General features: G+C 71.9%; 51 protein-coding genes (1 of these 51 running past the window's edge). 30 read left to right on the forward strand and 21 right to left on the reverse strand.

What is annotated here, in order from left to right; genetic code table 11:
- From ACIHIX_RS28155 to ACIHIX_RS28170, 4 genes are all read right to left on the reverse strand, one after another.
- The coding region (locus ACIHIX_RS28155; protein ID WP_399960871.1) for an ATP-binding cassette domain-containing protein at positions 1-192 on the reverse strand (192 nt) is incomplete at its 3' end.
- A gap of 11 nt (positions 193-203) precedes the next feature.
- Positions 204-866, reverse strand: a complete 663-nt coding sequence (locus tag ACIHIX_RS28160; protein ID WP_399960873.1) for a DUF4097 family beta strand repeat-containing protein — start codon at positions 864-866, stop codon at positions 204-206.
- A 185-nt stretch (positions 867-1,051) separates the two neighbouring features.
- A complete protein-coding gene (locus ACIHIX_RS28165; protein WP_399960875.1) occupies positions 1,052-2,503 on the reverse strand; it encodes a maleylpyruvate isomerase N-terminal domain-containing protein in 1,452 nt (483 codons plus the stop codon).
- Positions 2,500-3,081 carry a sigma-70 family RNA polymerase sigma factor gene (locus tag ACIHIX_RS28170; protein ID WP_399960877.1) on the reverse strand — a complete coding sequence of 194 codons (582 nt, stop codon included), beginning with the start codon at positions 3,079-3,081 and terminating at the stop codon, positions 2,500-2,502. The genes ACIHIX_RS28165 and ACIHIX_RS28170 overlap by 4 nt, the downstream gene beginning before the upstream one ends.
- A 329-nt stretch (positions 3,082-3,410) precedes the next feature.
- Here ACIHIX_RS28170 and ACIHIX_RS28175 point away from each other — a divergent pair, with 329 nt between their 5' ends.
- The gene (locus ACIHIX_RS28175) at positions 3,411-3,791 is read left to right on the forward strand and encodes an STAS domain-containing protein (protein WP_399960879.1); all 381 of its coding nucleotides are present in this window, start codon (positions 3,411-3,413) and stop codon (positions 3,789-3,791) included.
- Positions 3,792-3,959: 168 nt separating this feature from the next.
- The gene (locus ACIHIX_RS28180; RefSeq protein WP_399960881.1) at positions 3,960-4,472 is read left to right on the forward strand and encodes an EF-hand domain-containing protein; all 513 of its coding nucleotides are present in this window, start codon (positions 3,960-3,962) and stop codon (positions 4,470-4,472) included.
- Here the strand turns inward: ACIHIX_RS28180 and ACIHIX_RS28185 are convergent.
- Positions 4,451-5,959 (reverse strand): class I adenylate-forming enzyme family protein, encoded by a 1,509-nt coding sequence (locus ACIHIX_RS28185; protein WP_399960883.1) that lies wholly within the window; start codon positions 5,957-5,959, stop codon positions 4,451-4,453. The genes ACIHIX_RS28180 and ACIHIX_RS28185 overlap by 22 nt on opposite strands.
- Positions 5,960-6,071: 112 nt before the next feature.
- Between ACIHIX_RS28185 and ACIHIX_RS28190 the strand changes: the two genes are divergently transcribed.
- The 4 genes from ACIHIX_RS28190 to ACIHIX_RS28205 all read left to right on the forward strand — a co-directional run bounded on the left by ACIHIX_RS28190 (position 6,072) and on the right by ACIHIX_RS28205 (position 10,304).
- Positions 6,072-7,268, forward strand: a complete 1,197-nt coding sequence (locus tag ACIHIX_RS28190) for an amidohydrolase family protein (protein ID WP_399960885.1) — start codon at positions 6,072-6,074, stop codon at positions 7,266-7,268.
- Complete coding sequence (locus tag ACIHIX_RS28195) at positions 7,268-8,401, forward strand: acyl-CoA dehydrogenase family protein (RefSeq protein ID WP_399960887.1); 1,134 nt, start codon at positions 7,268-7,270, stop codon at positions 8,399-8,401. Before ACIHIX_RS28190 ends, ACIHIX_RS28195 begins: the two co-directional genes overlap by 1 nt.
- Before the next feature lie 4 nt (positions 8,402-8,405).
- Complete coding sequence (locus ACIHIX_RS28200; RefSeq protein WP_399960889.1) at positions 8,406-9,311, forward strand: acyl-CoA dehydrogenase family protein; 906 nt, start codon at positions 8,406-8,408, stop codon at positions 9,309-9,311.
- 519 nt (positions 9,312-9,830) lie between these two features.
- Complete coding sequence (locus tag ACIHIX_RS28205; protein WP_399961441.1) at positions 9,831-10,304, forward strand: ATP-binding protein; 474 nt, start codon at positions 9,831-9,833, stop codon at positions 10,302-10,304.
- Positions 10,305-10,662: 358 nt separating this feature from the next.
- Here ACIHIX_RS28205 and ACIHIX_RS28210 read toward each other — a convergent pair whose 3' ends face one another.
- Positions 10,663-11,589, reverse strand: coding sequence for a cyclase family protein (locus ACIHIX_RS28210; protein ID WP_399960891.1), 927 nt, complete (start codon positions 11,587-11,589; stop codon positions 10,663-10,665).
- 85 nt (positions 11,590-11,674) lie between these two features.
- On the opposite strand from ACIHIX_RS28210, the gene ACIHIX_RS28215 reads away from it, so the two are divergent.
- From ACIHIX_RS28215 to ACIHIX_RS28230, 4 genes are all read left to right on the forward strand, one after another.
- A complete protein-coding gene (locus tag ACIHIX_RS28215) occupies positions 11,675-12,586 on the forward strand; it encodes an SDR family oxidoreductase (RefSeq protein ID WP_399960893.1) in 912 nt (303 codons plus the stop codon).
- Positions 12,587-12,696: 110 nt separating this feature from the next.
- Positions 12,697-13,845: an acyl-CoA dehydrogenase family protein gene (locus tag ACIHIX_RS28220; protein WP_399960895.1), complete on the forward strand. Its 1,149-nt coding sequence runs from the start codon at positions 12,697-12,699 to the stop codon at positions 13,843-13,845.
- A complete protein-coding gene (locus ACIHIX_RS28225; protein ID WP_399960897.1) occupies positions 13,845-14,894 on the forward strand; it encodes a Zn-dependent alcohol dehydrogenase in 1,050 nt (349 codons plus the stop codon). The genes ACIHIX_RS28220 and ACIHIX_RS28225 overlap by 1 nt, the downstream gene beginning before the upstream one ends.
- 109 nt (positions 14,895-15,003) lie before the next feature.
- Positions 15,004-16,269 carry an MFS transporter gene (locus tag ACIHIX_RS28230; protein WP_399960899.1) on the forward strand — a complete coding sequence of 422 codons (1,266 nt, stop codon included), beginning with the start codon at positions 15,004-15,006 and terminating at the stop codon, positions 16,267-16,269.
- On the opposite strand, the gene ACIHIX_RS28235 is transcribed toward ACIHIX_RS28230, so the two are convergent.
- The gene (locus tag ACIHIX_RS28235) at positions 16,177-17,208 is read right to left on the reverse strand and encodes a GlxA family transcriptional regulator (RefSeq protein WP_399960901.1); all 1,032 of its coding nucleotides are present in this window, start codon (positions 17,206-17,208) and stop codon (positions 16,177-16,179) included. The two genes, ACIHIX_RS28230 and ACIHIX_RS28235, sit on opposite strands and share 93 nt — an antisense overlap.
- Positions 17,209-17,278: 70 nt before the next feature.
- On the opposite strand from ACIHIX_RS28235, the gene ACIHIX_RS28240 reads away from it, so the two are divergent.
- Positions 17,279-18,592 (forward strand): MFS transporter, encoded by a 1,314-nt coding sequence (locus ACIHIX_RS28240; protein ID WP_399960903.1) that lies wholly within the window; start codon positions 17,279-17,281, stop codon positions 18,590-18,592.
- A gap of 8 nt (positions 18,593-18,600) precedes the next feature.
- On the opposite strand, the gene ACIHIX_RS28245 is transcribed toward ACIHIX_RS28240, so the two are convergent.
- The gene (locus ACIHIX_RS28245; RefSeq protein ID WP_399960905.1) at positions 18,601-19,227 is read right to left on the reverse strand and encodes a flavin reductase family protein; all 627 of its coding nucleotides are present in this window, start codon (positions 19,225-19,227) and stop codon (positions 18,601-18,603) included.
- Positions 19,228-19,308: 81 nt separating this feature from the next.
- Here ACIHIX_RS28245 and ACIHIX_RS28250 point away from each other — a divergent pair, with 81 nt between their 5' ends.
- The gene (locus ACIHIX_RS28250) at positions 19,309-20,250 is read left to right on the forward strand and encodes a hypothetical protein (RefSeq protein WP_399960907.1); all 942 of its coding nucleotides are present in this window, start codon (positions 19,309-19,311) and stop codon (positions 20,248-20,250) included.
- Positions 20,251-20,256: 6 nt separating this feature from the next.
- Here the strand turns inward: ACIHIX_RS28250 and ACIHIX_RS28255 are convergent, their stop codons facing one another.
- The 4 genes from ACIHIX_RS28255 to ACIHIX_RS28270 form a co-directional block, all read right to left on the reverse strand.
- On the reverse strand, positions 20,257-21,051 hold the full coding sequence (locus tag ACIHIX_RS28255) for an enoyl-CoA hydratase/isomerase family protein (RefSeq protein ID WP_399960909.1): 795 nt from the start codon (positions 21,049-21,051) through the stop codon (positions 20,257-20,259).
- Positions 21,042-23,267: an acetate--CoA ligase family protein gene (locus tag ACIHIX_RS28260; RefSeq protein ID WP_399960911.1), complete on the reverse strand. Its 2,226-nt coding sequence runs from the start codon at positions 23,265-23,267 to the stop codon at positions 21,042-21,044. Before ACIHIX_RS28260 ends, ACIHIX_RS28255 begins: the two co-directional genes overlap by 10 nt.
- Positions 23,268-23,405: 138 nt before the next feature.
- On the reverse strand, positions 23,406-24,617 hold the full coding sequence (locus tag ACIHIX_RS28265; RefSeq protein ID WP_399960913.1) for a flavin-containing monooxygenase: 1,212 nt from the start codon (positions 24,615-24,617) through the stop codon (positions 23,406-23,408).
- A gap of 246 nt (positions 24,618-24,863) precedes the next feature.
- Positions 24,864-26,459, reverse strand: coding sequence for a subtype B tannase (locus tag ACIHIX_RS28270; RefSeq protein ID WP_399961442.1), 1,596 nt, complete (start codon positions 26,457-26,459; stop codon positions 24,864-24,866).
- Between the two features lie 238 nt (positions 26,460-26,697).
- Here ACIHIX_RS28270 and ACIHIX_RS28275 point away from each other — a divergent pair, with 238 nt between their 5' ends.
- From ACIHIX_RS28275 to ACIHIX_RS28290, 4 genes are read left to right on the forward strand one after another with little or no spacing between them, the layout of a single operon-like run.
- Entirely contained in the window at positions 26,698-27,144 is a 447-nt protein-coding gene (locus ACIHIX_RS28275; RefSeq protein ID WP_399960915.1) for a DoxX family membrane protein, read from the forward strand.
- Positions 27,144-27,539, forward strand: a complete 396-nt coding sequence (locus ACIHIX_RS28280) for a Zn-ribbon domain-containing OB-fold protein (protein ID WP_399960917.1) — start codon at positions 27,144-27,146, stop codon at positions 27,537-27,539. The genes ACIHIX_RS28275 and ACIHIX_RS28280 overlap by 1 nt, the downstream gene beginning before the upstream one ends.
- A 43-nt stretch (positions 27,540-27,582) precedes the next feature.
- Positions 27,583-28,191 carry a GNAT family N-acetyltransferase gene (locus ACIHIX_RS28285; protein ID WP_399960918.1) on the forward strand — a complete coding sequence of 203 codons (609 nt, stop codon included), beginning with the start codon at positions 27,583-27,585 and terminating at the stop codon, positions 28,189-28,191.
- The gene (locus tag ACIHIX_RS28290; RefSeq protein ID WP_399960920.1) at positions 28,188-29,048 is read left to right on the forward strand and encodes a GNAT family N-acetyltransferase; all 861 of its coding nucleotides are present in this window, start codon (positions 28,188-28,190) and stop codon (positions 29,046-29,048) included. The genes ACIHIX_RS28285 and ACIHIX_RS28290 overlap by 4 nt, the downstream gene beginning before the upstream one ends.
- Positions 29,049-29,052: 4 nt before the next feature.
- Here ACIHIX_RS28290 and ACIHIX_RS28295 read toward each other — a convergent pair whose 3' ends face one another.
- Positions 29,053-29,721 (reverse strand): pyridoxal 5'-phosphate synthase, encoded by a 669-nt coding sequence (locus ACIHIX_RS28295; protein WP_399960922.1) that lies wholly within the window; start codon positions 29,719-29,721, stop codon positions 29,053-29,055.
- A gap of 72 nt (positions 29,722-29,793) precedes the next feature.
- Between ACIHIX_RS28295 and ACIHIX_RS28300 the strand changes: the two genes are divergently transcribed.
- Positions 29,794-31,125, forward strand: a complete 1,332-nt coding sequence (locus ACIHIX_RS28300; RefSeq protein ID WP_399960924.1) for a hypothetical protein — start codon at positions 29,794-29,796, stop codon at positions 31,123-31,125.
- A 4-nt stretch (positions 31,126-31,129) separates the two neighbouring features.
- On the opposite strand, the gene ACIHIX_RS28305 is transcribed toward ACIHIX_RS28300, so the two are convergent.
- Positions 31,130-32,281, reverse strand: a complete 1,152-nt coding sequence (locus ACIHIX_RS28305; protein WP_399961444.1) for a thiolase C-terminal domain-containing protein — start codon at positions 32,279-32,281, stop codon at positions 31,130-31,132.
- 98 nt (positions 32,282-32,379) lie between these two features.
- Here ACIHIX_RS28305 and ACIHIX_RS28310 point away from each other — a divergent pair, with 98 nt between their 5' ends.
- Positions 32,380-33,561 carry an acyl-CoA dehydrogenase family protein gene (locus tag ACIHIX_RS28310; RefSeq protein WP_399961446.1) on the forward strand — a complete coding sequence of 394 codons (1,182 nt, stop codon included), beginning with the start codon at positions 32,380-32,382 and terminating at the stop codon, positions 33,559-33,561.
- Complete coding sequence (locus ACIHIX_RS28315; protein WP_399960926.1) at positions 33,558-34,025, forward strand: nitroreductase family deazaflavin-dependent oxidoreductase; 468 nt, start codon at positions 33,558-33,560, stop codon at positions 34,023-34,025. Before ACIHIX_RS28310 ends, ACIHIX_RS28315 begins: the two co-directional genes overlap by 4 nt.
- A gap of 96 nt (positions 34,026-34,121) precedes the next feature.
- Here ACIHIX_RS28315 and ACIHIX_RS28320 read toward each other — a convergent pair whose 3' ends face one another.
- Positions 34,122-34,727 carry a LysE family translocator gene (locus tag ACIHIX_RS28320; protein WP_399960928.1) on the reverse strand — a complete coding sequence of 202 codons (606 nt, stop codon included), beginning with the start codon at positions 34,725-34,727 and terminating at the stop codon, positions 34,122-34,124.
- A gap of 82 nt (positions 34,728-34,809) precedes the next feature.
- Here ACIHIX_RS28320 and ACIHIX_RS28325 point away from each other — a divergent pair, with 82 nt between their 5' ends.
- On the forward strand, positions 34,810-35,262 hold the full coding sequence (locus tag ACIHIX_RS28325) for an Lrp/AsnC family transcriptional regulator (protein WP_399960930.1): 453 nt from the start codon (positions 34,810-34,812) through the stop codon (positions 35,260-35,262).
- Between the two features lie 75 nt (positions 35,263-35,337).
- Here ACIHIX_RS28325 and ACIHIX_RS28330 read toward each other — a convergent pair whose 3' ends face one another.
- Positions 35,338-35,973: a TetR family transcriptional regulator gene (locus ACIHIX_RS28330; RefSeq protein ID WP_399961448.1), complete on the reverse strand. Its 636-nt coding sequence runs from the start codon at positions 35,971-35,973 to the stop codon at positions 35,338-35,340.
- Between the two features lie 135 nt (positions 35,974-36,108).
- Here ACIHIX_RS28330 and ACIHIX_RS28335 point away from each other — a divergent pair, with 135 nt between their 5' ends.
- The 3 genes from ACIHIX_RS28335 (at position 36,109) to ACIHIX_RS28345 (ending at position 40,083) form a co-directional block, all read left to right on the forward strand.
- A complete protein-coding gene (locus tag ACIHIX_RS28335; protein ID WP_399960932.1) occupies positions 36,109-36,855 on the forward strand; it encodes a VOC family protein in 747 nt (248 codons plus the stop codon).
- Positions 36,856-37,024: 169 nt separating this feature from the next.
- Positions 37,025-39,391: a PQQ-binding-like beta-propeller repeat protein gene (locus ACIHIX_RS28340; protein ID WP_399960934.1), complete on the forward strand. Its 2,367-nt coding sequence runs from the start codon at positions 37,025-37,027 to the stop codon at positions 39,389-39,391.
- A gap of 194 nt (positions 39,392-39,585) precedes the next feature.
- A complete protein-coding gene (locus ACIHIX_RS28345; RefSeq protein ID WP_399960936.1) occupies positions 39,586-40,083 on the forward strand; it encodes a hypothetical protein in 498 nt (165 codons plus the stop codon).
- Here the strand turns inward: ACIHIX_RS28345 and ACIHIX_RS28350 are convergent.
- From ACIHIX_RS28350 to ACIHIX_RS28360, 3 genes are read right to left on the reverse strand one after another with little or no spacing between them, the layout of a single operon-like run.
- On the reverse strand, positions 40,070-40,840 hold the full coding sequence (locus ACIHIX_RS28350; RefSeq protein ID WP_399960938.1) for an enoyl-CoA hydratase/isomerase family protein: 771 nt from the start codon (positions 40,838-40,840) through the stop codon (positions 40,070-40,072). The two genes, ACIHIX_RS28345 and ACIHIX_RS28350, sit on opposite strands and share 14 nt — an antisense overlap.
- A complete protein-coding gene (locus tag ACIHIX_RS28355; protein ID WP_399960940.1) occupies positions 40,837-41,256 on the reverse strand; it encodes a Zn-ribbon domain-containing OB-fold protein in 420 nt (139 codons plus the stop codon). The genes ACIHIX_RS28350 and ACIHIX_RS28355 overlap by 4 nt, the downstream gene beginning before the upstream one ends.
- Before the next feature lie 2 nt (positions 41,257-41,258).
- Positions 41,259-42,413 (reverse strand): lipid-transfer protein, encoded by a 1,155-nt coding sequence (locus ACIHIX_RS28360; RefSeq protein WP_399960942.1) that lies wholly within the window; start codon positions 42,411-42,413, stop codon positions 41,259-41,261.
- A gap of 94 nt (positions 42,414-42,507) precedes the next feature.
- Here ACIHIX_RS28360 and ACIHIX_RS28365 point away from each other — a divergent pair, with 94 nt between their 5' ends.
- Positions 42,508-44,085, forward strand: coding sequence for a FadD3 family acyl-CoA ligase (locus ACIHIX_RS28365; protein ID WP_399960944.1), 1,578 nt, complete (start codon positions 42,508-42,510; stop codon positions 44,083-44,085).
- Between the two features lie 97 nt (positions 44,086-44,182).
- On the opposite strand, the gene ACIHIX_RS28370 is transcribed toward ACIHIX_RS28365, so the two are convergent.
- A complete protein-coding gene (locus ACIHIX_RS28370; protein WP_399960946.1) occupies positions 44,183-44,383 on the reverse strand; it encodes a hypothetical protein in 201 nt (66 codons plus the stop codon).
- A gap of 221 nt (positions 44,384-44,604) precedes the next feature.
- On the reverse strand, positions 44,605-47,562 hold the full coding sequence (locus ACIHIX_RS28375; RefSeq protein WP_399960948.1) for a BTAD domain-containing putative transcriptional regulator: 2,958 nt from the start codon (positions 47,560-47,562) through the stop codon (positions 44,605-44,607).
- 252 nt (positions 47,563-47,814) lie between these two features.
- On the opposite strand from ACIHIX_RS28375, the gene ACIHIX_RS28380 reads away from it, so the two are divergent.
- The 6 genes from ACIHIX_RS28380 to ACIHIX_RS28405 form a co-directional block, all read left to right on the forward strand.
- Positions 47,815-49,050, forward strand: a complete 1,236-nt coding sequence (locus ACIHIX_RS28380) for an amidohydrolase family protein (RefSeq protein WP_399960950.1) — start codon at positions 47,815-47,817, stop codon at positions 49,048-49,050.
- The gene (locus tag ACIHIX_RS28385; RefSeq protein WP_399961450.1) at positions 49,050-49,964 is read left to right on the forward strand and encodes a TIGR03619 family F420-dependent LLM class oxidoreductase; all 915 of its coding nucleotides are present in this window, start codon (positions 49,050-49,052) and stop codon (positions 49,962-49,964) included. The genes ACIHIX_RS28380 and ACIHIX_RS28385 overlap by 1 nt, the downstream gene beginning before the upstream one ends.
- 11 nt (positions 49,965-49,975) lie before the next feature.
- On the forward strand, positions 49,976-50,746 hold the full coding sequence (locus ACIHIX_RS28390; RefSeq protein ID WP_399960951.1) for an SDR family NAD(P)-dependent oxidoreductase: 771 nt from the start codon (positions 49,976-49,978) through the stop codon (positions 50,744-50,746).
- A 109-nt stretch (positions 50,747-50,855) separates the two neighbouring features.
- Complete coding sequence (locus tag ACIHIX_RS28395) at positions 50,856-51,974, forward strand: LLM class flavin-dependent oxidoreductase (RefSeq protein WP_399960953.1); 1,119 nt, start codon at positions 50,856-50,858, stop codon at positions 51,972-51,974.
- A gap of 15 nt (positions 51,975-51,989) precedes the next feature.
- Positions 51,990-53,711, forward strand: a complete 1,722-nt coding sequence (locus ACIHIX_RS28400) for an amidohydrolase family protein (protein WP_399960955.1) — start codon at positions 51,990-51,992, stop codon at positions 53,709-53,711.
- Positions 53,708-55,055: the 5' portion of an aldehyde dehydrogenase family protein gene (locus ACIHIX_RS28405; protein ID WP_399960957.1), read on the forward strand. 110 nt of this gene lie beyond the right edge of the window; only the first 1,348 of its 1,458 coding nucleotides appear in the window; its start codon is at positions 53,708-53,710; its stop codon lies off the right edge, out of view. The genes ACIHIX_RS28400 and ACIHIX_RS28405 overlap by 4 nt, the downstream gene beginning before the upstream one ends.

Consider the following 55,055-nt stretch of genomic DNA (forward strand, 5'->3'; position numbering starts at 1 on the left):
GATGTGGGCTGTGCCCGCGTCGGGGGTGATGAGGGTGGAGAGGATCTTCACGGCGGTGGTCTTGCCGGCGCCGTTCGGGCCGAGCAGGGCGAAGATCGTGCCCTCCGGGACGGCTATGTCGACGCCGTCGAGGACGGTCTTGTCGCCGTAGGACTTGCGCAGCTGGTGTGCCGCGATGGCCAGGCCGGTCATGAGGGGCTCCTTCAGAGGCTGCGGGCGGCGATGTCGCCGTAGGACGTGGTGGCGTGGATGTCGAGCGCGGGGGTGCCGTCGTTCCGGAGGGTGTTGGTGACCCGGCCGTAGGAGGTGCCGGCGTCGAGGGTGGCGGAGGTGCCGCGGGCGGCGCCGACGGTGATGTCTCCGTGCTCGGTGCGCAGGGTGAGGGTGCCGCGGGTGGCCTCGGTGACGGTCAGGTCGCCCTTCTGGGTGCGCAGGTCGGCCGGGCCGGTCAGGCGGCCGAGGACGACGTCGCCGGCCTGGAGGGTGAGGCGGGCGCCGGAGGTCTCGTCGAGCTTGACCGTGCCGTGGGCGCTGTCGAGGGTGACCTCGCCGAGGCGGCCGACCCCGCGCAGTTCGGCGCTGGCCGTCCGCGCCTCGACATGGGAGCCGACGGGCAGCTGGACGGTGACCTCGATCGCCCCGGAGGGGCCGAGGAACTGGTTCTTCGTCGGACTGTTGATCCGCAGGACCCCGTCGGCGCAGGCGACGTCGGTCTGCTGCGCCGCCTTGACGTCCCGGTTCTTGGCGGGGTTCGCCGGCCGGATCTCGACGGTCGTGTCGGTGCGGTGGGCGGCGATGAAGCGGAGGTGTCCGGCGGGGACGTCCAGGACGACGGTGACGGGGGCGGGGGTGGTGAACTTCTGCATCGTGCTGCTCCTTCGGGTTCTGTTTCCGACGAAGGAAAAGCTACGTTGCGTTCATGGAATCGGCAACGGACTCGTTGCGTGAAATGGGTATTAGTGCAGGTGGAAGCAGGTAAATCATTGCAACGGTTAAGAAAGTAACGCAACAGGCTGCGCTTGTGTTCATTGCAATGGAGTGAGAGTGAACGCTACATGCGGCTCAGTGACGCCGCCGCGAACAGCACGTCCCTGATCGCCTCGCGGTCGCCCACCTGGCCCGCCGCCGCTTCCTCCGGCGACACATGGCCCGCGGCCAGCTGGCAGAACTCCACGCCGTCCAGCGCCACATGGGCCACCTCGTGCGCCGCCGAGCCCACCGCGGCCGGGGAGTCCAGCGGGATCAGCCACTCGCCGCCGCCCCGTCCCTCGATCTCCAGCCGCAGACTGCGCCCCGGCGCGCCCGCCGGCACCAGATGGCGGCCCGCTCCACGCGATGCCAGTCCGTCCCGCCGCCGTACCGCCAGCGCGGTGGGGAGCATGCGGGCCGCGAGGTCGATCATGCGGTTGAGATGGCGCGGGGACGGGGGTTCGTACGGGTAGTCGACGGCCTCGGCGATGTCCTCCGCGTGCACCCAGCACTCGAAGGCGCGGTCCAGCATCGCGTCGTGCAGCGGGAGTTCGAAGTCGCCGTAGGGGACGGACAGCTTTCCGGCGCCGCCGCCCGTGAACGACACCGTGCGCACCAGGTCGTGGCTCTGCTCGCGCCACGGGGCGCGCACGGAGCGGGTGGGCGGGAAGTGCGAGCCGCGCCAGTACGCCTCGGTACGGGCCGCCGGGGTGGGCGTCTGCGCGGTGACGTCACCCAGAGGATCGTCGAGACCGAGGGCCAGCGCCACCAGGCCGTCGACGGTGAGCAGATGCGCGATCACACCGGCGACGGTCGTACGACGGCTCGTCGCCTTGTCGGCCTCGAACCAGCGCAGCCGCACGGGCGCGTGCCACTCCGCGTCGCCCATGTCGCGGAGCAGGGCGTCGAGGCGGGCGGTCTCGGCGTCGTACGGCGCCGCCCACTCGGGTACGGGGATGCGCGGCGGACGGCGGTCCAGGCAGCCCTCCAGGACGCGGGTGCGCAGGCCCGGGTCGAGGTCGAGGCTCTCGGGCGGGTGGAGCAGGCCGACCGCCTCGCGCAGCCGCAGCGCCTCGTCCGCGCACGCGCCGCACGCACCCAGGTGGTCCTCCACGGCGGCCGTCTCCTCCGCCGAGCAGGCGGCCAGCGCCCAGGCTCCGAGGAGCGACTTCAGGACCGGGTGCTCCAGGACGAGCGGCGGCGGCTGCGGCAGCTCCTCCAGCGGGGGCAGCGGCCGTCCGGTGTCCTCGACGGAGGCACGGGGGAGCGGTATGCGGGGCGGCTGGTCGCGGTGGGAGGGGGCGGAGCCGGTGCCGTCGGTGGGGCCTCCGGGGGTGCCGGGGCCGTCGGGGCCGTCGGCGGAGCCCTGATCGCCTCCGTCGGGAGCGCTGCCGTACACCTCGTGGCCCTCGTGTTTCCGTTCCGACTGTCCTGTCCGCTCCTGCTCCTCCTCGCTCTTCTCGCCCTCCTGGCCCCGCGGGCCCTCTTGATGCTCGTGTCCGTCGTACGCCTCGGAGCCGTTCGTCTCGTTCACGCCGCGCCCCCGTATCCCGGAGGGGCTCCGGGTGCTCCGGCGTCATGGGCGGTGGAGAGGAGCTGCAGGCCCAGGCGGAGGCGGCGGCGGGCCTCGTCCTCGGTGACGCCGAGGTCGGCGGCGGTCTGGCGGTAGTCGCGGCGCTGGAAGTAGGCCAGCTCCAGGGCGGCGCGCAGCGGGGTCGGCATGGACGTGACGATGTAGTCGGCGCGGGCGGCGACGGAGGCGTGGCGGACCTTGCGCTCCAGTTCCTCGGTGGAGCCGACGCCGCCCTGGGCGAGCGCGGCGGTCTCGGTGGCGCGCAGGCGCTGCACGGCGAGGCGGTGGGTCAGGCCGGCCACCCAGGTGCGCAGGGGACCCTGCTTGGGGTCGTAGGTCTCGGGGTGTTCCCAGACGTGGGCGAAGACCTCGCGGGTGATGCCGTCGGCGGCGCGCTCGTCGCCGAGGACGCGGTGGGCGAGGCCGTGCACGAGGGAGGCGAAGCGGTCGTAGAGCTCGCCGAGGGCGGCCGCCTCACCGCGTGCGAGCCGCTGCTGCATCTTGCGGTCCCAGCGGGGCGGTGCGTCCTTCTTCGCCATGCGGCCCCCTCACCCTGTTCGCCTGCCCGTCCTGTCGGGCGTGGCGCCCGTCAAGCCTGAACCCACCGTCTCCTCGAATGTAGTCGGCACGTCTGACAGCGCACGCCCCTTTGTCGCAATGCGCGCCCCCAGGGAGCGGAGGGTGATAGTGGATGTTCGCGTACCCCACCGTTTCGTGTGCATCCTCGATCGAACAGGATCGAAGGCGACTAAAACAAGCCTCTTCTGATCGGTTTCCGTTTCCCGGGCCTGGTTTCAGGGCACCGCCGGTGGGCAGCCGCGCTGCAAGGAAGCGTAGGAATCGCTTCCGTTTCCGGCGAGCGAAGGGCGTGGTGGTGGCGTTCAACGTGACCGGCGACGAGCACGGGGACTGGGCCGTGCTGCGGGTGTCGGGCGAGCTGGATCTGGTGACGTCGCCGGTGCTGCGTCAGCGGGTGCACGACGCGGTGGCCGAGGGCCGCCACAGTCTCGTCCTCGACCTCTCGGAGGTCTTCTTCTGCGACTCCAGCGGCGTCGGCGTGCTCATCGCCTCCCGCCGTCTGATCCGCTCCTGCCAGGGCAGCCTGCGCCTGATCCTGCCCGCCCGGGGAGCGCCGGAGGGCTCCCACGTCAACCGGGTGCTGGGCGCGCTGGGAGTACGGCGCCTGTTCGACGTCCACCTGGACGTGGACTCGGCGACGGAGGACGAGGCCGGCCCGCTGTCGGCGTGAGGGCCTCCCCCGGGTGAGCGTCTCCGGTGTGCCACACCGTTGTCCCGAAATTCCCCCGGTCTTGGCACAACCGCCGCTTTCCCGCGCCCCGACCCGCTCCCGCGTCGTACGCTCCGAGCGAGATGCACCGGATGTACCCCCACGTGATGTAAGGCGGCTGGAAGAGACATGGTCAGCAGCGAGTACGAGCGCAGGATCGCCGCCCGGTTCGCCACTTTCGACCAGGACGGCAACGGCTACATCGACCGGGAGGACTTCAGCGCGGCGGCCAAGGCGCTGCTCGCGGAGTTCGGGACGGCGGCCCGGTCGGACAAGGGCCAGGCCCTGTACGGCGGCGCGGAGGCGTTCTGGCAGGGCATGGCGGGGATAGCGGACCGGGACGGCGATCAGCGCATCACCCGGGACGAGTTCGTGAACGGTGCCGTCAAGCGGCTGCGGGACAATCCCGACCGGTTCGCCGAGATCGCCCGCCCGTTCCTGCACGCGGCCCTCGCCGTGGCCGACCGGGACGGTGACGGGACGGCCACCGTCGAGGACACCGCGCGGGTGCTCAAGGCGCTCGGCGCGGAGGAGGACATCGCCCTGGCCGCCGCGAGCGCCCTCGACACCGACGGTGACGGGAAGATCGCCGAGGCCGAGATCGTGCCCGCCTTCGCCCGCTACTTCACCGTGCCGGAATAGCGCTCGCGCAGCTTGTACTTGAGTACCTTCCGCAGGGTCTCGTTGCGCGGAAGGGCGTCCACCACCTCCAGTTGCTCCGGCAGCTTGTGGACCGACAGCCCTTCCGCGCGGAGGTAGGAGACGAGGTCGGACAGGGTCAACCGCTGCGCCTCGGGCGCCGGTTCGATCACCGCGCACACCCGCTCGCCCCGCTCCTCGTCGGGCAGCCCCACCACCGCCACGTCCCCCACCGCGGGGTGCGCGGCCAGCAGGTCCTCTATCTCCTTCGCCGAGATGTTCTCGCCCTTGCGGATGATCACGTCCTTCGCGCGGCCGGTGAGGACGAGATGCCCGGAGTCCTTGACGAATCCCAGGTCGCCGGTGCGCAGGAAGCCCTCCTCGTCGAAGGCCTCCGCCGTCTGCGCCGGGTTCAGATAGCCCTGGCAGACCGCCTCGCCGCGCAGCCGCACCTCGCCGTCCACGATCCGTATCTCCATGCCGGCCGGCGGACGGCCCTCCGTCGTCGCGAGGTTCTCCGTGGTGTCGTCCGGCGCGCCCATCGTGATCATCGGCACCTCGGTCATGCCGTACCCGTGGGTGAGCTGGACGCCCATCTCGCGCACGACCGCGTGATAGACCTCCGGCGGCTTCGGCGCCCCGCCGCCCGCGAGCAGCCGCAGGGTGGGGATGACGGGCGTGCCCGGCTGCTTGCGCTGCTCGGCCAGGAACATCGAGTAGAACGCCGTCGACCCGCCCGCCACCGTCACCCCGTGCCTGCGGTACCCCTCCAGCGCGTCCGGCAGCGCGAACTGCTCGAACATCACCGCCGGGAAGCCGTACAGCAGCAGCATCACGGTGTAGTCGGGGCCCGCGATATGGGCGTACGGGAAGGCCATCGAGCCCACGTCGGCGGCGGACAGACGCAGCGCGTGGGCGAGGCAGGAGCCGCCGGCCATCAGCGAACGGTCCGTGTGCAGAACGCCCTTGGGGTCGGAGGTCGTGCCCGAGGTCCAGTAGATCCAGCGCACCGAGGTGCCCTCGGCGGGAGGAGCGGGAAGGACGGCCGGGTCGCCTTCGGGGAGGGTGTCGTACGCCTCGAAGACGCCCTTGGCGCCCAGCCGCCGGGCCATCGCCGGGTAGTCGAAGCCGCGCCACCGGCCGGGCACGGCGAAGTACTCGGCGCGGGACTCGCGGAGCGCGAAGCCGACCTCGCGGTCCCGGTAGAAGGGGATGACCGGGGACTGGACGGCACCCAGGCGGGCCAGGGCGAAGGAGAGCAGGGCCGTCTCGATCCGGGTCGGGAGCTGCCAGGCGACGACCGTGCCGGGGCGTACGCCCATGTCGTACAGGCCGGCCGCCACCCGCTCGGCCCGCGCGCGCAGCTCGCCGAAGGTCAGGGCGCGGTCGTCCTGGAGGAGGACCGGGCGGTCGGGCGTGAGGTCGGCTCGGCGGACGACCAGGTCCCAGAGGGTGCGGGCGGAACTCAGGGAGTGCGGGGTCTCGTTCACGTGTGCCCCCTGCTTGGCTGACGACTCGTCAGGTGACATGCTATCTGACGATCCATCAGATAAGACCAGTGCACGTGCCTGTCCAGGTGAACACCGTCCGGCGGAGGGGACCATGCCGACCGAACTGCCCCGCATCATCAGCGTCGACGACCATGTGATCGAGCCCGCACACCTCTTCGAGACCTGGCTGCCCGCCAAGTACCGCGACCGCGGCCCGCAGGCCCTCACCGCCGGGATCGGCGAACTCGCCTACGTAGCGGGCAAGTACCAGATCACGATGGACCCGGACGGGCCGCCCACCGACTGGTGGATCTACGAGGACCTGAAGTTCCCGTACAAACGCAACATCGCCGCCGTCGGCTTCGACCGGGACGAGATGACCCTGGAGGGCATCACCCGGGAGGAGATGCGGCGCGGCTGCTGGGACCCCAAGGCACGCCTGGCCGACATGGACCTCAACCATGTCGAGGCCAGCCTCTGCTTCCCCTCCTTCCCGCGGTTCTGCGGGCAGACCTTCGCCGAGGCGCACGACAAGGAGGTCGCGCTGGCCTGTGTGCGCGCCTACAACGACTGGATGGTGGAGGAGTGGTGCGGCGGGAGCGGCGGGCGGCTCATCCCGCTGTGCCTGATCCCGTTGTGGGACATCGAGCTGGCGGTCGCCGAGATCCGGCGCAACGCCGCACGCGGCGTCAGGGCCGTGACCTTCTCCGAGATCCCGACCTATCTCGGGCTGCCGTCCATCCACTCCGGCTACTGGGACCCGTTCTTCGCGGTCTGCCAGGAGACCGGCACGGTCGTCAACATGCACATCGGCAGCAGCTCGCAGATGCCGGCCGCCTCACCCGACGCACCCCCCGCCGTCCAGGCCTCCCTCAGCTTCAACAACGCCATGGCCTCGATGATGGACTTCCTGTTCAGCGGCGTCCTGGTGAAGTTCCCGACGCTCAAACTGGCGTACAGCGAGGGCCAGATGGGCTGGATCCCGTACGCCCTCGAACGCGCCGACGACGTCTGGGAGGAGCACCGCGCGTGGGGCGGGGTGCGCGACACGATCCCCGAGCCGCCCTCCACGTACTACTACCGGCAGATGTACTGCTGCTTCTTCCGCGACAAGCACGGCGTCGCGTCCCTGGACGTCGTCGGCCGCGACAACGCCACCTTCGAGACCGACTACCCGCACGTGGACTCGACCTTCCCGCACACCAAGGAGGTCGCCCTCGACCATGTGAAGGGCCTCGACGACGAGACCGTCTACAAGCTGATGCGCGGCAACGCCATCCGCATGCTCGGCCTGGACCTCGACAAGTAATGGACCTGTCGTACACCCAGGAGGAGGAGCAGTTCCGGGCGCGGTTGCGGCGGTGGCTGGCGGATGTGCTGCCCTCGCTGCCGCCCAAGCCGTCCCCGGACGACTGGCCGGGCCGTCGCGCCTACGACATGGGCTGGCAGCGCAGGCTGTACGACGCCGGATACGCGGACGTGCACTGGGACGCCTCGCCGACCCTGCGGCTGATCTTCCTGGAGGAGACCGAGAAGGCCGGGGCGCCCTATGTGGGCGCCGGATTCGTCGGGCTGCTGCACGCCGGCCCGACCATCGCCGCCGAGGGCACGGACGAGCAGCGGTCCCGCTGGCTGCCGCCGATCCTGCGCGGGGACGAGGTGTGGTGCCAGGGGTTCAGCGAGCCCGACGCCGGCTCCGACCTCGCGGCGCTGCGCACGCGCGCGTGGCGGGACGGCGACGACTACGTGGTGAACGGCTCCAAGATCTGGACCTCGCACGCCGAAGTCGCCGACTGGTGCGAGCTGTTGGTGCGCACCGATCCCGCGGCGCCCAAGCACCGGGGGATCAGTTGGCTCGCCATGCCGATGGACGCGCCGGGGATCACCGTACGGCCGCTCAGGACCCTCGCCGGGTCCGCCGAGTTCGCCGAGGTCTTCCTCGACGAGGTGCGGGTGCCGGTCGGCAACCGGGTCGGGGCCGAGAACGACGGCTGGCGCGTGACCATGGTGACGCTGTCCTTCGAGCGCGGCACGGCCTTCGTGGGCGAGGTCGTCGCCTGTCGGCGTGTGCTGCGCGAACTCGCCGCGGCGGCACGGAAGAACGGTCGCTGGGACGATCCGGTGCTCAGGCGGCGGCTGGGGGCCCTCAACGCCGAGTTCCGGGCGTTGTGGCGGCTCACTCAGTGGAATGTGAGCGAGGCGGAGGCGCGGGGCGGGGTGCCGGGGGTCGGGGGGTCGGTGTTCAAGCTGCGGTACTCGCAGGTGCGGCAGGACTTGTACGACGCGGCGGCGGAGGTGCTGGGGGAAGGAGCGCTGGATTTGGGGGCGCCCTGGGTGGTGGACCGGTTGTCGTCGTTGTCGTACACCATCGCGGCCGGGACCTCGCAGATTCAGCGGAACATCGTGGCCGAGCGGATTCTTGGGCTGCCTAAGGGGAGGTGAGGTCTTGCGTTTTCAACTGACCGAAGAGCAAAGGGCTTTGCGCGATGCTGTGCGAGGCACGGTTGGCCGTCGGGCGTCTGCGGGTTCGTGGGGGCTGGTCGCGCAGTTCCCCGCGCCCCTCAGCGGCGACATCCAAACCGGCACTAATCAGTTACGGCTTGATCGGGGGTTGTGGAGGGCGCTTGGGGAGGTTGGGTTCTTTTCTCTGCGGCTGCCCGATGCCGACGGAGGGGCCGGATTGGGGCTTCCGGAAGCTGTGTTGGTGTTTGAGGAGACTGGCCGGGCGCTAGTGCCCGGGCCGCTTGTCGCCACTCATCTTGCCGCCGGTGTGGTGCCCGGTGCGGAGACCGGTGAGGTGGTGGTGGCCGCCGCGGACGGGCGGCTCGTGGAGTGGATGGATGAGGCTGATGTCGTGTTGGCGGGGGCGGAGGGGGCCGTCGCTATGCGGTCGGTGGATCCGTTGACGCCGCTGCACCGGGTGCCCGCTCCGGCGCCTGCCGATCCTGCGGCCGTCCTGCTCACCGCTGCCGAGCAGCTCGGGACCGCTGCGCGCGCGTGTGAGTTGGCCGTGCAACACGCCCGGACTCGCGAGCAGTTCGGGCAGCCGATCGGGGCGTTCCAGGCCGTCAAGCATCTCTGCGCGCAGCTGCTGGTGCGGGTGGAGGTGGCCCGCGTGGCGGTGTACGCGGCGGCCGTGACCGAGGACCCGGCCGACATCGCCGCGGCCCGGCTGCTCGCCGACGAGGCGGCCGTGCGCGGCGCCCGCGACTGCCTCCAGGTGCACGGCGGCATGGGCTTCACCTGGGAGTCCGAGGTGCATCTGCTGCTGAAACGGGCGTGGGTGCGGGCTCAGCGTGGCGGTGGACGCACGGAGAGTGAGGAACTGCTCGCGGCCGAGCTGACGGCCTGACAGGGGCCGTTCCGGGCCTGGGCTGGGCAGTCAGGGAAGGCCGTCCCGGAAATGTCGCGGAGTGTGGCATACCGGAATCACGGAGCGTTGATATCGGGTTGTGTCCTATGCGTGACCCGTCACGGCCTGGAGTCGGTGTCCCACTCCGGTACCTTCTGTGGGATGCGAGTGGTTCCGAGCACGAGCCGTGCCGGTGTTGCCTCCGAGGCGGCTCCGGATGCGGCGGTGCGCGCCGCTTCTCGCCGGGTGGGAGGGCCGTCGGCCCCCGCCTGTTCGACTCCCCGCAGCGAGCGTCGCACAGTATGGCGCACGGGTACTCCTTCGCGCTGGAATATGCCCGAAGCGCTTGTTGGGGTGACTGTACGTCAACCATGCTGTCTCGTAAGGGACTCACGTTCTGTGACCCCGGCTTTGGCCATTGTTCTGGCCATGCAAAAAATGGCTACGATCGTGGCCCTCGTGAGGCGCGAGGCTATGTGTCTGCCGGTTCGGATGGTGTGAGCGGTGCAGGTGCTTCAAGTGCAGCTGGAGATCCGGCCCGACCCCACTGAGGTGGGACGAGCACGCAGGTGGGCCCGGTCGCGGCTCGCCGGGTCCGGCATAGGGGCCGACGAGCCGCTCGCCGAGACCCTGATCCTGCTCGTGTCCGAGCTGGTCACCAACGCCGTGGTGCACACGGGCTGTCCGGCCGTGCTGCGCCTGTCGTTGCCGGGTTCCGCGAGCGAGGAGGCCACCGTCCGTCTGGAGGTGGCCGACACCAGCAGCTGTGCGCCGGTGCCGCGTTGCGCCGACGGCGACGCGACGGGCGGCCGGGGCCTCGCCCTGGTCGACGGCCTCGCCGACCGCTGGGGCTGGAGCCCCGAGGGCGCCGGCAAGCGCATCTGGTGCGAACTCGACCGATGTACCCAGGACCGCCGGGAACCCGCGTCCGCCTTCGGCGGCGGCACTTCGGCGTTCGAGGGCTACGAGGGCCTGGCGTACGAAGCGGTGTGAACGGCGCCCTGGGCGGAGCGGGGGCCGCGCGATCGGTGCACGGCCGCACAGTGGCCGGGCCGCCTCCGTCGGGCGAGGAGTGGTGCGCCGTGGCGTGCTTCCGTGCGCGCCTGTCGCAAATGGGACGTAAGTCATAGAAACCTTGACGGGTGTTGACGCCACGTGTCCGTCTGCTCACGCTTGTGGTCAGCGATTCGCCGCGAGGGGACGGCGAGGGTTTCGGTGACGGGAGCCCTTGGCGAGTGTGGGTCGTTGGTTCGGCGTCGGTTCCCCAGGGGCCGGGAACCGGGGCGGGTACGCCGGAGCCGGACGGCGGCGCGCGCGATGCCGCCGTCCGGCCGTCCATCGAAGGGTCCGATCAGAGAACGGCGACCGGCGCCACCGGAGTTCCCGTCGCGCCGGTGAACGGCTCGGGCATCGCCGACAGCAGGAACGCGTAGCGGCCCTCTTCTCCACAGGCTGTGGACAACTCTTCGAGATTCCAGTTCTGGCCCTGAAGCATCCCCATCTCCACCAGGTCCAGCGCATGCACGGGCAGCCACAGATCCTCGATCTCCGGCGGAAATATCTCGAAGGTCAGGGTGTCGTTCGCGACGGCCGCCACATCGCGCGCGTGGAACCACTCCGGCGTACGGATCGACAGCCCGGGAGACGGATAGCCGTACGCGTGCTTGTCGCCCGCCAGACACACCTGGATCTGACCCGTCCGTACGAGCACGATGTCGCCGGCCCGCACCCGCGTGCCCGCCAGTTCCTCGGCCGCCTCCAGATCCTCCGGGGTGACGGCATGGCCGCCGTCCAGCCGTGCGACGCCCCGCGCGCGTGCCACGTCGAGCAGCACCCCGCGCGAGACGATGTGCCGCGCCTTGTCGATGCCGCTGAACTCGGCGCCGCCGTGCGGGGTGATGGTGTCGGCGGGGCGGCCGTTGTAGAGCCGGCCCGAGTGCGAGACATGGGTGAGCGCGTCCCAGTGGGTGGCCGCCTGGAGGCCCATCGTCACGGCGTCGTCGCTGCACGCGACCGTCCCCGGACCGAAGATCTCCTGGTTGATCTGCACCATGGCGTGCAGTGGGTTGACCCGGCCCGGGATCATGCCGGTCTGCACGCCGTCCTGTTCTAGGGGCAGGGCGAGCGGGACCCGGCGGCCCGTCCTGACCTCGGCGGCGGCCTGCCTGACCACCTCGTCGGTGATCAGGTTGAGGGTGCCGATCTCGTCCTCGGCGCCCCAACGCCCCCAGTTGTTCACGCGCTTGGCGATGTCGTGGAACTCGGCCGGCAATGTCATCGACGCTCCCCAGGGGCTTGTCTCCGGGTATCTGACGGGTCATAAAATCTAACGGTCCGTCAGAAACCGCGGGAAGGGGCCGGTCGTGGGGAACTTCTTGACAGGCAAGGTCGTCGCCGTGACGGGGGCGGGGCGCGGGATCGGACGGGCGGTGGCGCTCGCGGCCGCGGCCGAGGGGGCGCGGGTCGTCGTCAACGACTACGGCGTCTGCGTGGACGGGTCCTCGCCGACGAGCGAGATCGCCGAAGCGGTCGTCAAGGAGATCGTGGCGGCGGGCGGCGAGGCCGTCGCCGTGGCCGACGACGTGTCCACGATGGCCGGTGGGCAGCGGGTGGTCGACGTCGCGCTGTCCTCGTACGGGCGGCTCGACGGGGTCGTGTGCGTCGCCGGGATCCTGCGCGAGCGGATGCTGTTCAACATGACCGAGGAGGAGTGGGACCCGGTCGTCGCGACGCATCTGAAGGGCACGTTCACCGTGTTCCGGGCGGCGTCGGCGGTCATGCGGAAGCAGCGGGCCGGGACGCTGATCGGTTTCACCAGCGGGAACCATCAGGGGTCGGTGTCGCAGGCCAACTACAGCGCGGCGAAGGGCGGGGTCATCTCGCTGGTGCGGAGCGCCGCGTTGGGGCTGCACAAGTACGGGGTGACCGCCAACGCCGTTGCTCCTGTCGCTCGTACGCGGATGTCGGCGGGCGTTCCCATGGAGCTGGCGGAGATCGGGGAGCCGGAGGATGTGGCGGCCCTGGTGGTGTATCTGCTGTCGGATCGGGCTCGGGAGGGGGGTGTGACCGGGCAGGTGTACACCATCGCGGGGGCGAAGCTGGCGGTGTGGGCTCAGCCGCGGGAGCTGCGCGCGGCGTATGCGGTGGGTGGGTGGACGCCGGATGCGATCGCGGAGTTCCTGCCGGGGTCGGTGGGGGTGGATCCGATGCCGATGCTCACGCGAGTGGCGGCGATGGAGAAGGCTGCGCGGGATGAGGCTCGGCCTAACGCCTAGGAGCTCGGGAGGAGTTGGGGTGTGGCGGCTGCGGGTTCGTCGTGGCTGGTCGCGCAGTTCCCCGCGCCCCTGAGGGACGTCGACAACGCCCGCGTTGAGAGGAGAGGTTCGTGGACTTCGGGTTCAGTGCTGCGGACGGCGTCTTCCGTGCTGAGGTGCGCGACTGGCTCGGTGCGCATGCTCGTAGCGGGCTCGACCGCCGGGAGTGGGAACGCGCCCTCGGTGCCGCCGGGTGGATCGGGCTCGGGTGGGGGGAGGAGGGGTATGGGAATCGGACCGTCGGGCTTACTCGGCAGGTTGTGTGGGCCGAGGAGTATGCGCGGTCGTCGGCGCCTCCGCGGTCCGGGCACATCGGGGAGAACCTGCTCGCGCCCACCCTCATCGCCCACGGCAGTCCGGAGCAGAAGGCGCGGTTCCTTCCCGCCATCGCCGCCGGCGACGAGCTCTGGTGTCAGGGGTACAGCGAGCCCGGGGCCGGGTCGGATCTGGCCGGGGTGCGGACCGGGGCCGTCCGGGAGGGGGACGGTTACCGGATCACCGGGCAGAAGATCTGGACCTCGCTCGCGCAGGACGCCGACTGGTGTTTCGTGCTGGCCCGGACCGAGGCCGGGTCGCGGCGGCATCAGGGGCTGAGTCTGATCCTCGTGCCCATGGACCAGCCGGGGCGGATCGAGGTGCGGCCCATTCGGCAGCTGACGGGGACGAGTGACTTCAACGAGGTCTTCTTCGACGGGGCACACGCGCGTGCGGAGCATGTCGTCGGGGGTGAGGGGGCCGGGTGGCGGGTCGCGATGAGTCTGCTCGGGTTCGAGCGCGGGGTGTCCACGCTGGCCCAGCAGATCGGGTTCGCCGAGGAGTTGGGGCGGGTGGTGCGGGCCGCGGTCGGGTCGGGGGCGGTCGAGGACCCCGTCGTACGGGAACGGCTCGTCCGGCAGTGGGCCGAGCTGCGGGTGATGCGGTGGAACGCGCTGCGGACGCTGGGCCGGGCCGGGGACGCGGGGGCGCCCAGCGTGGCCAAGCTGCTCTGGGGCGGCTGGCATCAGCGGCTCGGGGAGCTGGCCGTGGCCGTGCGGGGGATCGGCGGGGGTGTGGGACCGCGGGACTGGGCCGCCGCCTCGCCGTATGAACTCGACGCGTTCCAGCAGCTGTTCCTGTTCTCCCGGGCCGACACCGTGTACGGCGGCTCGGACCAGATCCAGCGCACGATCATCGCCGAGCGGGTGCTCGGTCTACCCAGGGAACCCAAGGGGGTTGCGTGATGCGCGGCGTCTTGTTCGACGGCAAGCGGGTCGAGGTCGTGGACGACCTGGAGGTGCGCGAGCCGGGGCCCGGGGAGGTGGTCGTCGCCATCGCCGCCGCCGGGCTGTGTCACAGCGATCTGTCCGTCGTGGACGGGACCATCCCCTTCCCGGTTCCCGTGGTGCTGGGGCACGAGGGGGCGGGCGTGGTGGCGGCCGTGGGGGCGGGCGTGACCCATGTCGCGCCCGGTGACCATGTCGCGCTGTCCACCCTCGCCAACTGCGGGACCTGCGCGGAGTGCGACCGAGGGCGGCCCACCATGTGCCGGCAGGCCATCGGGCGGCCGGGGCAGCCGTTCTCGCGTGAGGGGCGGCCGGTGTTCCAGTTCGCCTCCAACTCGGCCTTCGCCGAGCGGACCGTGGTGAAGGCCGTCCAGGTGGTGCGCATTCCGAAGGACATTCCCCTGTCGTCCGCCGCGCTCATCGGATGCGGGGTGCTGACCGGGGTGGGTGCCGTGCTCAACCGGGCCCGGGTGGACCGGGGGGACAGCGTGGTCGTGATCGGCACCGGGGGCATCGGGCTCAACGTCCTCCAAGGGGCCCGGATCGCGGGCGCGTTGCGGATCGTCGCCGTCGACGCCAATCCGGCCAAGGAGGCGGTGGCGCGACAGTTCGGGGCGACGGATTTCCTGACCTCCACGGACGGGGTGCGGGAGCTTCTGCCCACCGGGGCCGACCATGCCTTCGAGTGTGTGGGGCGGGTGGAGCTCATCCGGCAGGCGATCGATCTGCTGGACCGGCATGGACAGGCCGTGTTGTTGGGGGTGCCGCCGGCCGGGGCCGAGGCGTCCTTCGTCGTCTCCTCCATGTACCTGGACAAGTCGATCCTCGGGTGCCGGTACGGGTCCTCGCGGCCCCAGCGGGACATCGCCCTGTACGCCGAGCTGTACCGGGAGGGGCGGCTGCTGCTCGACGAGTTGGTGACCGAGACGTATCCGGTGGAGGAGTTCGAGCGGGCGGCGGCGGACGCGGAGGCGGGGAAGGTGGCGCGGGGGGTGCTCACCTTCTGAGGGGTGGATCGTCCACTTCTGAGGGGCGGATCGTCCACAGAGCGCCGGTTGTCCACAGGCCCGGAAAACCACTGCCGGGTTGTCGGTGGCGCCGCCTACCGTCGTGCCCATGTCCTATCGCGATCTCGCCTCCCGACCCGTCCTCGTCTGGGCCGCCACGGCCGTCGGCTCCCGTATGCCGGTCGCCATGGCCCCGCTCGCGCTGGTCTTCCTGGTGCGGGAGCGACCCGGTGGGTACACGCTGGGGGCGGCGCTCGCGGCGGCCTATGTGATCGGCGAGATCGTCGGCGCACCGGTACTGGGGATGCGGCTGGACCCGGCGCACGGGCGCCGCCATCTGGTGCTCGGGCTGGTGGGCGGGGCGATGGGGTTCGCGGGGCTCGGCGTGCTGCCCGAGGCGCCGAGCGTGGTGCTGGGGGTGTTCGCCTTCGTGGCCGGGTTCGCGCCGGGGGCGGTCACCGGCGGGCTGCGGACGCTGCTGACTTCGCTCGTTCCCGACCGTGCCGTGGCCCAGGCGCTGTCCACCGAGTCGATGCTGATGTCCGGGGTGTGGGCCGTGTCGCCCGTCGCGGTCGCCGGACTCGCCCTCGGCGTCGCGCCGCGCGCCCCGCTCCTCCTCGCCGCCGCTCTGATGGCGTCGTCCGTCACGGGCCTGTGGCGGCTGCCCGCCCGCTGGGACGACGACGGGGCGCGGGAGGGGGAGGACGGGGGCCCTTCGACCCTCCGCGTGCTGGTCCGCGCCTGGCCTGTCTACGTCACCGGCGCCGCCAGCCTCACCCTCCTCGGCCTCTCCGAACTCACCCTGCCCGCCCTCCTGGAACAGCGCGGCATCGGCGTCGGCTGGACCGGCCCGATGCTGGCCGGCATGGCCGCGGCGGCGGCGCTCGGGGCGTTCCTGTACGGGGTGCGGGCGTGGCCGGGACGGCTGCGGACGCGCAGTGTGGTGCTGATGGGCGGCATGTCGGCGTTCGTGGTCCTCGCCGCCCTGATACCGGGCGCGGCCGGCATCGCGGTCGCCCTGGCGCTCGCGGGCGCCCTCCAGTCGGGTGCGTTGATCACCCGGAACCTGGCTCTGCGGGAGGCCGTGCCACCGGGTGCCGTCGCCGCCGGCTACTCCGTGATGTACGCGGCGGCGGGGGCGGGCTACGCGGCGACGGGGTCTCTCGCCGGCGGGCTGCTCCAGGTGGTGACCCCGTCGACGGCCGTTCTGGCGGGCGTGGCGCTGGGGCTGTTGCTCACGGCGCTCGGCTGGTGGGGGGAGGTGCGCGGCGAGGCGCGGGCGTCAGATACGGGCAGCCGTACGGCCGGTGGCGTCGACGCCCGCGCGGAACGTGCGCCGGTAGCTGGTCGGGGTGACGCCGAGCGCCTGCTGTAGGTGCTGGCGCATCGACTGGGCCGTGCCGAACCCGGCGTCCCTCGCCACCTGGTCGACGGACAGGTCGGAGGACTCCAGCAGATGCCGGGCGCGCTCCACCCGCTGCTGGGTGAGCCACTGGCCGGGGCTGACGCCGACCTCCTCGCGGAAGCGGCGCGTGAAGGTCCGTACGGACATGGCCTCCTGCTCGGCCATGTCCCGCAGCTGGATCGGCTCGTGCAGCCGGTCCAGGGCCCAGGCGCGGGCCGCGGTCGTCGTGGCCAGCTGCGGCTCGGGCACCGGACGCTGGATGAACTGCGCCTGTCCGCCCTCGCGATGAGGGGGTACGACGGTGCGGCGGGCCACGGCGTTGGCGACGGCGGTGCCGTGGTCGCGGCGCAGCATGTGCAGGCACAGGTCGACTCCGGCGGCGACACCCGCGGAGGTCAGGACGTCACCGTCGTCGACGTACAGGACGTCCGCGTCGACCTTGATCTGCGGGAAGAGTCGTTGGAGGCGCTCCGCGTCGGCCCAGTGCGTGGTGGCGGGGCGGCCGTCGAGCGCACCGGCGGCGGCGAGGACGTAGACGCCCGTGCAGATGGAGGCGAGGCGGGTGCCGGGACGGATGTGGGCGAGGGCCGCGGCCAGCTCGGGGGTGAGGACGCCCTCGTCGTAGACCGGGCCGAACTCGTAGGAGGCGGGGACGATCACGGTGTCGGCGGTGGCGAGGGTCTCCGGGCCGTTCGGCACCATGATGTCGAAGTCGGCGTCCGTACGGACCGGGCCCGGTGGCCGGATCGAGCAGGTGACGACCTCGTACAGGTGCCGTCCCCCGGCGTCTCTCGGGCGCCCGAAGATGCGGTGCGGGATGCCCAGCTCGAAGGGGAGCGCGCCGTCCATGGCGAGGACGACGACGCGGTGCGGGCGGAACTCCGGTTCACGGGCGGGGGAGGACTCCATGGCCCGATCCTAACGAATGCTGTCCTTCGGGCCACTCGATGCGGTGGGATGGGGCCGGGATGCTCTAGGCGTGACTCAGACGACAGAGGCCGCCACCGCCGCCGCACAGGAGACCCCGAGCCCCAGGAAGCCGCGCATCCACCGGGCGTGGTTCGTCGCCGCCGTCACCTTCGTGACGATCATCGGCGCCGCCGCCTTCCGTTCGCTTCCCGGGCTGCTCATCGACCCGCTGCACCAGGACTTCGGCTGGTCGCGCGGCACGATCAGCGCCGCCGTCTCCATCAACCTCGCCCTGTACGGCCTCACCGCCCCCTTCGCCGCCGCGCTGATGGACCGCTTCGGCATCCGCCGGGTCGTCGCCGTGGCGCTGACCGTGATCGCGGTCGGGTCGGGGCTGACGGTGTGGATGACGGCGGCCTGGCAGCTCATGCTGTGCTGGGGTCTGCTGGTCGGCCTCGGGTCGGGATCGATGGCGCTGGCCTTCGCGGCGACCGTCACCAACCGCTGGTTCACCGAGCGACGCGGTCTGGTCACCGGCATCCTGACCGCCGCCTCCGCCTCCGGCCAGCTGATCTTCCTGCCGGTGCTGTCCTGGATGGTGGAGCGGCACGACTGGCGCCCGGCCGCCGTCACCGTCGCCCTCGCCGCCCTCGCGGTCGTCCCCTTCGTCTGGCTGCTGCTGCGCGACCACCCGGCCGACGTGGGCCTGAAGCCGTACGGGGCGACGGAGTTCGTGCCCAAGCCGGAGCCCGTGCCGGGCGCCGCCCGCCGCGCGCTGAGCGTCCTGGTCAAGGCCGCCCGCACCGGACCGTTCTGGCTGCTGGCCGGCACCTTCGCGATCTGCGGCGCCTCCACCAACGGCCTGATCCAGACCCACTTCGTGCCCGCCGCCCACGACGCGCACATGCCGGTCCAGGCGGCGGCCTCGCTGCTCGCGGTCATCGGCGTCTTCGACGTGGTCGGCACGATCGCCTCCGGCTGGTTCACCGACCGCTACGACGCCCGTCGCCTGCTCGCGACGTACTACGCGCTGCGTGGCGTCTCGCTGCTCTTCCTGCCGATGCTGCTGGCGCCCAGCGTCCATCCCCCGATGCTGTTCTTCATCGTCTTCTACGGCCTCGACTGGGTCGCCACCGTGCCGCCCACCGTGGCGCTGTGCCGGGAGCAGTACGGCGAGGACAGTGCGATCGTCTTCGGCTGGGTGCTGGCCTCGCACCAGGTCGGGGCGGCGCTGGTGGCCTTTCTCGGCGGTGTGGCGCGGGACGTCTTCGGGTCGTACGACATGGTCTGGTACTTCTCCGGGGCGCTGTGCGCGGTGGCGGCGCTGATGGCGCTGGTGATCCGGCGGACGTCGGTGGCGGCGGTGTCGGTGGCCGCGGTCTGACCGGTCGGTCAGACGAACCGACCCTTGTGGAACAGCAGGGGCGCCGCGTCCTCGTCGCCCGTGCCCAGCGCGGCCACCCGGCCGACCACGATCAGATGGTCGCCGCCGGTGTGCACCGCGTGGATCGTGCAGTCGATCCAGGCGAGCGCGCCCGTCAGGCGCGGGGCGCCGGAGCAGGGCGCCGCGTCGTACGCCACCCCCGCGAACTTGTCCGCGCCGCTGACCGCGAAGCCGCGGCACAGGGCGCCCTGGTGGGCGGCGAGGACGTTGACGCAGAAGGCGCCGGCGCGGGCGATGCGCGGCCAGGTCGTCGACGTACGGCCGACCATGAAGGTGACCAGGGGCGGGTCGAGGGAGAGGGAGGAGAAGGACTGGCAGGCGAAGCCGGCGGGGCCGGACTCGCCGTCGGCGGCGGCTGCGGTGACGACGGCCACGCCCGTCGCGAAGTTCCCGAGCACCCGCCGGAACTCGCCCGGCCCGACCGGCGCCCGCTCGTCCTCGCCGACACAGCGCAGGTCGGGCCGGGGCAGCGGGTCGAGGGGCGCGGTCGCCGCGTCGCTCGCCGTGGACTCCCCCGCCGCCGCCACGGACCGCAGATAGCGGACGGCGGCCTCGGCTGTGCCTGCTTGTCCCATCACACCTTCATTGAAGCTGACGGAGCGTCAGATAGGAAGGGGTGATGCGAGGGCGCCGCACGCCTTCCGTACCCTGCGTGCATGGGGTGGGGAGACAGACGACGGCAGCTCACGGACGCCTGGAAGTGGTCCGAGCTGCACACGGCGGCGGCTGCGACCGCGCTACAGGTGCCGGTGCTCTGGCTGCTCGCGTGGCTGACGACCATCAACGACGACGACTACGGCAGCGGGCTGGGCGGCGCGCTCGCCGGGGTCTTCTTCCTGCTGGTCCTCGTTCTGCTGCCGTTCCTGGCCACCCTCTACGCGGCCGTGTCCGTGATGCCCGCGCTCGTCCTCGCGCGCGTGGCCGTGCGCCGGCTGCGTGGGCCGGAGTGGCTGTGGCAACTCGGGTTCGTCATCCTGGTCAGCGCGTTCTGGGTGCTGGTCCTGGCCGGCTGGTCCGCGCCCGTGCCCTCCCTGCTCGCAGCGGCGGGAATGCTGGCCGCGTTCGGCCTGCTCCCGCTCCTGTCCGTGGCCCTCGTCCGCCGCCGTGCCCGGATCAAGGGCAGCGCGTGGGGGTTCTTCGGCGTCTGGTTTCGCTCGGCCTGCGCCACCTTCGGGCTCTGCGTGCTGATCGTCGGCGGCGCGATCGGGGCCTCCTTCGCCGGACTGCTCAAGGACTACGAGCCCCCGACACTCTCCGTCGAGCAGCTCACCGGCGCCTGGCGCGGCGACGGCGGCGCGGTCCTGAACCTGCGTACGGGCGGCCGGGTCGACTTCACCGACCTCCCGCTCCAGGACCCCGACGGCTTCGAGTACGTCCGCTGCGACGGCACCGGCACCTGGACCGTCGACCGGGACGGCCGCGAGGACGCGGGCGCCGGGGAGGGGCCGAAGGAGCGGGACGGGGTCGTCGTACGGCTCGACGGCGGATGCGGTGCGCAGACGTACTGGACGATCGGCGGCACGGCCCACGACCCGGAGCTGTTCGTGCTGTTCGGCGACCCGGACGCGGGCGAGCTGCGGATCCTCAAGCGGGGCTGACGCCCTCTAGCGTCCCCTGAACTCCGCGCTCCGCCGCGCCACGAACGCGGCCACCCCCTCCCGCGCGTCCGCCGTCGTCATGTTGATCTCCTGCGCAGCGGCCTCCGCGGCGAACGCGGTGGTGCGGTCGGCGTCGAGGGAGGCGTTGACCAGCTGTTTGGTGAGGGCGAGCGCGCGGGTCGGTCCTGCGGCGAGGCGGGTGGCCCACTCGGCGGCCGTCTTCGTCAGCTCCCCGTCCGGGACGACCCGGTTGACCAGGCCCAGGCGTTCGGCGTCGGCGGCGGTGAGGGCGTCGCCGAAGAACATCAGCTCCTTGGCGCGCTGCGGGCCGACGAGGCGGGGCAGGAGATAGGCGCCCCCGCCGTCGGGGACGAGGCCACGTCGTACGAACACCTCGATGAACTTCGCCGACTCCGCGGCCAGCACGAGGTCGCAGGCGAGCGCGAGATGGGCGCCGAGGCCCGCCGCCGTGCCGTTCACCGCCGCGATCACCGGCTTCTCGCAGTCGAGGACCGCGGCGACCAGACGCTGGGCGCCCAGCCGGATCACGCGCGCCACGTCCCCCGCGACCCGCTCACCGGACGCCGCGCCACCTCGCAGGTCCGCGCCCGCGCAGAAGCCGCGCCCGGTCCCGGTGATGACCACGGCCCGCGTCCCCGGGTCGGCCGAGGCCTCTGCCAACAGCCTGATCAGCAGATTGCGTTGGTCGGGAGTCACGGCATTGAGGGCCTCGGGCCGGTTGAGGGTGAGATACAGGACCTGACCGGTGACGGTGTGCAGCACGTCGTCGCTCACCGGCACACCACCAGTGCGTCCAGCGCCACCGCGCCCTGGCCGCGCGGCAGGACCATGAGCGGGTTGATGTCCAGCTCGGCCAGTTCGTCCCCGAGTTCCAGGGCCATCCGCTGCACCCGCAGGACGACCTCGACGAGCGCCTCGATGTCGGCCGGCGGCCGCCCCCGCACCCCGTCGAGCAGCGCCCGCCCCCGCAGGTCCCCCAGCATGTCCTTGGCCTGCTCCTCGGTGAACGGCGGTACGCGCACGGCCACGTCGCGCAGGACCTCCACCAGCACGCCGCCGAGCCCGACGGTGACCGTCGGTCCGAACAGGTCGTCGTGGGTGACGCCGACGACCATCTCGACGCCCCGCTCGACCATCTGGCAGACCAGCACCCCGTCCAGGGAGACGCCCTCGTAACGGGCGATGTCGGTCAACTCCCGGTAGGCGTCGCGGACCTGGCTCGCGGAGGTGAGGCCGATCTTCACCAGGCCCAGCTCGGTCTTGTGGGCGATCTGCGCGCCGGAGGCCTTCATCACCACCGGATAGCCCACCAGGCCCGCCGCGCGGACGGCCGCCGCCGCGCTGGTCACCAGCTGCTCGCGCGGTACGCGGATGCCGTACGCCCGCAGCAGCTGCTTCGCCGCGTGCTCGCTCAGCTGCTGGCCCGGGCGCATCAGCGCCTGCGCCTTGCGGAAGGAGGGCGAGGTGGTGCGCGGGGCCTCGTCGAGGGGGGAGCGGTAGGCGGCGGTGAAGCGGTGGTGGTCGAGATAGGCGCGGACGGCCGTGACGCAGTTGCCGACCGTGCGGAAGGTGGCCACCCGGGAGGAGCCCAACAGGACGTCCCGGTAGGCCGGTTCGGTGCCGACCGGCGATCCCCACACCACGCAGACCAGCTTGTCCGTCTGCTCGGCCGCGTCCACCAGGTCCTGGACCAGCCTGTCGCTGAGCGGCGGGAAGGGGCCGGTGACCGGGCAGATCAGCACGCCGACCGCCGGGTCGTCCAGGATCGCGTCGATGATCTTCCGGCCGCGGTGGTCGCCGACCGGGTGGCCCCCGTTGTCGACCGGGTTGGCCACGTTCAGGTACTCCGGTATCCACTGGTGCAGTTCGGCCTGCTTGGCGTCGGAGAGCGGCGGCAGCCTCAGCCCCGCCTCCGTCGCCAGGTCGGCGAAATGGGCGCCGGTGCCGCCCGAGATCGAGTAGACGACGACCCCGTCGGCGCGCGGCGGGCGGGCGCGGGCCAACAGGGCCGCGGTGTCCTGGAGTTCGTCGAGACCGTCGACGCGGATCACGCCGTACTGCCGCATCGCCGCGTCCACCACCGCGTCCGCGCCGGTCAGCTTGCCGGTGTGGGAGGCGGCCGTGCGGGCGCCGGTCTCGGTGCGGCCCACCTTGACCGCGACGACCGGCACCTTGCGGCGGGCGGCCCGGTCGGCGGCCAGCAGGAAGGAGCGGCCGTCCTTGAGGCCCTCGACGTAGCAGGCGATGGCGCCGACGTCCGGCTGCTCGGCGAAGTAGGAGAGGAAGTCGGCGGTCTCCAGGTCGGCCTCGTTGCCGGTCGGCGCCCAGTGGGAGAGGCGGATGCCGAGCTCCTGGAGGGCGAAGACGGGGCGTCCCTGGTGTCCGGACTGGGTGATGAGGGCGATCGCCGGTCCGTCGAGGTCGTCGCGGAACCGCTCGAAGGCGTTGAGGTTGGTGTTCGGGCCGAGCAGCCGCATCCCGGACCGCCGTACGGCGGCGGCCAGCCGGGCCTGTGCGGCGGCGCCCGCCTCGCCGGTCTCCGCGAACCCGGAGGCGAAGACGACCGCGAACCTCGCCTTGGCCTCGGCGAGTTCCTCGATCACCGGAAGCGGGTCGCCGACCAGCAGGACAGCGAGGTCGACCTGCTCGGGCAGCTCGGCGACGGACGCCACGCAGGGGATGCCGAACACCTCCGGACGGCTGGGATGCACCGGGTGCAGCCGGGCCCCGACGCGTTCGGCCCAGCCGAGGAGCTGGCGGGTGACGCCGGTGTTGGGGCGGCCCTCGGTGTCCGAGGCGCCGATCACGGCGACCGATTCCGGCCGGAAGAAGCGGTCCAGGTCGGGGACGTCGCCGTACAGCCGACGGCCGCTGACGTCGAGGTCGTCGACGTCGGCCGGCCGGCCGTGGACGGCGGGCCCGGGTTGCTCGCCGCATGCGATGGCCCGGGCCCGGCGGGAGTCGGTGGTGAGGGTGCCGTGGGTTGATCCAAGCATCGGTCCGCCCGCTCCTGTGTGACAGCGATTAACTGACGCAGTGTCAGATTAAAGGAACTGACGCGGTGTCAGGAATGGCCGTGCACAAAGACGCTGGGAACGGGGCGGACCCGCACGACGGGCCCACCGCGCGGCACGCTACGTACGTACCGCGTCCAGCCGCGCCGCCGACCCCGTCCGCGCGATCGCCTTCGCGATCTTCTCCGCGTCGATCGCCAGCTCGCGGAACATGCCGCTGATGGGGTTGGTGTAGCCGGTGAAGTAGAGGCCGGGGGCGTGCGGTGGGGTGTGGGCGCCGTGGACCTGCGGTCTGCCGCGGGCGTCGAGGACCTTGAGGTGGCCGACCAGGCCGTCCAGGGCGCGGACGTAACCGGTCGCCGCGATCACCGCGTCCGGGCCGACGCGGTCGCCGTCGGCGAGGACGACCTTGCCGTCCTCGAAGCCCTCGACGGCGGCGACGATCTCCACCCTGCCCGCCCGGACGGCGTCGATGAGGCCGACGTCCTGGACCGGGATGGCGCCCTCGTTGACCCGGCTGTAGAGGCCGGTGGCGGGGCGGGGCAGGCCCTGCGCGGAGAGGTCGGGCACGCTCAGCTTGGCCATGGGGCCCGCCAGGCGGTCCACCAGGGCGACCGGGAGGCGGCGGACGAGGACGCCGGTGTACTGGGCGGCCCAGCCGGCCGTCGAGCGGCGGACGATGTGCGGGGCGGTCCGCACGGAGAGGCGCACCCGGGAGGCGCCGCCCTCCACCAGGTCCACGGCGATCTCCGCGCCGGTGTTGCCGACGCCGACCACGAGCACGTCACGCCCCGCGTAGGGCTCGGGGTTGCGGTACTCCGAGGCGTGCACCAGGTCACCGGTGTAGGCGTCACGGCCGGGCCACTCGGGCAGCCGCGGGGTGTGGTTGTAGCCGGTGGCGACGACCACCGCGGCGCCGGTCAGTTCACGGCCGCCGGTGGCGCGCAGCAGCCAGCCGGTGCCGTCGGCGGCGCGCTCGACGCGGGAGACCTCGACGCCGGTGACGATCTCCAGCTCATGGTGCTCGGCGTACTTCTCCAGATAGCGCACCACGTTGTCGCGGGAGACCCAGCGCCCGAATCTGCGCGGCATCGCCAGGCCCGGCAGGCCGGACAGACGGCGGGTGGTGTGCAGATGGAGGCGGTCGTAGTGGCGCCGCCAGGAGGCGCCGACGCGGTCGGACTTCTCCAGGACGACGGCGCGCACGCCCTGGGCGCGCAGCGCGTACGCGGCGGCGAGTCCGCCGGGGCCGCCGCCGATGACGTACACGGGGCGGGCGGCGGTGTTCGGCTCCGCGCCGGCGGGCGCGGAGGACGCTGTGGAGTCGGCCATGAGCGCGAGCGTAATCACGCGCCAGGTTGATGGGTCTCGGTCAAGACCGGAATTGGTTGCGGATTGATCACGCCTGTAGGAGGTGTGGGTGGGGCTCGTGGCGTAGGGCGCCTGGTTGTGGTGGTCCCATGGGCATGCGCCACGGCGCCGGGCCCACTCGTGGAGGGGCTCGGCGCCGTGGGTGCGGTGGCCTGGTTCTTATGACGGGAAACCGGCACCGCGTTCAGGGGGGCGTGCGGCAGGAGGCTACTTCTTCTTGGGGCCCTTGTAGCCGGTGACCTTCGCGATCCAGGTGATGAAGTCGCCCGGGTCGGTGTTGGCGCCGTGGCCCTGGTCCCAGTAGTAGAGGTGGTTCACGTCGTCGCCGAGTCCCTTCGCGGCGGCGGCGAGGTTGGCGGAGACCGTGTGCGAGGTGTCGGAGTCCTTGGTGCCGAGGCGGATCCACCAGTGCTTGGAGCGCTTGCCGTTGACCTTCTCCACCAGGTGGTACATCGGGTTCATCAGGTCGAGCTTCGCGGGGATGTCGCTCGCCACGCGCTTGCTGCTGAGGCCGGTGGTGTCGTTCTTCGCGCCGTACGCCGTGAAGTGACGGCTGAGGGTGGTGCCCGCGCCGAACTCGTTGTTCTCGCCGGCCGACAGGTCGAAGGCGTCGAAGGCCGGGGCGTCCTTCTTGCGGGCGCCGACGTGGGTGAGGAAGTCGGCCCAGGTGAAGGTCGCCCTGCCGCCGGACCAGGTGAGGAAGGTGTTGGCGGCGAGGTAGGTCGCGCGCTCGGAGTCGGAGAGGGCGGCCAGGTAGGTGGTCGCCGAGGGCTCCATGTACTGCTTGAGGAGGTACTCGTCGTAGTTGCGAGCGGTGAGCGTGCCGAAGCCGTTCAGACCGCGCAGCCTGAGCCCCGCCTGGTACTCGGCGAACTGCGACCGGAGCGCCTTGGAGACGGTCTGGTCGACCTGTGCGCCGGTGCTGAGCGCGTTGGCACCCCAGTTCCACTCGTAGGCGCCGTCGGCGTGCTCCAGGTCGGTGATCGGGCACCAGGCGCCGGTCGCGAAGATCGCGTCGGAGGCGTCGGCCGCGCCGAGTTCCTCCAGGTAGCTGTCGTAGAGCCTGCTGTCGCCGGAGGCGCCGAGCAGCGCCGAGACGGCACCGCCCGCGCTGGTGCCGGCGGAGACGATCCGGTCGACGTCGCCGGGGATACGGCCCTTGTTGGACCGGACGTAGCGCACCGCCGCCTTGAGGTCGACGATGACGGCCGGGGCGGTGCCGTAGTACTCGCCGTCGGCGTTCTTCAGGGTGCGGCCGCGGGCGCCGGGCTCGACGACGACGTAACCGGCGGCCAGCGCGAGCAACTGGTTGGAGTTCAGGGCGCCGCCGGTGGCGTTGGTGTTGCCGTTCGCACCCGCGGCGGCGGGGGCACTCGCGGAGGCGCTCGGTGCCGCGGAACCCGTGCCGCCGCCCGGCATCATGCCGCCCCCGGCGCTCGCGCCGCCGACCTCGGTGGCGGTCGAGACGTCCGAGGGCATGTAGCCGCCGACGGAGTTCGCGAACAGGATCGGGGCGTCGCTCGCGTCGATCGCCGTACCGTCGATCTTGACCGGGACGCTGACGTTCAGGCACTGGTACGTCTTGTCGACCGGCTTGGCGACATAGGTGAGGGCCTGCCAGAAGTGGTACGTCACCTCGTGGTCGTCGCCGTCGGTGTCGGTGATCGTCTTGGTCTTCTCGGTGTAGCCCTCGGGGTCGAAGACCAGGCCGGAGTCGGTCGTGGCGGCGCCCTCGCTCGACGCGTTCGCGTTCAGGGCGATGCCCCCGACCGCCGCGACCCCCGCCGTAGCGCCGATGCCCATGACGACGGTCCTGCGCTTGACTGCCCTGTGCTTCACGGTTCGACTCCCTCGGATTCGGCTCACGTCTGCGAACCTAGGCGTAGTGGCGACAAAATTGCCAACAATCCGGGGTCATTCAGAGGGGACGCACAGTTTCATGGTCCGGACACAGCCGTTTCTCATGGAAAGCGAAGGCGGGAATCGGCGGCGGACATCCAAGGCTTCCCGCGGCCCCCTATCTGACGTACCGTCAGATCTCATGGACACGATCGGGCTCACCGGTGCGGAATGGCTGGCCGTCCTGCGCATAGGCCTCGGGCTGTGGTGGCTGGAGAGCTGGCGGCACAAGGACAAGAAGACGTGGTTCGAGGGCGGCGGGATCACCTGGGCCGCGGACATCGCCGCCAAGCACCGGTGGACCCCGGTCCGCAGCGGCTTCGACGTGGTCGTGACGCCGCGCCCCAAGACGATGGCGTACGTCGTCGCCTACGCGGAACTGGCTCTCGGCCTCGGTCTGATCCTCGGCCTGCTCACCCCCGTCGCACTGGTCGGCGGGCTGCTGCTCAACGTCCTCTACTTCACGCTCATGATCCACGACTGGGCCGAGCAGGGGCAGAACTCGATGATGGCGCTGATCTCGGTGGTCGGCCTGTTCGGGATGTCCTGGCAGACGTGGTCGCTGGACAGCGCGCTGGGCTGGTTCTGATGACCGCGGCACGACACGACGTCCCGGAGGCCGACGCCTTCACCCGTACCTACTGGGACGCGGCGGCGGACGGCACCCTCCTGATCCGCCACTGCCGCGCCTGCGACCGCCCCCACCACTACCCCCGCGAGTTCTGCCCGCACTGCTGGAGCGAGGACGTGCAGTGGCGGCCGGCGAGCGGCCGGGCCGAGCTCTACACCTGGTCCGTCGTCCACCGCAACGACCTGCCGCCGTTCGGCGAGCGCACCCCGTACGTCGCGGCCGTCGTCCAACTCGCCGAAGGGCCGCGGATGATGACGGAGGTGGTGGACGCCCCGCCGGAGATCCTGTGCGCGGGCCTGGGACTCCAGGTCGGCTTCCGCGACGGGATCCCCGTGTTCCGGCCCCGGGGATGATCGACTGCCCCCTTTTTCCGGCGCCCCGGTATTCAATGGCCCGATGGCTCCTACACGCGAACGGACCCCGAGTCCCCACCCGGCCTTCGAAGTGCTCGGACACGGGCTGCGGTTGAGCCCCTGGGACCCGGAGTCCGACGCCGATGCCGCCACCTGGCTGCGCGCCCGCGCCGACCCCGAGTTCCGGCGCTGGAACACCCCACTGAAACCGGTCACCGACCTCGACGCCGCCCACGCCTCACTGCGTGCGGTGGCGGAACGCATGGCGGACGGCGAGAACGTGGCCTTCCGCGTCGCGGACGCGGTGAGCGGCACCACGCTGGGACATCTCGGCGTCAACGCGATCGACCCCGTCATGCGCGTCGCCCGGGTCGGCTACTGGGTGCTGCCCGAGGCGCGCGGCCACCGGGTCGCCGCCCGCGCCCTCGCGCTCGGCTCCCGCTGGGCCTTCACCGAGCTGCGCCTGCACCGCCTCGAACTGGGCCACGCCCTCGGCCACGAGGCGTCCTGCCGGGTCGCCGAGCGCTGCGGCTACCCCTACGAGGGAACCCTGCGGGGTGCGATGTTCCAGTCGGGCACCCTGGACGCCTTCCGTGACGTCCATCTGCACGCCCGGCTGGCGACCGACCCGGAACCGGGGGATCCGCGATGAGCTGGCACATCACCGAGAACCTCGACGCCTTCCTCGCCCGCGCCGGCACCTTCCTGCGCTCCCGCCCGGTGCTGCACACGGTCCAGTTGACGGTGACCGAGCGGCTGAGCACGTACGGGACCAGGGCGTACGGCGACGAGGCGCCCGTCTTCGGCGTGCTGGAACGGGACGGAGCCCCCCGGGCGGCCTGGTTCCGCACCCCGCCCCACTGGCTGACGCTCACCCCCCTCGCGGCCGAGGACGCCGCCGCCCTCGCCGCGCGCCTCGCCGACCTCGGGCACCGGCTCCCCGGTGTCTCCGCCGATCGCGGCACCGCCGTCGCCTTCGCCGAGGCCTGGCGGCGGCACACCGGCGCCGAGGCCGCCCTCTACCAGCATCAACGCCTCTACCGGCTGGGCACGTTGACACCGCCCGACCCGATGCCGCCGGGCCGGGCCCGGATCGCGGGCAAGGCGGACCGGGAGCTGCTGGTGCGCTGGTTCGACGGCTTCCTCGACGACGTCGGCAAGACCGGCGCCGGCGACCCCGAGGCCTGGGCCGACGCCCGCGTCGAACACGGTGGGGCGGTGCTCTGGGAGACCCCGGACGGTGTCCCCGTCTCCCTGGCCGCGGCCCACCCCATGATCGCCGGGCAGGTCCGCGTCGGCCCCGTCTACACCCCGCCGCAGCTGCGCGGACGCGGCTACGCCGGGGCCGCGACCGTCGCCGTCAGCCGCGCCGCACGGGAGGCCGGCGCCGAGGAGGTGCTGCTGTTCGCGGACCTGGCCAACCCGACGAGCAACGGCGTGTATCTGCGGGTCGGCTACCGCGGGGTCGCCGACTTCGCGGTCTACGACTTCTCCGGCCCGGACCGGTGACGCCTCAGGGCCAGAGCAGCTCCCGCGTCCAGCCGTCCTCGGTACGGCCGTAACGGAGTCGTACGTGCTGCCTCCTGGCGTCCCCCTGGAAGAACTCCACCTCCTCGGGGACGAGCCGGTACAGCGTCCAGGACGCCACCGGAGCGTCCGGCTCCCGCTGCGCCCGCTCCCAGGCCGCCCGCGAGGCGCGCGCCAGCTCCGCCACCGAGCCCAGGACCTCGCTCTGCCGTCCGGTGAGCGCGGCGGCGAGCGCGCCGGTCGACCGGGCGTGCAGATCCGCCTGCCCCTCGACGGAGGGCGCGGCGGTCACCGGCCCCCGCACCCGTACCTGACGGCCGAGGACCGGCCAGTAGAAGCCGAGGGCGGCGTACGGCCGGGCCGCCAGGTGTCCGCCCTTGCGGCTGTGGGAGTGGCTGGCGAAGGCCCACCCGTCCGCGTCGGCGCCGTGCAGCATCACGGTCCGTACGTCCGGGCGGCCCGCCGCGTCCGAGGTCGCGAGGGACATGGTGTGCGGCTCGCTCTGCCCGGCCGCCACCGCCTCCGTGAACCAGGCGGTGAACAGGGCAAGCGGCGCCGGGGGCGCGGAGGCCGGGTCGAAGTCCGGCAGCGTGGTGACCTCCGGGTCCCACACCCGCAACGACCTCAGCGACTCGTGAAGATCCGGGGTTTCCATGCCCCGATTCTCGCCTGCGAGGCGGTGCGGGGGTGTTTCCTGGGGCCTGGAACCACTGGGGCAGGGGAGACGATGGTGAAACGCATGTCCGGTACGGCGCTCGGCGCCGCGTCCGTCCTCCTGCTCGCGTCCCTCACCGCCTGCGCCGGGTCCGGGGATGACACGTCCCCGTCCCTCACCGCGCCCGGGATCTTCTACCTCCGCCCGCAGGGCGACAAGGCGGGCCCGCACGACAAGATGCCGTACTCCCTGGTGGCCGAGGACACCGGCGGCCCCGGTGCGCGCACCCTCACCGCAGAGGTGCCCGAGGGTGCCGAGGACACGGTGGTGATCCGCAAGTACGGCGGCTGTACCGGGAGTTCGACGCATGTCACCTGCGAGGTCGACGGTGACTACAGCAACTGGGCCGACGCTCCGCGCGCCAAGGTGGTGGCCGCCAAGGGGGCGAAGATCGGTGACTCGGCCGTGGTGACGTACACGTACACGACCAAGGGCGGCACGAAGCTGACCGCGCGGACCCGCTTCGTCGTCGGTGAGCCGGTCCTGGAGGCGGTGACGCCGGAGTCGGTGGACGACGTCCGCCCCGGCTCGCGGCTCACCGAGCCGATCGTGGTCCGCAACACGGGCGAGGTCCCGGCACGCGGCCTCGGCCTGGAACTGGGCGTCAGCGGAACGGAGTTCGACGCGCACTATGCCAACTGCCGTTATCCGGACCCGCAGAAGGGGAGCCTCGCGGTCTGCGAGTTCCCGCACCTGACGATCGACCCCGGCGAGACGGTCACCCTCACCCCCGCCCTGCGCATCCGCACACCCGAGACGCAGATGTACACCTCCTACGGCAAGGACGTCTGGGCACTGGACATGGGTCCAGGGCATTACGCCGCAGTACACGAGGGCGGCGACCACGGGGAGGGCCCGGCCCTGGAGCCGCAGCCGACCGGCACGCACCCGGGCGGCGCCTTCGTGGCGGGCGGTGGCTCCACCAACGTCATCCTCGACACCTACGCCGACTACGAGGTCTCCGCGGTGGACCTCAAGGGCGACCCGGGCGACGAGAAGACCTTCGAGATCGAGGTCCACAACAACGGTCCCGCGGACGTCGGCTCCCCGGTCCGCCTCCTCTTCGAGCCGCCGCTGGGCATGACGCTGCGGAAGCAGCCCATGACGGAGTACGACGACGGCGTCTACGAGCCGTACTGCGAGAGCAACGGCTTCACCTACACCTGTGACGTGAAGGCCCTCGAGCCGGGGGAGAGCCAGGCCCTGGAGTTCACGATGACCCTGGGTGAACCGGGCGAGGGCTCGCTGACGCTGGAGAACAAGAAGCCGTTCAGCTCCTGGGACGTGGGCCGCCGCGACCCGGACGCGGGCAATGACACGGCCGTGATCAGGGTGTCGGGATGACGGTTCACCCCCGCCCCAGCACCACCGTCCCCGACGAGCAGAACCAGCCCCCGGTGCCGGACGCCACCGCCAGTTCCGGCAAGTCCCCGTTCCTCCGCAGGACTTGGCGTTCGCCCGCCTCGCCCCGGAGCTGTCGTACCGCCTCCACCAGCAGGAACAACCCCCGCATCCCCGGATGCTGGGCCGACAGTCCACCCCCGTCCGTGTTCACGGGAAGCTCGCGTGCCTGGACGTAGGCCCCGCCTTCGCCCTTCTTGCAGAAGCCGAGGTCCTCCAGCGTCACCAGCGTCATGTAGGTGAACGCGTCGTAGATCTCCGCCAGGTCGATCTCGCTCGGCCGCACGCCCGCCCGCTCGAACGCCAGCCGGCCGCTCACCGCCGCCGGGGAGACCGTGAAGTCCGGCCACTCGGACATCGTGGCGTGGGAGACGTGCTCCCCTGTGCCGAGGATCCAGGCGGGGGCCGCCCGGCTGTCCGGCACGTACTCCTCCGCCGCCAGCAGCACCGCCGCGCCGCCGTCGGAGCGGAGGCAGCAGTGGAGCTTGGTGAAGGGGTCCGCGATCATCGGGCCGGACAGGACGTCGTCCACCGTGATCGGGTCGCGGAACATCGCCTCCGGGTTCCGGGCCGCGTTCTCCCGCGCCTGGACCGCCACCTCCGCCAACTGCTCGACGGTCGTGCCGTGTTCGATCATGTGGCGGCGGGCCGCCATCGCGTACTTGGCGATCAGGGTGTGGCCGTAGGGGACCTCGAACTGGAGCGGGCCCCGGGCGCCGTAGGAGAGGTTGCCGGTCCGGCGGCCCGCCCTGATGTCCGCCCTCGCCGTCGAGCCGTAGACCAGCAGCACGGCGTTGGCGTGCCCGGCGGCTATCGCGTCGGCCGCGTGGGCCGCCATCACCTCCCAGGTCGAGCCGCCGACCGACGTGGAGTCGACCCAGGTGGGGCGCAGGCCCAGGTACTCGGCCACCTCCACCGGCGCCAGCACCCCCGTGCCCGCCGACGCGAACCCGTCCACCACCGACCGCGCAAGCCCCGAGTCCGCCAGTGCTCGGCGGGCCGCCTGGGCGTGCAGGGTGTACGGCGTCGCGTCGTCCACCCGGCCGCAGTCGGAGAGGGCGACGCCGACCACGGCGACCTTCCGGGTGCCGGCCCTCATGAATGAGGCAGCCATGAATGACCTCTCCCTCGCTCTGTGCTTATCGACCCACCCCTCCTAATATGACGGACCGTCAGATCCGGAGGGAAGGGGTCGCCATGGACGCCGGCTTCACCGCCGAACAGGACGAGATCCGCCGCACCCTGCGCGAACTCCTGCACAAGCGCTGCGGGGCACAGGAGCTGCGGGCCGCCGTCGACACCCCCGCCGGCCATGACCCGGCCCTGTGGGCCGCCCTCTCCGAACAGCTCGGCCTGCCGGGACTCGCCCTGCCCGAGGCATACGGCGGTGTCGGCTGCTCCGCCACCGAACTCGCCCTCGCGGCCGAGGAGGTGGGCCGCGTACTGGCACCGTCGCCGCTGCTCGCCACCGCCGTTCTCGTCGCCCCGCTGATCCTGGCCCTCGGGACCGACGCCCAGCGCGCCGGCCTGCTGCCCCGAATCGCCTCCGGCGCCCTGACCGCCGCCCTCGCCGCCCCGGCCGCGGGCCTCGCCCTCACCGGCGACAACCGCGGGGACTGGGCGGGCGGCGGACGCGCCGGGGGCGTGCAGGCGCGACGGGCGGGCGCGGGCTGGACGCTGTACGGGGAGGTCGCGCCGGTGCCCGACGGACACCGCGCGGGCCTGCTGCTGGTCGCCGCGCACACCGGAGGCTTCGCCCGCTCCCGCACCCTCCTCTTCCTCGTCGCCGGGGACGCCGACGGGCTCGTCCGCACCCGGCAGACGGCACTCGACGCGACGCGCGCACTCGGCCGCCTCCAGTTCCGGCATGTCGAAGCCGACTTGCTCGGCGATGGCGACCAGGAGGACGCGGACGTGCCCGGCGCGCTGGCCCGGGTCGGGGACGCCGCAGCCGCCGTCCTCGCCTGCGAGGCCGTCGGCGCCGCGGACCGGGTGCTGGAGCGGACCGTCGAGTACGTCAAGCAGCGCGAGCAGTTCGGCCGGGCGATCGGGTCCTTCCAGGCGGTCAAGCACCGGCTGGCCGATGTGTATGTGCGGGTGCAGGCCGCCAGGTCGGCGGCGTACTACGCGGCCTGGGCCACCACCCACGAGGAACGCGTCGGCGGGCTCGCCCTCGCGCAGGGCCTGGAGGCGCTCAGAAGCTCCGCGGGTGAGGCGATCCAGCTGCACGGCGGCATCGGGTTCACCTGGGAGCACGACGTCCAGCTGTACTTCAAGCGGGCCGCCGGGGACGAGCTGCTGTTCGGGCCGGTCCACCGGCTGCGGGCGCACGCCGCCGACGCGGCGGCACTGTTCACGGCGACGGAGGTGCCGGTGTGATCGGCGAGAAGACGGTGCAGCGCATTTCGTCCACGCGGGGGTTCGCCAAGGTCGCCCCGCATGTCATCCCCGCCCTCGACCGGGCCGTCCACCGGCTCACCCGGGGCAGGGTCATCCTCAGCGCCCAGATGCTGCCGGGCGTCATCCTCACCTCGACGGGCGCCCGCAGCGGCCAGGCCCGCCGCTCCCCGCTCGCCTGCATGCCCGAGGCGGACGGCACCTGGATCCTCATCGGCTCCAACTTCGGCCGCCCCGGCCACCCCGCCTGGACCGCCAACCTCCTCGCCCACCCGGACGCCGACATCAGCTGGAAGGGCACGGACATCCCGGTGCGGGCCCGGCTGCTGGCGGGGGAGGAGCGGGCGGCCGTATGGAAGCGGCTGCTGGCGTTCTGGCCGCCGTACGCCACGTATCAGGCCCGGGTGGAGCGGGAGATACGGGTCTTCCGGATCACTCGCCGCTAGGTCGTGTCTTTCGGATCAGCCCGACTCGGAGCGACGGTGCTGAACCGGTGCCAGTGAGCCCCGCGGCCCCGGGGTGATCCGAAAGACACGGCCTAGTCACAGGGCGTGCTGGGCCAGCAGGAGCGTGCCGATGCCCAGCATCGCCGCGCCCGAGGTGCGGGTGACCGCGCGGGCCGCGCGGGGGCGGGCGGACAGGAGGCGGTGGGACAGGGCGCCGACCGTCAGATAGACGGCGGTGCAGCCGGCCATGTGGAGGAGGCCGAGCACGGCCGTCTGGACGGCGACCGGCGGGTGGCTGTCCTCCGTGGCCAGGAACTGCGGGAGCACGGAGAGGTAGAGCAGCAGCGCCTTGGGGTTGAGGCCGCTGATCGCGGCGCCGCGCAGGAACAGGCCGCCGCGTTCCTCGCTGTCCGCCTCCGGGGCCGCCGGGCGGCGCAGGACGGTCCAGCCCAGCCACACCAGATACGCGGCGCCCGCCACGGTCAGGCCGGTGAGCAGCCCCGGGGAGCTCGCGACCAGGACGGCGAGGCCCGCCACCGCCAGCGCGGTGTGCAGCGCGTACCCGGCCGTCAGCCCCGCCACGGCCCGCCCCACCGACTGCCCGCGCACCCCGGCCGCGATCACATAAGCCCAGTCGGCGCCCGGTACGCAGATCAGCAGCAGGTCGACGGCGAGGAAGGAGAGCAGCAGTCCGATGTCCATGCTGGGGACATTAGGCGCGATTGGCCCGAAAGTGTTCCTGAAGTTTCCCCGGGATCGCTGGTTCTGGGGGAAGATCTGCCCCATGGACGACGTGGACCGGAAAATTCTTGCCGAGCTCCAGCAGGACGGGCGGCTGACCGTGACCGAGCTGGCCGGGCGGGTGCGGCTGAGCGTCTCGCCCTGCCATCGGCGGCTGCGCGAGCTGGAGCGGGCGGGGGCGATCAGTGGCTATCGCGCGGTCGTGGAGCCGGCCGCCGTGGGGCTGAACTTCGAGGCGCTCGTCTTCGTCACCATGCGACAGGAGGACCGGGACACGGTCGCCGAGTTCGAGCGGGCGCTCACCGAGGTGGCGGGCGTGCAGGAGGCGCAGCGGCTGTTCGGGGAGCCGGACTATCTGCTGCGGGTGGTCGCGGCGGACCTCGCGGCCTATCAACGGCTCTACGACGAGCGGCTGGCGACGCTGCCGGGGGTGCAGCGGCTGACGTCGACCCTGGTGATGAAGCACGTGGTGAAGGACAGGCCGCTGCCTGCATGAAACAGCGGGCGGCAGCTCACCCGTGTGAACCGCCGCCCGCCAGACAGGACTTGGTGCCTGAAAAAACCCTCGGTCCTACTTGGTGGGCTTCCTTCCGGTCACGCCCAGGTGGACCAACAGCGCAAGGTTCGGCTTGAGTTCGGCCTGTTTGACGCCCCAGGTCTGGAAGCCCTTCTGGTGCGAGGCGACGGCCGCGAGCATCGCGACCAGTGAACCGGCGACCGCCGCCGGGTTCACGTCCTTGTCGACCTTGCCCTTGGACTGCAACTCGGCCACCGAATCGGCCAGGGAGTTGTTCACCGAGTTCAGGATCTTCATACGGAGTTTGTAGAACCGTTTGTCGCCCTCGGCGGCACCGAGATCGACGACCCTGAGGATGGCGTCGTTCTTGCGCCAGAACTCCAGGAACCCGTCCACGAGTTCCTGCGCGGTCGTCCAGCCGGCCTTGCCGACCCACGACCGGCCCTCCAGCAGAGCGGTCAACTGCCCGCCCTCGGTGGCCATTTGCTCGGCGATCTCCAGGACGGCGCCTTCGACGTCCGGGAAGTACTGGTAGAAGGTGGCGGGCGAAGTGCCCGCCTTCCGGGCGACATCGATGACTTTGACGTCCCGGTAAGGGGAGGAGCTGAGCATCTCGCTGAGGCAGTCGAGCAGCTTCTGCCGGGTCGCCTGCCCACGCCGGCCGGCCACGCGGCCGTCGACGGTACGCACTTGTCCTGTCATGCCGTCAGCTTACCGAGGGGTGATCGGAGCGCGATTCGGCCGACTGCAAATGGGGTGCACGGGCTTCGGGAGACGGGTGTGCCTGGTCCTGCGGGGTGCGTGAGTCGCCGTTAGTTTGGCGGTATGGCCGAAAACAGGGCATCCGCGTACGGAGAGGGCGTCCCGTGCTGGGTGGACGCACAGCTTCCCGACGTCGAGGCGGGCAAGCGGTTCTACGGTGAGCTCTTCGGGTGGACCTTCGAGGAGCAGCGGTACGGCGGGGCTGTGTGGGCCCTGCGCGAGGGCGAGCCGGTCGCCGCGCTCGCGCACAAGACGGACGGGCGGATGCCCACCGTGTGGACGGTGTACTTCGCCACCCCCGACATCGAGGGCCTGGCGGACCGGGTCTGGGCGGCCGGTGGACAGGTCGTCACCGCCCCCATGCCGGTCGGCGACCTCGGTATCAGCGCCCTGGTCACCGACCCGGACGGCGCCGTCTTCGGCCTGTGGGAGCCGGAGAGCCACAGCGGTTTCGGCGTCCGGCACGAGGTGGGCACCTTCGGCTGGGCGGAGCTGTACTCCCGCGACACCGAGGCCGCCAACACCTTCTACGGCGGGCTCTTCCACGACGCGCTGTTCGGGCCGGACGCCGTGCCCGACTTCGGTCGCGCCCCCGTCTCCGACGTCTTCCCGGCCGAGATGCCGCCGCACTTCCTCGTCCACTTCCAGGTCGCGGACTGCGAGACCGCCCTGGGGACGGTGAACCGGCTCGGCGGGCGGGTCCAGGCGCCACCTTTCGAGACGTCCTACGGCAGAGCGGCCGTCGTCACCGACAATCAGGGGGCGTCCTTCGCACTGCTGGAGCGCCCGCCCCGGGAGTCCGGCCGGTGAGGGCTGCCGTTTTGGGATGAGGCATCCCGATCTGTACCCGGGTTCGCCACCAGGCCTTCGGCCAGGAAGAATCAGGGTGCGTGCCGCCATGGCGGTGCGGTGGTGAGACGCTGCACGGGGTCGCGTACATAAGGATGTGACGTGGCCCGTACGGGGAGGTGGCAGGCAAGTGGTGGATCAGCTGACGCAGCACGATCCGCGGCGGATCGGGCCGTTCGAGGTGCTGGGACGGCTGGGCGCCGGCGGCATGGGGCTGGTCTATCTCGCGCGCTCGGCGTCCGGCCGGCGCGTGGCGATCAAGACGGTCCGGACGGAGCTCGCCGAGGACCAGCTGTTCCGCGTCCGCTTCACGCGCGAGGTGGAGGCGGCCCGGGCCGTCTCCGGCTTCTACACGGCGGCCGTGGTCGACGCCGACCCGCGCGCGGCCGTGCCGTGGCTGGCCACCGCGTACGTCCCCGCGCCCTCCCTCGAAGAGATAGTGAACGAGTGCGGGCCGATGCCGGCCCAGGCGGTGCGCTGGCTCGCGGCGGGCGTCGCGGAGGCGCTCCAGTCCATCCACGGCGCGGGCCTGGTCCACCGTGACCTCAAGCCCTCCAACGTCCTCGTCGTCGAGGACGGCCCTCGCGTGATCGACTTCGGTATCGCCTCCGGTGTATCGAACACACGTCTGACGATGACGAACGTCGCCGTCGGCACCCCCGCCTATATGTCGCCCGAGCAGGCCAAGGACTCGCGCTCGGTCACCGGCGCGAGCGATGTCTTCTCGCTCGGTTCGATGCTGGTCTTCGCCGCCACCGGCCACCCGCCCTTCCACGGCGCCAACCCGGTCGAGACGGTCTTCATGCTGCTGCGCGAGGGCCCGGACCTCGAAGGTCTCCCCGACGAGCTGCGCCCGCTCATCGAGTCCTGTATGCAGATGGAGGCCACCGGCCGGCCCAACCCGGCCGACCTCCAGGCCCAGCTGGCCCCCCATCTCTTCGGCTCCGGCTCCGACGACAGCGGCACGGCCTCCGCCTGGCTGCCCGAGCGGGCGGTCGGCCTGATCGAGGCCCGCCGCAACGGCCGCCCGGCCGTGAAGCCGGGCCCGGGCGGACGCAGCGGAGGCGGCCGTGAGGCCCCCGGCCGGATCGCCCCCGCTCCACCGCAGCCCTCGCACGCCCCGGCTGTCCCGGCCCGCGTCCCCGTCGGCGCCCCCGACACCGGCCCGGTACGCCTCGCGGGCGCCCCGGTGCCCATCGGCCCCGGCCCGCGCGTCGCCGACGCCCGCGCCGCCGCCGTGAAGGCGCCGCCGCCCGAGGCGGGCCTGGTCGCCAGCTGGTCCAAGCCGCGCCCCGGAGTCAACGGCACGGACGGTGCCGTAGGCCCTGCCGTACCCTCTCCGCCTCCCCTGGCCCCCGAGACGGCCTCCGGCTGGCGCCCCTGGCGTTTCCGTATGTCCAACGACGTGTGGGGCACCCCGTCCGTGGCCGGTGACCTCGTCTACGTCACCTCCTTCGAGGTGCACGCCCTGGACGTGGCGACCGGCCGGCGCAGCTTCAAGACGCGGGACGTCGCCTGGTCGATGGCGGTCGCGGACGGCCGTATCCACGCCTCCGACGGCCCCACCCTGTTCGCCCTGGAGGCCCGTGAGGGCGGCGACCTGTGGCGGCTCCAGACGGAGGCCTGGGTGTACTCGCTCAAGGCCGACCGGGGCACCGTCGTCACCGGCACCCGGGGTGGCGGCGTCCAGGCATGGGAGGCCACCAACGGCCGGAAACTCTGGGAGCTCACCGGCGCCCAGACCGACTTCGAGTCCCCCGAGGCGGGCCCGGCCCTGCACGAGGGCACGGTCTACGTCTGGCAGGACGCCCGGCTGCGCGCCCTGGACGCCCGTACAGGCGACGAGCGCTGGTCGTACCCGATCGGCGACGCGGCCTCCTGCGGCGGGGTGCCGGTACGGGTCTCGCAGGCGCCGGACGGCTATGTGTACGTCGCCGCCGGCACCCGCGTCCTCGCGCTGGACGTGGCGAGCGGCCATGTGAAGTGGCACTTCGAGGCGCCGGCCGTGTTCCTGTGCGCGCCCACCTTCGTGCCGGGCCCCGCGGTCACCGGCGGCGGGGTCTACCTGGCCGACTACCTCGGCACGGTCTACGCCCTCGACGCCACCGACGGCCGCGACCGCTGGCGCATCGCCACCGAGGCACGGTCCTCCATCGAGCCGGTGCTGGTGGCCGCGGGGCACGTCCACGTGGGCAGCGGCAAGGGCCTCTACACGCTGGACGCGGTGACCGGCACGCCCAAGTGGCGCTTCCAGGCGGGTGGCGACATCGTGGGCGCCCCCGCGGTCGCCGAGGGCCGGATCCACTTCGGCTCCACCGACCACCTGCTCTACACCCTGAAGGCCGACGACGGCCGACTGCGCTGGAAGCTGGCGACCGGCGGCGAGATCACCGGCGCCCCGGTGGTCAAGGACGGCGTCGTGTACGCGTGCAGCAAGGACCGCTGCGTGTACGCGCTGGACGCGGAGAAGGGCACGGGAACGGCCCGAACCGCGTAGTCGGCTGATGACGGCCGTCGTACCGAGCGCTTGGAAGGGGTTCCGGACGGCGGCCGCCGACTCGACGGGAGCGCGCGGTCACGCTTCCTCCACGGCTCTCACACCCGACGCTACGCCCGGGGCGTCAGGGGTGCCACGCGACGGCTGTTAGCGTGACGTGTTCATGCCTTTTTACTTCTTACGGGGGATCAGTGGTGAAGCTTCGCCATGTGCGCGCGGTGGCCGTCTTCGTCGGAGTGGTGGTCGCGCTGACCGGCGCCCGGCACTCGTCCGGCGGCGGATGCTCGGGTCACAGCTCCAACTCCGACAGCTCTTCGCACAGTTCGACGGGCGGCGGCAGCACCCACTACGACGACGATGACGACTCCGCCTCGGGGTCGGGCTCGGGCGGCGTCTCCGAGCCCACACCGGGCCAGTCGACCCAGGACGTGACGATCAAGGAGTGCCGGGTCGAGGACCAGGGTCTGGTCGCCGACGTCCGCGCCCTCAACAGCAGCACGACCACGACGTACGACTACATGGTCGAGGTCGTCTTCAAGGACGCCTCCGGCACCACGGTGGCGACCGAGCACAGCGGCCTCTTCGGTGTCGCCCCGGGTGCCTCCGACTCCGTCCTGGTCACCGCGGCCGACGCGACCGCCACGGACGGCACCTGCGAGCTGTCCGAGGCGCAGGCCGTCAGCGCGTCCTGAACTCCGGCCGGCGGGCGGAGAACAGCTCCGCCTGCCGGTCCCCGGGCAGATTGCCCAGCGCGATCAGGTGCGGCGCCTGCGCGAACCCGGCGGCGAGCGCGGCCTCCCGCGCCGCCCACAGGGCCCGGACGGTGCCCTGCACCCCGGCCGTCGGCTGCTCGGCGATGACGGTGGCACGGGCGACGGCGACACTCAACACCTCACCCGGGCCGCTGAGTTCGGAGACGAGCCCGATGTCGTACGCCCGCCGCGCGGACATCCGCTCCGCCGTCCCCATCAGCATCATCCGGGCGACCTCCCCGTACGGCATCCGCTGCGCCATGAGCACCGACTCGTACGCGCTGACCATGCCGTAGGTGGTGTGCGGGTCGAAGAAGGTGGCCTCCGGATCGGCGACGACGAAGTCGCTCTCGCCGAGCAGATAGAACGCGCCCCCACAGGCCATGCCCCGCACGGCGGCGACGACGGGTTTCCAGAGGTCGTTGGACTTGGGGCCGACCCGCAGCAGCGGATCGTCGGCCATGTAGGGGGAGGTGGGCTGCGGGACCTCCGCGTCCCGGTCGAGCCCGGTGCAGAACGCGCGCTCTCCGGCCCCGGTGAGGACGACGGCCCGCACGGAGTCGTCGAACCGCAACGCGCGCCAGGTCGCACGGAGTTCGTCCCTCAGCTCCAGGTCGACGGCGTTGAGGCGCTCCGGCCGGTCGAGGGTGACGACGGCGACGCCGGTGTCCTTGTCGGTGGTGACCCGAAGACTCATGGCCGCTCCAGGACCCACTGCGGCAGCCCGGTCCCGGGGTCGGTCACGAACCGCACCCGGGCGCCGATGAGGAGGCGCTCGGCCGGCAGTGAGTCGAGCCGGGCCCCGGGCTCGGCGACCAGGTTGCCGACCAGGCGGATCCGCGGCGCCTCGTCGAGCTCGACGACGACCACGTTGTACGGCGCCTGCGCGGCGTAGTCCGGCAGCAGCGGCGGATGGGGGACGACGTACGACCACACCCGTCCGTGCCCGGACATCCGCCGCCACTCGGTGCCGAAGGACTGGCAGTGGGGACAGCAGGGGCGGGGCGGGAAGCGGAGTTCGCCGCAGTCGGCGCAGGCCTGGACGCGGAGTTCACCCCGGGCGGCGTACTGCCAGAAGGGGGCGCCCTCGGGGTCGATGGCGGGGGACAGCATGGTCAGCTCCTGTTCGTCAGCAGCAGGGCCGAGGTGGGGACGCCCTCACCTGCGGTGACCAGGCAGGTGGCGGCGCCCGGCACCTGGGCGGTACTGGTCCCTCTGAGCTGTTTCACCCCTTCGTTGATGAGGTTGAAGCCGTGGACGTAGGCCTCGCTGAGCCCGCCGCCACCGGTGTTGATCGGCAGCCGGCCCCCGCTCTCCAGCGCCCCCTGCTCGGTGAACGCGCCGCCCTCGCCCCGCCCGCAGAATCCGTACCCCTCAAGGGAGAGCGGGATGAGCGCGGTGAACGCGTCGTAGATCTGGGCGACGTCGATGTCCTCGGGGGTGAAGTCGGAGTGTTTCCACAGGTGTCGGGCGGCGGCCCAGGACGGTCCGGTGAGGGGGTCGTCGTTCCAGTAGTTGACCATGCCGTGATGCTGGGCGGGCAGGCCCTGGGCGGCGGAGTGGACGTAGACGGGAGGTCTGCGGCAGTCGGCCGCCCGCTCCCTGCTGACCACGACACACGCCAACGCCCCGTCCGTCTCCAGGCAGTTGTCGAAGAGGCAGAGCGGCTCGCTGATCCAGCGGGCGGTCATGTACATCTCGCGGGTGAGGGGCCGCTCGTACATGACGGCCGCCGGATTCTGGTTGGCCCTGTTCCGGCAGGCGAGGGCGACGTTGAAGAGATGGTCGCGGGTCGCCCCGTACTCGTGCAGATAGCGGCGGGTCAGCATCGCGATCTCGTCGACCGGCCGGAGCAGTCCGAAGGGCCGGGTCCACTGTGCGGGGGTGGGGAGTTGGGTGACGGTGTTGCGCCAGGGCCGGGGCCCGCTGCCCCGCTTGCGTGACCGCCAGGCGACACCGACCGTGGCCTGACCGGCGGCGATGGCGGCGGCGAGATGCGCGACGGTGGCGCAGGAGCCGCCGCCCCCGTACCCGACCCGGCTGAAGTAGGTGAGATCCCCGAACCCGACGGCCTTCGCGAGCTCGACCTCGTCCGTCTCCTCCATGGTGAAGGAGGCGAGGGCGTCGACCTCGCCGGGGGCGATGCCGGCGTCGTCGAGGGCGGCGACCACGGCACGGCAGGCGAGGGTGCGTTCGTCCTCGGGGAGTTGCTTGGCGAAGGCGGTCTGTCCTATCCCGACGATCGCGGTGGCGTCCTTGATCCCGGCCATGCGCACACCTCCACACTGCTGAAGGGCTGCTGACAGGCCGTCAGCGTACAGCTAATCTGACGGGTAGTCAGCTCCGGGGGTTGGGAGGCGTGCGATGCGCGGTGATCTGGAGTGGGGCGGCATTCCGGGACTCGTCCGGTCCGCGGTGGAGCGGTACCCGGACGTCGAGGCGGTGGTGGAGGGCCGTACGCGGGTGTCGTACGCCGAGTTGGGCGCCCGCGTCGAGCGCGCCGCGGCGGCCTGTCTCGCGAACGGCGTCGAACCCGGCGACCGGGTCGCGATCTGGGCGCCGAACAGCCTCGACTGGATCGTGGCGGCGCTCGGCGCGGTGTCGGCGGGCGCGGTCCTCGTGCCCCTCAACACCCGCTTCAAGGGCGCGGAGGCGGCGGACGTGCTGCGCCGCAGCGGGGCGCGGCTGCTGTTCGTGACGGGGACGTTCCTGGGGACGTCGTACGTGGCCTCGCTGCGGCGGGCGGTGGGGGAGGGGCTGCCTGCGCTGGGCGGCTCCCTGGAACAGGTGGTGGTCCTCTCGGACGACGCCCCGGCGGAGTACCGCACCTGGAAGGACTTCCTGGCGAGCGGGGAGGGGGTGGGGTCGGCGGAGGTGAGGGAGCGTTCGGCGCGGGTGGACGGGTCGTGCGCGTCGGACATCGTCTTCACGTCCGGTACGACGGGCCGCCCCAAGGGCGCGGTGATCACGCACGCGCAGACGCTGCGGGCGTACGAGATCTGGAGCGACCTCGCGGGGTTGAGGCAGGGCGACCGCTACCTCATCGTGAACCCCTTCTTCCACACCTTCGGCTACAAGGCGGGCGTGATCGCCTGTCTGATGCGGGGCGCGACGATGATCCCGCAGCCGGTGTTCAACGTGGACACGGTGCTGGCGAACGTCGCGTCGGAGGGGGTCTCGGTCCTGCCGGGCCCGCCCACCCTGCTCCAGTCCCTCCTCGACCACCCGGCGAGGACGTCGTACGACCTCTCGGCCCTGCGCCTGGTGGTGACGGGCGCCGCGGTCGTCCCCCTGACCCTGGTCGAACGCCTGCGGGACGAGCTCGGGGTGGCGACCGTCCTGACCGCGTACGGCCTCTCGGAGGCTAGCGGCATCGTCACGATGTGCCGGCGCGGCGACCCGCCGTCGGTGATCGCCTCCACCTCGGGCCGCGCGATCCCGGGTACGGAGGTCCGCGTCGAGGCCCCGCTCGGCGCACCCGGCGAGGTCCTGGTCCGCGGCTTCAACGTCATGCGCGGCTACTTCGAGGACGAGGCGGCGACGGCGGAGACGCTGACTTCGGACGGCTGGCTGCGCACGGGCGACGTGGGTGTCCTCGACCCCGCCGGAAACCTCCGCATCACCGACCGCCTCAAGGACATGTTCATCGTCGGCGGCTTCAACGCGTACCCGGCGGAGATAGAGCAACTCCTCGGCCTGCACCCGGACGTCACCGACGTCGCGGTGATCGGCGTACCGGACGCCCGACTGGGCGAGGTCGGCAAGGCCTACGTGGTCCGCCGCGAGGGCGCTGTACTGACCGGCGACGACCTGATCGCCTGGGCACGCCGCGAGATGGCCAACTACAAGGTGCCGAGAGCGGTGGAGTTCGTGGGGGAGCTGCCGCGCAACGCGAGCGGGAAGGTGGTGAAGGGGGAGCTGCGGCGGACGTCGGCCGGCTGAGCCGGTCCTTGTCGCCGTCCCGGACGTGCATCGGCCGCGGCGGCTCCCCCTCCGCGCCGCCGCGGCCGATCCCCGTGTGGGAAAAGGTTCGTGTGGGTCAGGCCGGGTTGTCCGTGATGTGGACGTTGTCCGTGGTGGCCTCACCGCTGTCCTTGGCGCTGAGCTTCAGCGGGTCGCTGGTGATGTGCACGTTCTTGACGGCGATGGGCTCGTCGGTGATGTGGACGTTGTCCGTCGTCGTGTCGCCCGTGGGCTCGTCCGTGATGTGGACGTTGTCGGTGCTGGTCTCGTCGCTCATGGTGCTGGCTCCCCTGACAGTGCGGTGCGTTGATGGGCCGGATCCGCCCGGCGACTCCCCCGAGTGTTTCCGGGCGGATCCAGCTGGGCCGGTTCACCCTAGAGGTCCGGCCCGGTGTCGCTCCGTCTGCCCCCCGACGCGACGGCCCGACACAGGTGAGAGTGTCGGACGGCGATAAACGAATGATGAACGCGCCCGCCCGGCCGGCCCGTCGGACCGCCTCAGGCCACGGCCGCCGGGCTCAGCAGGCCCCTGACCTCGGCCGCCTCGGGTACGCCCAGTGTCTCGAAGATCGCCAGAGCATCCCGCCAGCAGACCTGGGCCCGGCCCGGCTGCCCGATGCCGCCGAGGGCACGCCCGAGGATCGTGAGGACGTTGCCGCGGCGCCACTCGCCACCGATGTCACGCACCAACGTCAGCGCCATCTCGGCGTTCGCCGCGGCCTGGGCGGGGCGCCTGGCCGCGAGGTCGAGCTCGGCGAGCCGGAACAGCGTCATGCCCTCCCACAGGCGCTGGCGGCTCTCCCGGAACACCTGGAGGGCCTGGTTCAGACACTCGGTGGCCTCGGCGAGCTTCCCGCTCTGCTTGAGCGCCAGACCCAGCGCGTAGCGGCCGTTGGCCCCACGCAGCGCGTGCCCCAGGTCGTCGTACATCGCCGCGCCCTGCTGGGCCAGCGCCACCGCGCTCTCCGTGCGCCCGGTGACGAGGTGGATGCGCGACAGGTTGCAGAGCGCGCTGGCCTCGCCCGCGCGGTCACCCAGCGCCCGGAACCCCTCGATGGCGAAGGTGAGATGCTCCTCGCTCGCCTCGTGCCGGTTCTGGTAGTGCGCGACCGCCCCGCTGATGTTGGACGCCCAGCACCCGGTGAGCGGATCGGCCGCCGCCTGGGCCAACTCCGAGGCGCGGGCCGCCTCTTGGAGGGCCGCGTCGAACCTGCTGTCGGACACCTGGTGCATGAAGGCGAGCGCGATCAGGGAGCGCGCCTCGGCGCGGGAGTCGTCCTCGGAGCGCGCCACGTCCCGCAGCAGCGCCGCGACCGCCTCGTACTCCTTGGAGTTGGCCCCCGACTCCGCCAGGTCGACGGCCGCCCACAGGACGTCGACCGCGCGACGCAGGGTGTCCGGCCGCGCGGACTGCCGTACGCACGCGAGCAGCGGCACCGCCTCCGCGTACAGCCAGTCCTGCGCGGCGTGCCGGTCCGAGAAGACCAGCCCCGGATGTCCCGCCGGCTCCAGATGGTCCACCAGCCGGTCCCCGGGCCGCTCGATCAGGTACACGCCGCCGACCGTCGCCAGATAGAAGTCCAGGAGCCGTGAGAGCGCCGCCCCCCGCTCCTGCGGCGGCCACTCGTCCCGTTCGGCGCACGCACGCGCGTAGAGCCGTACCAGGTCATGGAACCGGTACCGGCCGGGCGCAGCCGACTCCAGCAGGGACGTGTCGACCAGGGACTCGAGCACGTCCTCGGTGTCCTCGACGCCCAGGTTCAGCATCGCCGCCGCGGCGGCGAGGGAGATGTCCGGGCCGTCCGCGAGGCCGAGCAGGCGGAACGCGCGGGCCTGGGCGGGCTCAAGAGCGCCGTAGCCGAGCTCGAAGGTCGCCTTCACCGCGAGGTCGCCTGCCTGGAGCTCGTCCAGCCTGCGGCGTTCGTCCGCGAGCTTCGCCGCCAGCACCGACACCGTCCACGTACGGCGGGCCGCCAGCCGCGACGCGGCGATGCGGATCGCCAGCGGCAGGAAGCCGCACGCCGCGACCACGTCCAGCGCCGCCTCCCGCTCCGAGGCCACCCGCTCCTCGCCGACGATCCGGATGAAGAGCTGGAGCGCCTCGTCGGGGGACATCACGTCCAGGTCGACGAGATGGGCGCCCGCGAGGTCCACCATCCGCACGCGGGACGTCACCAGTGCCGCGCAGCCCTCGGTGCCGGGCAGCAGCGGGCGCACCTGTGCCGCGTCCCGCGCGTTGTCCAGCAGGACCAGCACCCGTCTGCCGTCCAGGACCGAGCGGTACAGCGCCGCACGCTCCTCCAGGGAGTCGGGGATGGCCGAGTCCGCGGTGCCCAACGCCCGCAGGAACGCGCCCAGTACCGTCTCCGGCTCCGCGGCACGCTGGCCCGCGCCCTGGAGGTCGACGTACAACTGGCCGTCGGGGAAGGCGGACCGGGCCTGGTGGGCGACGTGCACCGCCAGGGTCGTCTTGCCCACGCCCCCGATGCCGGCGAGCGCCGACACGGCCATCACCCGGCCCTCGGAGGACGCCAGGACGTCGCCCAGTTCGGCGACGAATGAGGCGCGCCCGGTGAAGTCGGGGACGGTCGCCGGGAGTTGAGCCGGGCGGACCGGGGCGGCGGCGGGCTCCGCCTTCGGGGACGACGGTTCCGCGAGGCCCGGGTCGGCCTGGAGGATGCGCTGCTGGAGCTCCTTCAGCCCCGGCCGCGGGTCCACGCCCAGCTCGTCGGCGAGCAGGCGCCGCGTGTCCGCGTACACGGCGAGTGCCTCCGCCTGGCGGCCGCTGCGGTACAGCGCCAGCATCAGCAGCTCGCGCAGGCGTTCACGCAGCGGGTGTGCCGCGGTCAGGGCGGTGAGTTCCGAGACCGCCTCGGCGTGGCAGCCCTGTTCCAGGTCCATGTCGAGGCGGGATTCGAGGAGTTGGAGCCGCCACTCCTCCAGGCGGACGCGCTGCGAGGACGCGTACGGGCCGGGTACGCCCGCCAGTACCTCGCCGTCCCACAGCGCCAGGGCACGGCCCAGCACCTCGCGGGCGTGGCACAGATCCCCGGCGCCCCGCGCCTTTTCCGCCTCCGCCGCCCACTCCTGGGCCACGGTGACGTCCAGCGCGCCCTCGCCGAGGGAGCGGATCGCGTAGCCGCCCGCGTCGCTGGCCAGGACACCGGGGTCGAGGACCTTGCGCAGCCGGGAGGCGTACGTCCGTACCGCCGCCAGCGCCTGCGACGGGGGCTCCTCGCCCCACAGGGCGTCGATCAGCTCGGCCGCGGTGGCCGTACGGCCCTCCCGCAGCAGCAGGGCCGCGAGCAGGGCCCGTTGCTGCGGGGAGCCCATGGCCAAGGGCTCGTCGCCGCGCCAGGCGCGCACCGGCCCGAGCACGCTGAAGCGCAGCAGCGGCATGGGCTCCGTCGCGGAGCCGGGGCGCCGCTGCTCCGGCACCCGCGGTACACCGTCCATCGCCGTCCCCTCAGACACAGTGAGCAACCCGGGCAGACACAGTGAGCAACCTCGCCAGACACAGTGGGCAACCCCGCCAGTTTGCCTTGTTCATGGCAGATGCGTCAGCTGTGGAGAGAGTGATCACAGGTAGGCGCGCGGTAAATCACAAGCCCCTCACGCTCCCTCCGCACAATTCCGCGCACAAACCATCATGACCGGGCACCGTCACCGCAGCTGACGGGTCGTCAGATCGGCGCTACCGTGGCCCCCATGGAGACCACCCCGGAATTTCCGAAGATCATCTCCGTCGACGACCACACGGTGGAGCCCGCCGACGTCTGGCAGAACCGGCTTCCGAAGAAGTACCTGGACGTCGGTCCTCGTATCGTCCGCGCCCCGCTGAAGGAAATGACCTTCCTCGGCGGCCGGTTCAAGCCCGTGATGGGCACCCCGGGCGAGACCGACGGCCCGATCGGCGACTGGTGGGTCTACGAGGAACTCCACCGCCCCCTCACCCGCCTCGACACCGCCGTCGGCTACAGCAGGGACGAGATCAAGCTGGAGGTCATCACCTACGAGCAGATGCGGCCGGGGTCGTACGACGTCCCGTCCCGCCTCGCCGACATGGACGTCAACCACGTCCAGTCCGCCCTCTGCTTCCCCACCTTCCCGCGCTTCTGCGGGCAGACCTTCACCGAGGCCGCGGACCACGAGCTGGGGCTGCTGTGCATCCGGGCCTACAACGACTGGATGGTGGAGGAGTGGTGCGGCCCGCAGGCCCACGGCCGCCTCATCCCCCTCACCCTGATCCCCCTGTGGGACGCCGAGCTGGCCGCCACCGAGGTCCGCCGCATGGCCGCGCGGGGCGTCCGTGCCGTCGCCTTCTCCGAGATACCCCCGCATCTCGGCCTGCCGTCGATCCACACCGACGCCTGGGACCCCTTCCTCGCCGCCTGCGACGAGACCGGCACCGTCATCGCCATGCACATCGGCTCCTCCAGCCGGATGCCGTCCACCTCCGCCGACGCCCCGCCCGCCGTCGGCTCCACCATCACCTTCGCCAACTGCTGCTTCTCGATGGTCGACTGGCTGATGAGCGGCAAGTTCGAACGCTTCCCGAACCTCAAGGTCATGTACGCGGAAGGCCAGATCGGCTGGATCCCGTACATCCTCGAACGCGCCGACGTCGTCTGGGAGGAGAACCGCGGCTGGGGCGGGGTCGCCGACAAGGTCCACCGCCCGCCCTCCGAACTCTTCGCCGAGCACGTCCACGGCTGCTTCTTCGACGACGCCTTCGGGCTCAGGAACCTCGACGCGATCGGCCTCGGCAACGTCCTCTACGAGACCGACTACCCGCACTCAGACTCCACCTGGCCCAAGTCCCGCGAGGTCGGCGAGGCCCAGATGGGCCACCTCGCCCCCGACGTGGTCGAGCGGATCGTCCGGGGCAACGCCATCGACCTGCTCGGGCTGACCCCCGACGGACTCTGGGGCGGTCCCCGGTGATCGAGTACGGCATCCAGCTCCCCGTCCAGTCCCAGAGCACGATCTACACCGAGCCCTGGGAGGCCGCCGCCGGCCCGGAGGACCTGGTCGCGGTGGCCCGCGCCGCCGAGCGGGCCGGCTTCGCCTACGTCGCGAGCTGCGACCACGTCGCCATTCCGCGCCGCCTCGCGCCCGCGATGAGCACGGTCTGGTACGACCCCGTCGCCACCCTCGCCTACCTGGCCGCCGCGACCGAGGACATCCGGCTGCTGAGCCATGTCGCCGTCGTGGGACTGCGCCACCCCCTGCTCACCGCCAAGCAGTACGCCACCCTCGACCACCTCTCCGGAGGCCGGCTGATCCTCGGGGTCGGCGCCGGGCACGTGACGGAGGAGTTCGAGGCGCTGGGCCTCGAATTCCGGCAGCGCGGGGCCCTGCTGGACGAGTGCGTGGACGCGCTGCGGGCCGCGCTCGGCCCCGAGGAGTTCCCCGAACACCACGGCAAGTTCTACGACTTCCAGGGCCTGGGCCAGCGCCCCCGCCCCGCCCAGCCGCGCGTCCCCCTGTGGGTCGGCGGCTCCTCGCCCGCCGCCGTCCGCCGGGCCGCGCTCAAGGGCGACGGCTGGCTGCCGCAGGGCGACCCGAGGGAGCGGCTGCCCGCGCAGATCGCCGAGCTGACCCGGATCCGCGAGGAGGCGGGCATCGAGGAACCGCTGACCGTCGGCGCCCTCACCGAGCCCCTCCACATCGGCCGGCCCACCTGGGACGTCGGCCGCCGCACCCTCACCGGCACCCCGGAGGAACTCGCCGAGTCCCTGCGCACCTACCGCGCGATGGGCGTCCACCAGATCCAGGTGCGGTTCCGCTGCCGCGACCGCGCCGAACTCACCGACCAGATAGCGGCGTTCGGCGCCGACATCGCCCCCGACCTCTGAGGAGACACCGCATGGGCAAGCTGGACGGACGCGTCGTCATCGTCACCGGCGCGGCACGCGGACAGGGGGAGCAGGAGGCCCGGCTGTTCAGGCAGGAGGGGGCGGAGGTCGTCGTCGCCGATGTCCTGGACGAGCAGGGGGAGGCGCTCGCCGAGGAGATCGGGGCGCGGTACGTCCATCTCGACGTCGGCGAGGAGGAGCAGTGGCGGTCCGCGGTGAGCGCGGTCAAGAACGCCTTCGGCCGCGTCGACGGCCTCGTCAACAACGCCGGCATCCTGCGCTTCAACACCCTTCTCGATACACCCCTCGATGAGTTCATGCAGGTCGTACGGGTCAACCAGGTCGGCTGCTTCCTCGGCATCAGGGCCGTCGCGCCGGTGATGGAGGACGGCGGCACCATCGTCAACACCGCCTCCTACACCGGTGTGACCGGCATGGCGGCGGTCGGCAGCTACGCCGCCACCAAGCACGCCGTCCTCGGCCTCACCCGGGTCGCCGCCCTGGAGCTCGCCGACCGGCGCATCCGCGTCAACGCGGTGTGCCCCGGTGCCATCGACACCGCGATGTCCAACCCGGCCCAGCTGGACCCGAGGGCGGACGCGGAGGGGATGAGCCGGGCGCTCGACGAGCTGTACCGCAAGCTCGTGCCGCTCGGGCGGATCGGGCGACCGCAGGAGGTGGCCCGGCTCGCGCTGTTCCTGACGTGCGACGACTCGTCGTACATCACCGGGCAGCCGTTCGTGATCGACGGGGGCTGGCTGGCGGGAGTCAGTGTCGTCTGACCGCCGTCCGACCTTCGCCTGATGGGCCGTCAGCTATTGACCTTTCTGACGGTACGTCAGAAAGTCGTAGGACTCAGCAGACTCACCTGACGTGGAAGGGTGAACCGCCGTGGAATTCGGCCTCTTTGTACAGGGATACGTGGGCAAGCGCGCCGAGACCGACCCGCTCGCCGAGCACAAGGCGCTGATGGAGGAGACCGAGTACGTCATCCAGGCGGACAAGTCGGGCTTCAAGTACGCCTGGGCCTCCGAACACCACTTCCTGGAGGAGTACTCGCATCTGTCGGCGAACGATGTCTTCCTCGGGTACCTGGCCCACGCGACCGAGAGGATCCATCTCGGCTCCGGGATCTTCAACCCCCTCGCCCAGGTCAACCACCCCGTGAAGGTCGCCGAGAAGGTCGCCATGCTCGACCATCTCTCCGAAGGACGCTTCGAGTTCGGCTCGGGCCGCGGCGCCGGCTCGCACGAGATCCTCGGGTTCATTCCGGGGGTGACCGACATGAACTACACCAAGGAGATCTGGGAAGAGACCATCGCCGAGTTCCCCAAGATGTGGCTCCAGGACGAGTACGTCGGCTTCCAGGGCAAGCACTGGCAGTTGCCGCCGCGCAAGATCCTGCCGAAGCCGTACGGGAAGTCGCACCCGGCGATGTGGTACGCGGCCGGGTCGCCGCCGTCGTACGCGATGGCCGCGAAGAAGGGGCTCGGGGTGCTGGGGTTCAGCATCCAGAAGGTGTCCGACATGGAGTGGGTCCTTGAGCAGTACAAGAACTCCGTCGTGAACGCCGAGCCCGTCGGGGACTTCGTCAACGACAACGTGATGGTGACGACGACGGCGATCTGCGCGCCCACGCACGACGAGGCGATCAACATCGCCGTGAACGGTGGGCTGCACTATCTGCCCTCGCTCGTCTTCCGCTACCACGACACCTTCCCGCGGCCCGAGGGGTTCCCGGTGTGGCCGGAGACGCTGCCCGAGTACACCCCCGAGTTCGTGGAGCTGCTGATCGAGGAGGAGCTGCTGATCTGCGGCGATCCGGCGGAGGTACGGACGCAGTGCAAGCGGTGGGAGCAGGCGGGGGCGGACCAGTTGAGCTTCGGGTTGCCGGTGGGGGTGCCGAAGGAGGAGACGTTGCAGACGATCCGGTTGATCGGGGAGCAGGTGATTCCGGAGATCGACACGGATCCGGTGCATCGGACGACGAGGTTCCGTCAGAGCGCGTAAGGGGGTTCGGACAGCATGCTCGACCACCTCATCAAAGGGGCGACCGTCGTCGACGGTACCGGTGCGCCGGCGGTCACCGCCGACGTCGGTGTCCGTGACGGTCGTATCGCCGTCGTCGGCACCGTCGAGGAAGAAGCCCGTACCAGCGAGGACGCTCGCGGCCTCGTCCTCGCCCCCGGGTTCGTCGACCCGCACACGCACTACGACGCCCAGCTCTTCTGGGACCCGTACGCCACCCCCTCTCTCAACCACGGCGTCACGACCGTCGCCGCCGGGAACTGTGGGTTCACGCTGGCCCCGCTCAGGCCCGGGGACGCCGACTACACGCGGCGGATGATGTCCAAGGTCGAGGGCATGTCGTTGGTCGCTCTGGAGGAGGGGGCGCCCTGGAGCTGGCAGTCGTTCGGGGAGTACCTCGACGCGCTGGAGGGGCGGATCACCGTCAACGCCGGTTTCATGGTGGGGCATTGTGCGCTGCGGCGGTACGTCATGGGAGCGGACGCCATCGGTGGGCAGCCGACGGACGAGCAACTCGACGCCATGCTGCGGGTCTTCCACGAGGCCATGGACGCCGGCGCCTGGGGTCTGTCCACCACCCAGTCGAGCACGCACTCGGACGGCGACGGAAAGCCCGTCGCCTCCCGGCACGCGCTGCCCGCCGAACTCGTCGCCCTCGCCAAGGCCGTCGGCGAGCACGAGGGCACCCAGATCGAGGCCATCGTCGCCGGGTGCCTCGACCAGTTCAGCGACGCCGAGATCGAGCTGTTCGTGGAGATGAGCGCGAGCGCCGGACGGCCACTCAACTGGAACGTGCTCACCATCGACGCCACCGTCCCCGAGCGCGTCCCACGGCAGCTGTTCGCGAGCGAGCAGGCGCGCAAGGCGGGCGGCCGGATCGTGGCCCTCACCATGCCGATCCTCACGCCGATGAACATGTCGCTGGGCACCTTCTGCGCCCTCAACCTCATCCCCGGCTGGGGCCCGGTCCTCGGCCTGCCCGTCCCCGAGCGGATCGAGCGACTCCGCGACCCGGACGTACGGGCCGGGATGCTGGAGCGCGCCCGGTCCAAGGAGGCGGGCGTCTTCCGGCGGCTGGCCGACTTCGGGCGGTACGTCATCGGCGACACGTACAGCGAGGCGAACCGCGGGCTCAGCGGACGGGTGGTCCGGGACATCGCGGCCGAGCGGGGGCAGGACCCCTTCCACTGCCTGGTCGAGATCTGTGCCGCGGACGAGCTGCGTACGGTCCTGTGGCCCATGCCCACCGACAACGACCCCGCCTCCTGGGCGCTGCGCGCCGAGACCTGGCAGCACGAGGACGTCCTGCTCGGCGGCTCGGACGCGGGGGCGCATCTGGACCGGATGTGCGGGGCGCCGTACACGACCCGGTTCCTCGGCGACTGTCTGCGGGGGCGGAAGCTCGCGACGCTGGAGCAGGCCGTCAAGATGCTCACCGATGATCCCGCCCAGCTCTTCGGGCTCAGGGAACGCGGCCGGATCGAGGAGGGCTTCCATGCGGACCTCGTGCTCTTCGACCCGGAGCGGATCGCCGCGGGCACGGCCACCCTGGTGCACGACCTGCCGGGTGACAGTCCTCGGCTGGACTCCAAGGCGCTCGGGATCCGGGCCGTGTGGGTCAACGGGGTCGAGGCGATCCGCGACGACGTGGTGAGCGGGGCCGTGCCCGGGAAGGTGCTGCGGTCCGGGCGGGACACCCGGACGGTGAGCACCCGGTGAGCGGGCGTTCCGGAGAGCGGCTGTTCATCGGGGGCGAGTGGACCGAGCCGGAGGGCGGCCACTACGCGGTCGTCGACCCGGCGACCGAGGAGCCCGTCGGGTGGGCGCCGGAGGCCTCGCGGGATCAGGTGCACGCGGCGTGCGCCGCGGCCCGCGAGGCCTTCGGGCCGTGGTCGCGTACGTCCGCCGAGGAGCGGGCGGGGATCCTGGGCCGGGCGGCCGACGTCATCGCCGACCGCTTCGGCCCGTATGCCGAACTCGCCCAGGCGGAGACCGGCGCGACCACCGGCACCGCGCGGGCCATGCAGGTCGGGGTGGGCGTGGCCCGCTTCCGCCGGTACGCGCGCGTGGAGAGCGCCGAGTGGGCGATCCCGCCGCAGATCAACGAGGCCGGGCCGATGGGGCGGGCCGGGGTGATGGGCGCGCTGGCCGTCCGCCAGCCCGTCGGGGTGGTCACCTGCATCACCTCGTACAACAACCCGTGGGCCAACCCGGCCGGCAAGATCGCCCCCGCCCTGGCGATGGGCAACACGGTCGTGGTGAAACCGGCCCCGCAGGACCCCCTGTCGGTCTACCGGATGGCGCAGGCGCTGGAGGCGGCCGGGGTGCCGAGGGGCGTGGTCAACGTGGTGAGTGGCCGCTCGGTGGAGGTCGGGGAGGCGGCCGTGGACTCCCCGGACGTCGACATGGTCAGCTTCACCGGCTCCACTGCGGTCGGGCAGCGCATCGCCGAGGTGTGCGGGCGCGGGATGAAACGGCAGCTGATGGAGCTGGGCGGGAAGGGCGCGGCGGTCGTCCTCGACGACGCGGACGTCGGATCGGCGGTGGCCGGTATCGGCACCACCTTCTCCTTCTACAGCGGCCAGATCTGCACCGCACCGACGCGGGTGCTGGCCCAACGGGGCGTGTACGAACGCCTGGTCGCGGGGTTGGCGGAGTACGCGGGGCGACTGAAGGTGGGCGATCCGCGCGACCCGGCCACGGTCGTGGGCCCGGTCATCTCGGCGGCACACCGCGAACGGGTCGAGTCCTACGTGGAGTTGGGCCGTAAGGAGGGCGCGACGGTGGTGGTGGGCGGCGAACGTCCGTCCTGCGAGCGGGGTTTCTACGTCGCCCCCACCCTCCTCGCGGACTGCGCGAACTCGATGCGCGTGGCCCGCGAGGAGATCTTCGGCCCCGTCGTCACCGTCATCCCCTTCGACGACGAGGAGGAGGGCATCGCCCTCGCCAACGACTCCGACTACGGCCTCATCGACTACGTCTGGTCCGGTGACGTCGCCCGCGCCTTCCGCGTGGCCCGGCGACTGCGGGCGGGCGGGGTCGGCGTGAACACGGTCGGGCGGA

Origin of the sequence: Streptomyces sp. NPDC051913, assembly GCF_044593635.1 — a bacterium.
GTDB lineage: Bacteria > Actinomycetota > Actinomycetes > Streptomycetales > Streptomycetaceae > Streptomyces.

What these genes read in the sequence shown, in the direction of transcription:
- ACIHIX_RS28170 (WP_399960877.1), bottom strand. Translation starts at nt 3,081, where the DNA reads ATGGCGAAGAAGGACGCACCGCCCCGCTGGGACCGCAAGATGCAGCAG.
- ACIHIX_RS28320 (WP_399960928.1), bottom strand. Translation starts at nt 34,727, where the DNA reads ATGGACATCGGACTGCTGCTCTCCTTCCTCGCCGTCGACCTGCTGCTG.
- ACIHIX_RS28400 (WP_399960955.1), top strand. Translation starts at nt 51,990, where the DNA reads ATGCTCGACCACCTCATCAAAGGGGCGACCGTCGTCGACGGTACCGGT.
- ACIHIX_RS28280 (WP_399960917.1), top strand. Translation starts at nt 27,144, where the DNA reads ATGACCGCGGCACGACACGACGTCCCGGAGGCCGACGCCTTCACCCGT.
- ACIHIX_RS28270 (WP_399961442.1), bottom strand. Translation starts at nt 26,459, where the DNA reads ATGGGCATCGGCGCTACGGCGGGGGTCGCGGCGGTCGGGGGCATCGCC.
- ACIHIX_RS28235 (WP_399960901.1), bottom strand. Translation starts at nt 17,208, where the DNA reads ATGGAGTCCTCCCCCGCCCGTGAACCGGAGTTCCGCCCGCACCGCGTC.
- ACIHIX_RS28360 (WP_399960942.1), bottom strand. Translation starts at nt 42,413, where the DNA reads ATGGCCGGGATCAAGGACGCCACCGCGATCGTCGGGATAGGACAGACC.
- ACIHIX_RS28390 (WP_399960951.1), top strand. Translation starts at nt 49,976, where the DNA reads ATGGGCAAGCTGGACGGACGCGTCGTCATCGTCACCGGCGCGGCACGC.
- ACIHIX_RS28285 (WP_399960918.1), top strand. Translation starts at nt 27,583, where the DNA reads ATGGCTCCTACACGCGAACGGACCCCGAGTCCCCACCCGGCCTTCGAA.
- ACIHIX_RS28350 (WP_399960938.1), bottom strand. Translation starts at nt 40,840, where the DNA reads ATGAGTCTTCGGGTCACCACCGACAAGGACACCGGCGTCGCCGTCGTC.
- ACIHIX_RS28265 (WP_399960913.1), bottom strand. Translation starts at nt 24,617, where the DNA reads ATGGCCGACTCCACAGCGTCCTCCGCGCCCGCCGGCGCGGAGCCGAAC.
- ACIHIX_RS28180 (WP_399960881.1), top strand. Translation starts at nt 3,960, where the DNA reads ATGGTCAGCAGCGAGTACGAGCGCAGGATCGCCGCCCGGTTCGCCACT.
- ACIHIX_RS28355 (WP_399960940.1), bottom strand. Translation starts at nt 41,256, where the DNA reads ATGCTGTCCCCCGCCATCGACCCCGAGGGCGCCCCCTTCTGGCAGTAC.
- ACIHIX_RS28260 (WP_399960911.1), bottom strand. Translation starts at nt 23,267, where the DNA reads ATGCTTGGATCAACCCACGGCACCCTCACCACCGACTCCCGCCGGGCC.
- ACIHIX_RS28365 (WP_399960944.1), top strand. Translation starts at nt 42,508, where the DNA reads ATGCGCGGTGATCTGGAGTGGGGCGGCATTCCGGGACTCGTCCGGTCC.
- ACIHIX_RS28375 (WP_399960948.1), bottom strand. Translation starts at nt 47,562, where the DNA reads ATGGACGGTGTACCGCGGGTGCCGGAGCAGCGGCGCCCCGGCTCCGCG.
- ACIHIX_RS28290 (WP_399960920.1), top strand. Translation starts at nt 28,188, where the DNA reads ATGAGCTGGCACATCACCGAGAACCTCGACGCCTTCCTCGCCCGCGCC.
- ACIHIX_RS28225 (WP_399960897.1), top strand. Translation starts at nt 13,845, where the DNA reads ATGCGCGGCGTCTTGTTCGACGGCAAGCGGGTCGAGGTCGTGGACGAC.
- ACIHIX_RS28300 (WP_399960924.1), top strand. Translation starts at nt 29,794, where the DNA reads ATGGTGAAACGCATGTCCGGTACGGCGCTCGGCGCCGCGTCCGTCCTC.
- ACIHIX_RS28310 (WP_399961446.1), top strand. Translation starts at nt 32,380, where the DNA reads ATGGACGCCGGCTTCACCGCCGAACAGGACGAGATCCGCCGCACCCTG.
- ACIHIX_RS28160 (WP_399960873.1), bottom strand. Translation starts at nt 866, where the DNA reads ATGCAGAAGTTCACCACCCCCGCCCCCGTCACCGTCGTCCTGGACGTC.
- ACIHIX_RS28245 (WP_399960905.1), bottom strand. Translation starts at nt 19,227, where the DNA reads ATGGGACAAGCAGGCACAGCCGAGGCCGCCGTCCGCTATCTGCGGTCC.
- ACIHIX_RS28335 (WP_399960932.1), top strand. Translation starts at nt 36,109, where the DNA reads ATGGCCGAAAACAGGGCATCCGCGTACGGAGAGGGCGTCCCGTGCTGG.
- ACIHIX_RS28305 (WP_399961444.1), bottom strand. Translation starts at nt 32,281, where the DNA reads ATGAGGGCCGGCACCCGGAAGGTCGCCGTGGTCGGCGTCGCCCTCTCC.
- ACIHIX_RS28195 (WP_399960887.1), top strand. Translation starts at nt 7,268, where the DNA reads ATGGACCTGTCGTACACCCAGGAGGAGGAGCAGTTCCGGGCGCGGTTG.
- ACIHIX_RS28275 (WP_399960915.1), top strand. Translation starts at nt 26,698, where the DNA reads ATGGACACGATCGGGCTCACCGGTGCGGAATGGCTGGCCGTCCTGCGC.
- ACIHIX_RS28370 (WP_399960946.1), bottom strand. Translation starts at nt 44,383, where the DNA reads ATGAGCGACGAGACCAGCACCGACAACGTCCACATCACGGACGAGCCC.
- ACIHIX_RS28250 (WP_399960907.1), top strand. Translation starts at nt 19,309, where the DNA reads ATGGGGTGGGGAGACAGACGACGGCAGCTCACGGACGCCTGGAAGTGG.
- ACIHIX_RS28325 (WP_399960930.1), top strand. Translation starts at nt 34,810, where the DNA reads ATGGACGACGTGGACCGGAAAATTCTTGCCGAGCTCCAGCAGGACGGG.
- ACIHIX_RS28380 (WP_399960950.1), top strand. Translation starts at nt 47,815, where the DNA reads ATGGAGACCACCCCGGAATTTCCGAAGATCATCTCCGTCGACGACCAC.
- ACIHIX_RS28190 (WP_399960885.1), top strand. Translation starts at nt 6,072, where the DNA reads ATGCCGACCGAACTGCCCCGCATCATCAGCGTCGACGACCATGTGATC.
- ACIHIX_RS28295 (WP_399960922.1), bottom strand. Translation starts at nt 29,721, where the DNA reads ATGGAAACCCCGGATCTTCACGAGTCGCTGAGGTCGTTGCGGGTGTGG.
- ACIHIX_RS28210 (WP_399960891.1), bottom strand. Translation starts at nt 11,589, where the DNA reads ATGACATTGCCGGCCGAGTTCCACGACATCGCCAAGCGCGTGAACAAC.
- ACIHIX_RS28230 (WP_399960899.1), top strand. Translation starts at nt 15,004, where the DNA reads ATGTCCTATCGCGATCTCGCCTCCCGACCCGTCCTCGTCTGGGCCGCC.